This window comes from Pseudomonas gingeri, from assembly GCF_013385425.1.
GTDB lineage: Bacteria > Pseudomonadota > Gammaproteobacteria > Pseudomonadales > Pseudomonadaceae > Aquipseudomonas > Aquipseudomonas gingeri_D.
In genome coordinates this window covers 1-57,022 of the sequence record NZ_JACAQA010000014.1, presented here as the reverse complement: position 1 = coordinate 57,022, position 57,022 = coordinate 1, and the positions used below count along the sequence as shown (strand labels likewise).

51 protein-coding genes and 1 pseudogene (1 of these 52 cut by a window edge) are annotated in these 57,022 nt (G+C 62.4%); 30 read left to right on the top strand and 22 right to left on the bottom strand.

The window, feature by feature from the left end; translation table 11 throughout:
• On the bottom strand, nt 1–1,029 hold the 5' end (the start) of the coding sequence (gene uvrA, locus HX830_RS18345) for an excinuclease ABC subunit UvrA (RefSeq protein ID WP_103495387.1). Its footprint begins 1,806 nt before the window's first position; only the first 1,029 of its 2,835 coding nucleotides appear in the window; it begins with the start codon at nt 1,027–1,029; its stop codon lies beyond the left edge, outside the window.
• 177 nt (nt 1,030–1,206) lie between these two features.
• Here uvrA and HX830_RS18340 point away from each other — a divergent pair, with 177 nt between their 5' ends.
• Together HX830_RS18340 and HX830_RS18335 are read left to right on the top strand one after the other, a co-directional pair.
• Nucleotides 1,207–2,604 carry an MFS transporter gene (locus tag HX830_RS18340; RefSeq protein ID WP_103495388.1) on the top strand — a complete coding sequence of 466 codons (1,398 nt, stop codon included), beginning with the start codon at nt 1,207–1,209 and terminating at the stop codon, nt 2,602–2,604.
• Nucleotides 2,605–2,613: 9 nt separating this feature from the next.
• Entirely contained in the window at nt 2,614–3,138 is a 525-nt protein-coding gene (locus HX830_RS18335; RefSeq protein WP_152742149.1) for a single-stranded DNA-binding protein, read from the top strand.
• Nucleotides 3,139–3,667: 529 nt separating this feature from the next.
• Here the strand turns inward: HX830_RS18335 and HX830_RS18330 are convergent.
• The 3 genes from HX830_RS18330 to HX830_RS18320 all read right to left on the bottom strand — a co-directional run bounded on the left by HX830_RS18330 (nt 3,668) and on the right by HX830_RS18320 (nt 6,129).
• Complete coding sequence (locus tag HX830_RS18330; RefSeq protein ID WP_177101722.1) at nt 3,668–4,123, bottom strand: type II toxin-antitoxin system PemK/MazF family toxin; 456 nt, start codon at nt 4,121–4,123, stop codon at nt 3,668–3,670.
• Between the two features lie 394 nt (nt 4,124–4,517).
• The gene (locus HX830_RS18325; RefSeq protein ID WP_152742147.1) at nt 4,518–4,796 is read right to left on the bottom strand and encodes a DUF3077 domain-containing protein; all 279 of its coding nucleotides are present in this window, start codon (nt 4,794–4,796) and stop codon (nt 4,518–4,520) included.
• A 415-nt stretch (nt 4,797–5,211) separates the two neighbouring features.
• Complete coding sequence (locus HX830_RS18320) at nt 5,212–6,129, bottom strand: LysR substrate-binding domain-containing protein (RefSeq protein ID WP_177101720.1); 918 nt, start codon at nt 6,127–6,129, stop codon at nt 5,212–5,214.
• A 355-nt stretch (nt 6,130–6,484) separates the two neighbouring features.
• On the opposite strand from HX830_RS18320, the gene HX830_RS18315 reads away from it, so the two are divergent.
• Nucleotides 6,485–7,789 (top strand): dicarboxylate/amino acid:cation symporter, encoded by a 1,305-nt coding sequence (locus HX830_RS18315; RefSeq protein WP_177101718.1) that lies wholly within the window; start codon nt 6,485–6,487, stop codon nt 7,787–7,789.
• A gap of 11 nt (nt 7,790–7,800) precedes the next feature.
• Complete coding sequence (locus tag HX830_RS18310) at nt 7,801–9,297, top strand: amino acid racemase (protein ID WP_177101716.1); 1,497 nt, start codon at nt 7,801–7,803, stop codon at nt 9,295–9,297.
• Nucleotides 9,298–9,357: 60 nt separating this feature from the next.
• Here HX830_RS18310 and HX830_RS18305 read toward each other — a convergent pair whose 3' ends face one another.
• Nucleotides 9,358–10,281: a LysR family transcriptional regulator gene (locus HX830_RS18305; RefSeq protein WP_177101714.1), complete on the bottom strand. Its 924-nt coding sequence runs from the start codon at nt 10,279–10,281 to the stop codon at nt 9,358–9,360.
• A 122-nt stretch (nt 10,282–10,403) separates the two neighbouring features.
• On the opposite strand from HX830_RS18305, the gene HX830_RS18300 reads away from it, so the two are divergent.
• Nucleotides 10,404–10,607: a tautomerase family protein gene (locus HX830_RS18300; RefSeq protein ID WP_100944373.1), complete on the top strand. Its 204-nt coding sequence runs from the start codon at nt 10,404–10,406 to the stop codon at nt 10,605–10,607.
• A gap of 201 nt (nt 10,608–10,808) precedes the next feature.
• On the opposite strand, the gene HX830_RS18295 is transcribed toward HX830_RS18300, so the two are convergent.
• Complete coding sequence (locus tag HX830_RS18295; protein ID WP_177101712.1) at nt 10,809–12,020, bottom strand: MFS transporter; 1,212 nt, start codon at nt 12,018–12,020, stop codon at nt 10,809–10,811.
• Nucleotides 12,021–12,357: 337 nt separating this feature from the next.
• On the opposite strand from HX830_RS18295, the gene HX830_RS18290 reads away from it, so the two are divergent.
• Nucleotides 12,358–14,448, top strand: coding sequence for a mechanosensitive ion channel family protein (locus tag HX830_RS18290; RefSeq protein WP_256350542.1), 2,091 nt, complete (start codon nt 12,358–12,360; stop codon nt 14,446–14,448).
• Nucleotides 14,449–14,454: 6 nt separating this feature from the next.
• Here the strand turns inward: HX830_RS18290 and HX830_RS18285 are convergent, their stop codons facing one another.
• A complete protein-coding gene (locus HX830_RS18285) occupies nt 14,455–18,765 on the bottom strand; it encodes a DEAD/DEAH box helicase (RefSeq protein WP_177101708.1) in 4,311 nt (1,436 codons plus the stop codon).
• Nucleotides 18,766–18,945: 180 nt separating this feature from the next.
• On the opposite strand from HX830_RS18285, the gene HX830_RS18280 reads away from it, so the two are divergent.
• Entirely contained in the window at nt 18,946–19,830 is an 885-nt protein-coding gene (locus HX830_RS18280; RefSeq protein WP_103495546.1) for a sugar nucleotide-binding protein, read from the top strand.
• Nucleotides 19,823–20,752, top strand: coding sequence for an NAD-dependent epimerase/dehydratase family protein (locus HX830_RS18275; protein ID WP_177101705.1), 930 nt, complete (start codon nt 19,823–19,825; stop codon nt 20,750–20,752). Before HX830_RS18280 ends, HX830_RS18275 begins: the two co-directional genes overlap by 8 nt.
• Nucleotides 20,753–20,826: 74 nt before the next feature.
• Here the strand turns inward: HX830_RS18275 and HX830_RS18270 are convergent, their stop codons facing one another.
• From HX830_RS18270 to HX830_RS18250, 5 genes are all read right to left on the bottom strand, one after another.
• A complete protein-coding gene (locus tag HX830_RS18270; protein ID WP_177101703.1) occupies nt 20,827–21,510 on the bottom strand; it encodes an OmpW/AlkL family protein in 684 nt (227 codons plus the stop codon).
• A 258-nt stretch (nt 21,511–21,768) separates the two neighbouring features.
• Nucleotides 21,769–22,302, bottom strand: a complete 534-nt coding sequence (locus tag HX830_RS18265; protein WP_103495549.1) for a DUF3299 domain-containing protein — start codon at nt 22,300–22,302, stop codon at nt 21,769–21,771.
• 8 nt (nt 22,303–22,310) lie between these two features.
• The gene (locus HX830_RS18260; protein WP_177101701.1) at nt 22,311–23,576 is read right to left on the bottom strand and encodes an ABC transporter permease; all 1,266 of its coding nucleotides are present in this window, start codon (nt 23,574–23,576) and stop codon (nt 22,311–22,313) included.
• 1 nt (nt 23,577) lies between these two features.
• On the bottom strand, nt 23,578–24,288 hold the full coding sequence (locus HX830_RS18255; RefSeq protein WP_177101699.1) for an ABC transporter ATP-binding protein: 711 nt from the start codon (nt 24,286–24,288) through the stop codon (nt 23,578–23,580).
• A 175-nt stretch (nt 24,289–24,463) separates the two neighbouring features.
• Complete coding sequence (locus HX830_RS18250) at nt 24,464–25,075, bottom strand: DUF2796 domain-containing protein (RefSeq protein WP_103495550.1); 612 nt, start codon at nt 25,073–25,075, stop codon at nt 24,464–24,466.
• Nucleotides 25,076–25,210: 135 nt separating this feature from the next.
• Here HX830_RS18250 and HX830_RS18245 point away from each other — a divergent pair, with 135 nt between their 5' ends.
• Complete coding sequence (locus tag HX830_RS18245) at nt 25,211–25,561, top strand: hypothetical protein (protein ID WP_177101698.1); 351 nt, start codon at nt 25,211–25,213, stop codon at nt 25,559–25,561.
• Between the two features lie 97 nt (nt 25,562–25,658).
• On the opposite strand, the gene trxA is transcribed toward HX830_RS18245, so the two are convergent.
• Genes trxA through HX830_RS18230 form a run of 3 tightly spaced genes read right to left on the bottom strand, consistent with a single transcriptional unit; the run spans nt 25,659 to nt 27,703 of the window.
• On the bottom strand, nt 25,659–26,531 hold the full coding sequence (trxA, locus tag HX830_RS18240) for a thioredoxin (RefSeq protein ID WP_103495551.1): 873 nt from the start codon (nt 26,529–26,531) through the stop codon (nt 25,659–25,661).
• A 30-nt stretch (nt 26,532–26,561) separates the two neighbouring features.
• Nucleotides 26,562–27,248, bottom strand: a complete 687-nt coding sequence (locus HX830_RS18235; protein WP_177101696.1) for a class I SAM-dependent methyltransferase — start codon at nt 27,246–27,248, stop codon at nt 26,562–26,564.
• Nucleotides 27,245–27,703: a hypothetical protein gene (locus tag HX830_RS18230; protein ID WP_177101694.1), complete on the bottom strand. Its 459-nt coding sequence runs from the start codon at nt 27,701–27,703 to the stop codon at nt 27,245–27,247. Before HX830_RS18230 ends, HX830_RS18235 begins: the two co-directional genes overlap by 4 nt.
• 141 nt (nt 27,704–27,844) lie before the next feature.
• Here HX830_RS18230 and nrdR point away from each other — a divergent pair, with 141 nt between their 5' ends.
• From nrdR to HX830_RS18170, 12 genes are all read left to right on the top strand, one after another.
• Entirely contained in the window at nt 27,845–28,309 is a 465-nt protein-coding gene (nrdR, locus tag HX830_RS18225) for a transcriptional regulator NrdR (protein ID WP_177101692.1), read from the top strand.
• On the top strand, nt 28,306–29,445 hold the full coding sequence (ribD, locus tag HX830_RS18220) for a bifunctional diaminohydroxyphosphoribosylaminopyrimidine deaminase/5-amino-6-(5-phosphoribosylamino)uracil reductase RibD (RefSeq protein WP_177101690.1): 1,140 nt from the start codon (nt 28,306–28,308) through the stop codon (nt 29,443–29,445). The genes nrdR and ribD overlap by 4 nt, the downstream gene beginning before the upstream one ends.
• Before the next feature lie 45 nt (nt 29,446–29,490).
• Entirely contained in the window at nt 29,491–30,153 is a 663-nt protein-coding gene (locus tag HX830_RS18215; RefSeq protein ID WP_040071243.1) for a riboflavin synthase, read from the top strand.
• Nucleotides 30,154–30,184: 31 nt separating this feature from the next.
• The gene (gene ribBA / locus HX830_RS18210) at nt 30,185–31,276 is read left to right on the top strand and encodes a bifunctional 3,4-dihydroxy-2-butanone-4-phosphate synthase/GTP cyclohydrolase II (RefSeq protein WP_100944390.1); all 1,092 of its coding nucleotides are present in this window, start codon (nt 30,185–30,187) and stop codon (nt 31,274–31,276) included.
• Nucleotides 31,277–31,367: 91 nt separating this feature from the next.
• Complete coding sequence (ribH, locus tag HX830_RS18205) at nt 31,368–31,844, top strand: 6,7-dimethyl-8-ribityllumazine synthase (RefSeq protein ID WP_040071241.1); 477 nt, start codon at nt 31,368–31,370, stop codon at nt 31,842–31,844.
• Entirely contained in the window at nt 31,841–32,341 is a 501-nt protein-coding gene (gene nusB, locus HX830_RS18200; protein WP_177101688.1) for a transcription antitermination factor NusB, read from the top strand. The genes ribH and nusB overlap by 4 nt, the downstream gene beginning before the upstream one ends.
• Before the next feature lie 18 nt (nt 32,342–32,359).
• Nucleotides 32,360–33,325, top strand: coding sequence for a thiamine-phosphate kinase (gene thiL, locus HX830_RS18195; protein ID WP_152742130.1), 966 nt, complete (start codon nt 32,360–32,362; stop codon nt 33,323–33,325).
• Entirely contained in the window at nt 33,322–33,825 is a 504-nt protein-coding gene (locus HX830_RS18190) for a phosphatidylglycerophosphatase A (protein ID WP_177101685.1), read from the top strand. Before thiL ends, HX830_RS18190 begins: the two co-directional genes overlap by 4 nt.
• Before the next feature lie 10 nt (nt 33,826–33,835).
• The gene (locus HX830_RS18185; protein WP_103497108.1) at nt 33,836–34,618 is read left to right on the top strand and encodes a substrate-binding periplasmic protein; all 783 of its coding nucleotides are present in this window, start codon (nt 33,836–33,838) and stop codon (nt 34,616–34,618) included.
• 99 nt (nt 34,619–34,717) lie between these two features.
• Nucleotides 34,718–35,335 carry a GTP cyclohydrolase II gene (gene ribA, locus HX830_RS18180; protein ID WP_177101683.1) on the top strand — a complete coding sequence of 206 codons (618 nt, stop codon included), beginning with the start codon at nt 34,718–34,720 and terminating at the stop codon, nt 35,333–35,335.
• Nucleotides 35,332–35,751 (top strand): MFS transporter, encoded by a 420-nt coding sequence (locus HX830_RS18175; RefSeq protein WP_177101681.1) that lies wholly within the window; start codon nt 35,332–35,334, stop codon nt 35,749–35,751. Before ribA ends, HX830_RS18175 begins: the two co-directional genes overlap by 4 nt.
• A 192-nt stretch (nt 35,752–35,943) precedes the next feature.
• Entirely contained in the window at nt 35,944–36,300 is a 357-nt protein-coding gene (locus tag HX830_RS18170) for a hypothetical protein (protein WP_177101679.1), read from the top strand.
• A 50-nt stretch (nt 36,301–36,350) separates the two neighbouring features.
• Here the strand turns inward: HX830_RS18170 and dxs are convergent, their stop codons facing one another.
• From dxs to HX830_RS18155, 3 genes are all read right to left on the bottom strand, one after another.
• On the bottom strand, nt 36,351–38,249 hold the full coding sequence (gene dxs / locus HX830_RS18165; protein WP_177101677.1) for a 1-deoxy-D-xylulose-5-phosphate synthase: 1,899 nt from the start codon (nt 38,247–38,249) through the stop codon (nt 36,351–36,353).
• 112 nt (nt 38,250–38,361) lie between these two features.
• On the bottom strand, nt 38,362–39,249 hold the full coding sequence (gene ispA / locus HX830_RS18160; protein ID WP_103497113.1) for a (2E,6E)-farnesyl diphosphate synthase: 888 nt from the start codon (nt 39,247–39,249) through the stop codon (nt 38,362–38,364).
• Complete coding sequence (locus HX830_RS18155; RefSeq protein ID WP_100944400.1) at nt 39,246–39,488, bottom strand: exodeoxyribonuclease VII small subunit; 243 nt, start codon at nt 39,486–39,488, stop codon at nt 39,246–39,248. Before HX830_RS18155 ends, ispA begins: the two co-directional genes overlap by 4 nt.
• Nucleotides 39,489–39,761: 273 nt before the next feature.
• Here HX830_RS18155 and HX830_RS18150 point away from each other — a divergent pair, with 273 nt between their 5' ends.
• The 9 genes from HX830_RS18150 to HX830_RS18110 all read left to right on the top strand — a co-directional run bounded on the left by HX830_RS18150 (nt 39,762) and on the right by HX830_RS18110 (nt 53,910).
• Entirely contained in the window at nt 39,762–41,216 is a 1,455-nt protein-coding gene (locus HX830_RS18150; protein ID WP_177101675.1) for an MFS transporter, read from the top strand.
• A gap of 268 nt (nt 41,217–41,484) precedes the next feature.
• A complete protein-coding gene (locus tag HX830_RS18145; protein WP_100944404.1) occupies nt 41,485–42,276 on the top strand; it encodes a YfaP family protein in 792 nt (263 codons plus the stop codon).
• A gap of 35 nt (nt 42,277–42,311) precedes the next feature.
• Complete coding sequence (locus HX830_RS18140) at nt 42,312–44,036, top strand: DUF2138 domain-containing protein (RefSeq protein WP_177101673.1); 1,725 nt, start codon at nt 42,312–42,314, stop codon at nt 44,034–44,036.
• Nucleotides 44,021–44,683 carry a DUF1175 domain-containing protein gene (locus HX830_RS18135; protein ID WP_152742123.1) on the top strand — a complete coding sequence of 221 codons (663 nt, stop codon included), beginning with the start codon at nt 44,021–44,023 and terminating at the stop codon, nt 44,681–44,683. The genes HX830_RS18140 and HX830_RS18135 overlap by 16 nt, the downstream gene beginning before the upstream one ends.
• Nucleotides 44,680–49,251: an alpha-2-macroglobulin family protein gene (locus HX830_RS18130; protein WP_177101669.1), complete on the top strand. Its 4,572-nt coding sequence runs from the start codon at nt 44,680–44,682 to the stop codon at nt 49,249–49,251. The genes HX830_RS18135 and HX830_RS18130 overlap by 4 nt, the downstream gene beginning before the upstream one ends.
• Nucleotide 49,252: 1 nt before the next feature.
• A complete protein-coding gene (locus HX830_RS18125; protein ID WP_177101667.1) occupies nt 49,253–50,899 on the top strand; it encodes a DUF2300 domain-containing protein in 1,647 nt (548 codons plus the stop codon).
• Between the two features lie 3 nt (nt 50,900–50,902).
• The gene (locus tag HX830_RS18120) at nt 50,903–51,721 is read left to right on the top strand and encodes a YfaP family protein (RefSeq protein WP_177101665.1); all 819 of its coding nucleotides are present in this window, start codon (nt 50,903–50,905) and stop codon (nt 51,719–51,721) included.
• A gap of 318 nt (nt 51,722–52,039) precedes the next feature.
• Nucleotides 52,040–53,584: a Fic family protein gene (locus HX830_RS18115; protein WP_177101663.1), complete on the top strand. Its 1,545-nt coding sequence runs from the start codon at nt 52,040–52,042 to the stop codon at nt 53,582–53,584.
• 35 nt (nt 53,585–53,619) lie between these two features.
• Nucleotides 53,620–53,910: a helix-turn-helix domain-containing transcriptional regulator gene (locus tag HX830_RS18110; protein WP_177101661.1), complete on the top strand. Its 291-nt coding sequence runs from the start codon at nt 53,620–53,622 to the stop codon at nt 53,908–53,910.
• A gap of 38 nt (nt 53,911–53,948) precedes the next feature.
• Here HX830_RS18110 and HX830_RS18105 read toward each other — a convergent pair whose 3' ends face one another.
• From HX830_RS18105 to HX830_RS18090, 4 genes and pseudogenes are all read right to left on the bottom strand, one after another.
• Entirely contained in the window at nt 53,949–54,209 is a 261-nt protein-coding gene (locus tag HX830_RS18105) for a DUF2442 domain-containing protein (protein ID WP_371317535.1), read from the bottom strand.
• Between the two features lie 97 nt (nt 54,210–54,306).
• Nucleotides 54,307–54,897, bottom strand: a pseudogene (locus tag HX830_RS18100) (type II toxin-antitoxin system antitoxin DNA ADP-ribosyl glycohydrolase DarG); the annotation flags it as partial.
• 200 nt (nt 54,898–55,097) lie between these two features.
• Nucleotides 55,098–55,619 (bottom strand): LasR-specific antiactivator QslA, encoded by a 522-nt coding sequence (locus tag HX830_RS18095; protein WP_177101657.1) that lies wholly within the window; start codon nt 55,617–55,619, stop codon nt 55,098–55,100.
• 535 nt (nt 55,620–56,154) lie between these two features.
• Nucleotides 56,155–57,022: DUF3883 domain-containing protein (locus tag HX830_RS18090; protein ID WP_177101654.1), on the bottom strand; the 868-nt coding region annotated here is incomplete at its 5' end.

Below are 57,022 nucleotides of genomic sequence, written 5' to 3'. Positions count from 1 at the left end.
CTGTTGGTCCGCCGGCAACGTGTTGAACGGCACTTCCAGACTGAAGCCATAGTGGGATGCGAGCGACCCAAGCATCTGGAAGTAATAGACGTTGCGCCGGTCCCAGCCGCGTATTGCCCCTTCGGCCAGGGTCAGCTCACCATTGACCAGGCGCTTGATATCAAAGAACTGCTTGACCCCCAGGCCGTCACAGGTCGGACAGGCGCCAGCCGGGTTGTTGAAGGAGAACAGCTTGGGTTCCAGCTCGCTGATGGCATGACCGCAGATCGGGCAGGCGAAGCGCGCGGAGAAGATCATCTCCTCGCCGGGTTCGTCGTCCATCGGTGCTACCAGGGCGATGCCGTCCGCCAGCTTCAGCGCGGTCTCGAAGGACTCGGCCAGGCGTTGTTGCAAATCGCCACGAACCTTGAAGCGGTCGACCACCACATCGATGGAGTGCTTCTTCTGCTTGTCGAGCTTGGGCACTTCGTCCAGCTCGCAGAGCCGGCCGTTGACCCGCGCGCGGACAAAACCTTGCGCCCGCAGCTCTTCGAACACCGACAGGTGCTCGCCCTTGCGCTCGCGAATCACCGGCGCCAGCAGCATCAGCTTGGAGCCTTCGGGCTGGGCCAGCACCAGGTCGACCATCTGGCTGACGGTCTGGGCTTCCAGCGGGATATCGTGGTCCGGGCAGCGTGGGGTGCCTACGCGGGCATACAGCAGACGCAGGTAGTCGTAGATCTCGGTGATGGTACCGACCGTCGAACGCGGGTTATGCGACGTCGACTTCTGCTCGATGGAGATCGCCGGCGACAGGCCTTCGATGGTGTCGACGTCGGGTTTTTCCATCATCGAGAGGAATTGCCGGGCATAGGCCGACAACGATTCCACGTAACGGCGTTGCCCTTCGGCGTATAAGGTGTCGAAGGCCAGGGACGACTTGCCGGACCCGGACAAGCCGGTGATCACGATCAGCTTGTCCCGGGGCAGGGTCAGGTCGATGTTCTTCAGGTTGTGGGTTCGAGCCCCACGAATCAGGATCTTGTCCAAGATGGCCTCGCACGGCGGGCGGTAAACGCAAGAGTATAAGGCTAAATACTGGATGGATGCACACTATCGGCCGACAGTATTTCAGTCTTGCATGACAGCTCGCGACAAAGCGTCGCCATGTATCCCCTCTATCGATGGGACTGGTAGAATCGCCGCCGGTTCACACGAGGTTTTTCCATGCACGATCCCCACAGCGAACGCATGAGTGGCAGCGAGACCCGCGCGGCAAGCGGTCTGGCCCTGGTGTTCGCTTTCCGTATGCTTGGCATGTTCATGGTGTTGCCGGTTCTGGCTACTTACGGGATGGATCTCGCGGGGGCGACACCGGCCCTGATCGGCCTGGCCATCGGCGCCTATGGCCTGACCCAGGCGGTATTCCAGATTCCCTTCGGGATCATTTCCGACCGCATCGGCCGACGCCCGGTGATCTACCTCGGGCTGGTGGTCTTCGCCCTGGGCAGCTTGCTGGCGGCCAACGCCGATTCGATCTGGGGCGTGATCGCCGGCCGGATCCTGCAAGGCGCCGGGGCGATTTCCGCGGCGGTCATGGCGCTGCTCTCGGACCTGACCCGCGAGCAGCACCGGACCAAGGCCATGGCGATGATCGGCATGACCATTGGTCTGTCGTTCGCCGTGGCGATGGTGGTCGGCCCCTTGCTGACCCGCGCCTTCGGTCTGTCCGGCCTGTTCCTGGCCACTGGCGGCATGGCGCTGCTGGGGATCCTGATCATCGCCTTCATGGTCCCGCACTCAACGGGGCCGTTGCAGCACCGTGAGTCCGGCGTGGCCCGTAAGGCGTTGTTGCCGACCCTCAAGCATCCTGACCTGCTGCGCCTGGACCTGGGGATCTTCGTCCTGCACGCGATGCTGATGTCCAGCTTTGTCGCCTTGCCCCTGGCCCTGGTGGAAAAAGCCGGGTTGCCCAAGGAGCAGCACTGGTGGGTGTACCTGACCGCGCTGCTGATTTCCTTCTTCGCCATGATCCCGTTCATCATCTATGGCGAGAAAAAACGCAAAATGAAACGAGTTTTACTCGGCGCCGTGACGACCTTGATGCTCACTGAGCTATTCTTCTGGGAGTTCGGCGACAGTTTGCGGGCGCTGGTGATTGGTACCGTGGTGTTCTTCACCGCGTTCAATCTGCTGGAAGCTTCCTTGCCGTCGTTGATCAGCAAGGTTTCACCGGCGGGCGGCAAGGGCACGGCGATGGGGGTGTATTCCACCAGCCAGTTCCTCGGCTCCGCGCTCGGCGGGATCATGGGCGGCTGGATGTTCCAGCATGGCGGTTTGTCGGCGGTTTTCCTTGGATGCGCCGGTCTGGCTGCACTCTGGCTGGCCTTTGCTGTTACCATGCGCGAACCACCCTATGTGACGAGCCTGCGCGTGCCGTTATCGCCTGAAGCGATCCGCGAAGCCGGTCTGGTCGAGCGCCTCAAGGCGATCGTAGGGGTAACCGATGCAGTCATGGTGGCCGAAGAGGCTGCCATTTACATCAAATTGGACACCGAATTGTTGGATCGCACGACCCTTGAGCGCCTGGTCAATGAACCGGCGCCCCAAGCGTGCGAAGCCTAGGAGAACGTTATGGCCCGTGGGGTTAACAAAGTCATATTGGTCGGCACGTGCGGCCAGGATCCTGAGGTTCGCTTCCTGCCTAACGGCAACGCCGTGACCAACCTGAGTCTGGCGACCAGCGAACAGTGGACCGACAAGCAGACTGGTCAGAAGGTCGAGAAGACCGAGTGGCACCGTGTGTCGATGTTCGGCAAGGTCGCCGAGATTGCCGGCGAGTACCTGCGTAAAGGTTCGCAGGTCTACATCGAAGGCAAGCTGCAGACCCGCGAGTGGGAAAAAGACGGCATCAAGCGCTACACCACTGAAATCATCGTCGACATGCAGGGCACCATGCAGCTGCTGGGTGGCCGTCCACAACAGGGCGACCAACAAGGCGGCGGCTACGACCAGTCCGCGCCACGCCAACAGGCTCCGCGTCCGCAGCAGTCGCGCCCACAGCAGTCGGCCCCGCAGCAATCGCGCCCGGCACCACAGCAGGCCGCACCGCAGCCGGCTCCGGATTTCGACAGCTTTGATGACGATATTCCGTTCTGACGAACACCAGAGACTTTCTTGTAAAGTGTCTCTTTGAAGCCCTCGCCCTGCGGGGGCTTCTCGTTAGTAAGACCCGCAAGTGCCGGGGATTGATCAAATGGTTAGCTGTTGCTAATCTACCAACGAGGGCTCAATAAGAGCATTGCTGTTCGGTGTCACGGTGTCTATTGACCGACAGTGCGGATTGCAGGACGTCACCATCCTGCGGTAGCGGCAACCAGGCAACAACGGTTGGCTTGCGACCCAGTCTCTTGAGACTAGCTAAGTAAGCGCTGCGACTACCAGCTCTCCTAGACTTTTCTAAAAGGCGCCCGACGGGCTAATGCCATTCAGTTAAGGCAGAATACCGTCCCTGTGTGAGTCGGGTTGCCGACGATGGCGTCCGCAAGGTCGCCACCGGAACAGAAGCACGATTCTCAGAAAGGCAAAAGCCCGGTTGTTAACCGGGCTTTGCAGGTCCCTCTAGGGGGATAAAACTTAAGTGCCTCAAGGGCTACGTGAAAAATTCTATGGCTGGTTGACGCGCATGTCAATTTTCTTTGAGCAATGCCCCAGCGTTTACAGCTTTTATTACGGCTTTCTGAATGAGAGTCACCACCTCCCGCGATAGCACTTGCTCCAGGTGCCCACGCATAGCCCTGGGCTTGAAGAGGCGTAGTTTGCTGACCTGTTCAATGAGGTCGGCTTTTGCCCACCTGGTTTGTTGCTTAAAGTAAGGCAGCTCGTCTATCAGCTCGCTCCCCAGCTCGACATGCAAACCACGGCTGAGCTTCCCCATGTCCTTTGTTGTCGACAGCGGCACGACTATGCAGGCATTAGGGTCAATCCGCGCATTTAGCACGACAACCAAACGGTTCTTGATCATTTCTGGCTTCAAGCGATAGTCGTAGCTCTTGAAAACCATGCCACCGTCTTCATCGTACTGGTAGTCCCCATAGTTGCACTCCAGAATCTGCCCTATCTTGGGTTCAAATCTAATAGCCATCAACTGTCCTTAACATGGGGCACCGCCAGGTCGACATGATGCTCCAGCTCCACGCTGTCTGAGCGAAGCTGGATCTCCAACTGGGTGCCGTTCGGCGTTGCGCAACCTGTGATGCTCGGGGCGATACATTTCTGGTACGTAGCCAAAACTTTGATGCCCAGTCTCAGGGGGCAGAATGAAGTCGTCTTGATGAAGATCCTTTGAATAGACCGACGATGCGACTGGGGCGTGGGGTTTTGACACGTAGCGCTCCCTTGCGGTGGCTTTATGGTGCCAAGGCTCTGGGCAGCCCTTGTGGAGGTGCCCACTAGGTATGCGACACGTGGCGAAAGCTCTAGTCAAAAGCCCGTGGCTATTAATGTCACGGGCTTTTTTATTGCCAGTTATTACCCGCTTACACCGACGCCCCGCGCAACATTCCCTGCGTCAAATCATCGATGACCGCCTTGCCCATCTCACCCAGGTAATGCGATGCCCAGGCGTAGCGTTCGCCATCGCTTTCCAGGGCGGCATCGAGGGAGAGTGCTTTGGCGCAGTAGAGCAGGAGGGACGCGTGCTCCATGGCTTCCAGAATGGGAACGCCAGGGTTTACGCGAAATAGTTCGCGACCTTGGGAGCCGCACTGGGAGAAGGTGATGACGCCGAGGGTTTTGTTTGGTGGGGGATTGGTCATTGGGCACCTCCGGCGTGGGCCTGGGTGCTGGTTGTTTGAAGGTAAGTCTTTGCTTGAGTGAAACCGTCCATGCGCTAACTCCTATACCTGGGGAAATAGCCGCCACGTTCGTTTCCAAGCGAGTGGGTGGCAGCTGTACGCAGGTTGGAAAACCGGGGGTATAGGTCCCGGCAGGACCGAAGTCCTCCCACGCACAGCCGCCATTGCACGACATTGCAGACAAAGAAACAGCGCCTGCCATCGTGGTTGGGGCGCTGGTGCGCCTATACCCTCAATTCGGGTTTCCAAGCCCGGCCGCTGAATTGGCAGCGACAGGGAAAAGGTAGCGCGCACGATGAGGAGCTGCAATGTGACTGGCGGGGGGGTATTTAAGTCGAAAAGTTTCAACTGGCATAGAGGGTTGTTCAGTGATCTTCTACTCACCCACTTCCCGCGAAGCCTTCCCCAAGGTTTCCCACAACTCGCGCATGGTCGGGTTCTGATTGGCCAGCGAACAATAGGCGCGGATCTCCAGACCGGTGTTCCATTCGTTGCCACCGGCTTTCACCAACTGCCCGCTGTCCACGGCTGGCGCAGCGGCGCTCTGCGGTAGCCAGGCCACTCCATACCCTTCGATGGCCATCTGCATCAGCAGCATGGTCATGTCGGCCTCGTAGCAACGGGTCAGTTCGCAAGGCGTGGCCGCGTTCTTGAGGATCAGGTCGGCCACGCGTCCGAGGAAGGTCGTGGCGGTGTAGGCCAGGTAGGGGACCGGTTTTCCAGCCTTTCCGGGCAGTCGATACAGAGGTTTACCACTACGGTCCGGTGCACAGAACGGCAGGAAGGCGTCCCGGCCCAGGGGCAGGCTGGCGAACTTGTCAGCGTCGATCAGGATCGGCGCCTGGGGGTGGTGGTAAACGATCATCAGGTCGCAATTGCCTTCCGCCAGGGCAATCACCGCGTCGTGGATATTCGCCGCGACCACCCGCACGTTGAACGGCTCGTGGTGCTTTTGAAATTGCGCCAGCCATTTGGGCAGGAAGGTGATCGACAGGCTGTGGCCTGCCGTGATCTGAATCGAACGCCCAGGCATTTTTTCGTCCTGGCGCAAGGTTGAGCGCAATTCCAGCAGCGCCGCCAGCGCCTCGCGGCCTTGTTCGCAGAACAGTTGGCCGGCTTGAGTCAGTTGTACCGGGTAGGTGCCGCGGTCGACCAGCTGCGCGCCGACCCAGTCTTCCAGCGAGCGGATACGCCGGGACAGCGCCGACTGGGTGACGCAGCGAACTTCGGCGGCCCGGGAAAAATTCTTGTGTTGCTCGATCGCGAGCAGATCGTCCAGCCACTTGATTTGCATGCTGCCCACCTTGGTCGCGGTGATCACGAGTCTACGTCAGTGCCTGTCGGGCTTCTCCGGATTTTTCATAACTATTCCAAAAGCGCATCGGGTGATGGCGATTACTCATCATCTGCTGGGCGGGCTCACCCTAGAATCGGGCCATGGACACGGAACCTGTAGGAACGGCCGGTCGACGCTCGATTGCCCGCGAAGGCGTTCTTGAGGCCGCCAAAAGCTTCGCGGGCAAGCCCTGCTCCTACAGGACCGAGGTGTTTGTGAGTTATGCATTTGGGCGCGGCGCCGCAGAGCGGCCGGGCCGACGATTCTTTTCCTGCCAAGCAAAAAAACCGACAACAGACTTGAGGGAAACACCATGAGCAAAAACAGATTACCCCGTCATATCGCCATCGGCATCGCCGCCGGTGTCCTGGTCGGCTGGCTGTGCCATCACTTCGCGGCGGACGCCAAGTCGGCCAAGGACATCGCCGCCTACTTCTCGATGGTCACCGATATCTTCCTGCGAATGATCAAGATGATTATCGCGCCCCTGGTGTTCGCCACCCTGGTGGGCGGTATCGCCAGCCTTGGCAGTTCGCGTTCGGTGGGCCGTATCGGCACCCGCGCCATGGCCTGGTTTATCAGCGCGTCGCTGATCTCCCTGCTGATCGGCATGCTGCTGGTCAACCTGTTCCAGCCCGGCGCCGGGATGAACCTGCACGTCGATCACGCTGCCGTTGCGGCCCAGGTGGTGAACACCGGCGACTTCAGCCTCAAGGTGTTTGTCAGCCATGTGTTCCCGCGCAGCATTGCCGAAGCCATGGCCAACAACGAGATTCTGCAGATCGTGGTGTTCTCGCTGTTTTTCGGTTTCGCCCTGGCGGGGCTCAAGCAGGCCGGTTTCACCCGGATCACCAGCCTGGTAGATGAACTGGCCAAGGTGATGTTCAAGATCACCGACTACGTGATGGCCTTTGCGCCTATCGGCGTGTTCGCCGCGATTGCCAGTGCGATCACCACCGAGGGGCTCGGCCTGCTGCTGGACTACGGCAAGCTGATCGCCGAGTTTTACCTGGGGATCGCGCTTCTGTGGGCGGTGCTGTTCGGTGCCGGTTACCTGTTTCTCGGACGTTCGGTGTTCACCCTCGGCAAGCTGATCAAGGAGCCCATCCTGTTGGCGTTTTCCACCGCCAGCAGTGAGTCCGCCTACCCGAAAACCATGGAGGCCCTGGAGAAGTTCGGCGCACCGAAGCGTGTCTCCAGCTTCGTTCTGCCCCTGGGTTATTCGTTCAACCTCGACGGCTCGATGATGTATCAATCCTTTGCCATCCTGTTTATCGCCCAGGCCTACAACATCGAGCTGAGTTTCACCCAGCAGTTGCTGATTCTGCTGACGCTGATGGTCACCAGCAAAGGCATGGCCGGTGTCGCCCGGGCTTCGGTCGTGGTGGTGGCCGCGACCCTGCCGATGTTCAACCTGCCTGAAGCCGGCTTGTTGCTGATCATCGGTATCGACCAGTTCCTCGACATGGCGCGAACCGCGACCAATGTGGTCGGCAACAGTATCGCGACCGCAGTGGTTGCCCGCGCCGAACAGGAATATGAGTCCGAGGAGCAGCAGGACGAGTTGCCCGTCGCCCATTCCGTCGCGTTGACGCGTACCCCAGCGACCACGGTTTGAGAACCTCGACCATGAACACCCAAGGCAAAAAATCCGAAATGCCGCCAGTCGCCCGCAAGCTGGGCATCGTCGGCGGCCTAGGCTCACTGGCCGGCGGCGATCTGTTCTTCAAGCTGGTCAAATCCAGGGCGGTGCTAGCGGATCAGGGGCGCTATCACTTCCTTTTCGAACAGCATCCGTTCAAGGATGTGCTGCTGCCCCTGGACCGCGAGGCGAGCATGACCGCGCGCAAGTTCTATGTGTTCCAGGTCTGCCAGTCATTCGAGGCGGGTGGGATCGACGCGGTGGTGCTGCCGTGTTTCGCCAGCCAGACGTTCCGTGAGGAGATCCAGCAGGAGCTGGGGATTCCGGTTCTCGACCTGATGGCGGCCCTGGCCGAACATATTCGCCGGATCGCCGAGCCGGGCACGCGACTGGGGATTCTGGCCTCGGACTATGTGCGTCACTCCGGTTTGTTCGAGCGCTATCTGGGCGGGGATTTCCAGCTGGTCTATCCCCCCGAATCGGACCAACGCGCCCTGATGGACGCCATGTATGGTCTCAACGGAATCAAGGACGGCTATCTGCAAGGTGTTCCGCTGGAAGGTGTGTACCAAGCTTGCCTGTCGCTACAGGAACTGGGCGCGAATCTGATCGTTCCGGGGTTGACCGAGCTTTCGCTGGTTTGCGCCGATTTGCAGCGGCGCGGCCTGAGGGTGCTCGACATCAACGAGATCTATGCCGCCGCCGTGACCACCGCCGACGATGAGCCAACCCATGCACCGTTTAAACTGGGAATCGTCGGCGGTGTCGGTCCGGCGGCCACCGTGGACTTTATGGCCAAGGTGGTCCGTCACACCCCGGCGGGACGCGACCAGGACCATATCAAAATGGTGGTGGAGCAGAATCCGCAGATTCCGGACCGCACGGCCAACCTGCTGTTCGATGAGGCCGACCCGACCCTGGCGCTCTATGCCACCTGCAAGCGCCTGGAAAGTGCCGGCGCGCAGGCCATCGCGATTCCGTGCAACACCGCCCATGCCTTCGTCGAGCGGCTCCAGCCTTATTTGCGGGTGCCGATCATCAATATGCTCAGTGAAACCGTCGAGGCGATTGCCCGCCAGCACGGCAGTGGCAAGCATATCGGCCTGCTCGCCACCTCGGGCACGGTGCAAAGCCAGGTCTACCACCAGGCCGCCCGCCATGCCGGCTTGCCCTTGCTGATTCCCGGCTTCGATTATCAGGAGTTGGTGATGAGCGCGATTTATGGCGAGCGTGGCATCAAGGCCGGGTTCACCGATGGCCTGTGCAAGGAGCAGTTGCTGCTGGCGGTCGAGCACCTGTGTGAGCTGGGCGCCGAGGTGATTATCCTCGGCTGCACGGAGTTGCCCCTGGTGCTCAGCCATTGCGACGACTTCCAAGTGCGCGGTCACCGTGTGGCGCTGGTGGACCCGACTTCCGTTCTGGCGCTGCGCTGTGTCAGCCTGGCGACCTCGAGCCGATCTGCACGGATAACCTATCGCGGCTGAAATGCTATCGCCGGCAAGCCGCCTCCTACAATGGGTCGCGTTGGGTGTTATCTGCAGGCCTCAGGCGCTCCAGCGCTCCCGATACTCCAGCAGAAAATCGACAAACGCCTTCAACCGCAACGGCACATGTCGACCATGGGGGTAGAGCAGGGTGAACGGCCGCGAGCGCCCAGCGAAGGGTTGGAGCACTTCCACCAGCGAGCCGTCGGCCAGTTCCTTTTCGACAATGAAACGATAGGTCTGGAACAACCCGGCACCGTTCTTCGCCAGTGTCACTCCGCCCAATACATCATCGGAGCAGCAGTAGCTGCTCTCGGCCAGCAGCTCCCGCTCCTTGCCCTCGGCATCCTTGAACAACCAGGCAATCCGCCGACCGCTGCTGGGCAGTTCGAACTGGATGCACTCGTGCTGTGGCAGGTCTTCCAGGGTTTGCGGTGTACCAGTTCGTTGCAGGTATTCAGGCGTGGCGATCACCACCAGCGCGGCGTCTTCCAGGTGCCGGGCGATCAGCCCCGAGTCGGGCAGCACCCGAACGCGGATCGCCAGGTCGTAGCCTTCTTCGACGAAGTCGATATTGCGGTTGCTGATATGCACCTCGACCTTCACCGCCGGATGGCGCTCACGAAAGGCCGGTAGCAACGGCAGGATACGGTGATGGGCGTAAGGCGTCGGGATGCTGATGCGCAAGGTGCCGGCCGGTTCCTGTTGCTTGCCCATGACTTCCCGTTGCGCTTCGGTCAGTTGGGTCAGGGCCTGCTTGCATTGTTCGAAGTAGCCGCGGCCGCCCTCGGTCAGGCGTACGCTGCGGGTGGTGCGGGTGAACAGGCGCACGCCGAGGCGTTCTTCCATGCGCGAGACCGAGCGACTCACCGCCGCCGGCGTGACCCCGGCCACCTGGGCGGCGGCGGTGAAACTGCCGGCCTCGGCCGCCAGGCAAAACAGCTCGATGCTGCCGAGCATGAGGTCGTCGAACTGTCGTTGCATGATTGATTACACTGGGGGATCAAATGAGGTACGGGCATCCGTATTTATCAAATGAGTGTGGGGCAATAAAGTGAGTTCCACCAGCGCGTCGCCAAACCTTCTTTCAACCACTGGAGCACAGCATGCCTTTTGTCAGCGTTCGTATTACCCGTGAGGGCGTGACCCGCGAGCAGAAAGCCCAGGTCATCGCCGAAATCACCGAGACCCTGCAACGGGTGCTCGGTAAACCGCCGGAGGTGACCCATATCGTGATCGAGGAGGTGGATACCGATAACTGGGGGCATGCCGGCTTGAGCGTCACGGAGCACCGCAAGTCCAAGGAATAAAATCGGGTCCAATAGGGGGGCGAACCGATTCGCGTCTGCCGAGCATCAGGACGCGGTTAACCACGGTCTGTAGGAGCAGGGCTTGTCGGGACGCCGCATCGCCGCGAAGCTTTTGGCGATCTTGAAGGCCTCTTCGCTGGCAAGCCAGGCTCCTACAAGGGAGCGTGTTTCCAAGGTGAGTCTTGTGGTATGGGGCTGGCCTCAGTGGCCGGCTACCACCCGCGCCGAACCTTCTGCAGGCTCGGCATACACCGGCCCCAGTCGATCCAGCCGACCGCTCCAGGCTGTCAGTGCCAGGGCCACCAGCACCACCAATCCGCCAATCCAGGTTGTATGGATCAGACCCAGGTTGGCGACGATCAGGCCACCGATCCAGGCCCCGCCGGCAATTCCGAGGTTGAAGGCGGCGATATTCAGGCCCGAAGCTACATCCACCGCATGAGGCGTGTGATGTTCGGCCTGGCGCACTACATAGATCTGCAGGCCCGGCACATTGCCGAAGGCCACCGCGCCCCAGGCCAGCACGGTCAGCAGGACCAACCACGGATTGCCGGCGGTGAAGGTCAGCACGAACAGCACGACCGCCAGCAGCAGGAAGATCAGCTTCAGCGCGCCAATGGGACCACGCTTGTCCGCCAGTTTCCCGCCCCAGATATTACCCACCGCCACCGAGACACCGTAGACCAGCAGTACCAGGCTGACGGTGCCGGGCTGAAAGCCGGAGATGTCCTGAAGGATCGGCGCCAGAAAGGTAAAGGCGATAAAGGTGCCGCCATAACCGGCGGCGGTCATCGCATACACCAGCAGCAGACGCGGTTGCTTCAACACTTGCAGTTGTTGCAGCAGTGAGGCCGGCTTGTTGTGTGTGATGTTCTTCGGCACATAGATCAGGCTGCCGATAAAGGCGATCAAACCCAGGGCGGACACGGCGAGAAAGGTTTCGCGCCAGCCGAAATGCTGGCCGATAAAAGTCCCCAGGGGTACGCCGGTGACCAGGGCCACGGTCAGGCCGGTGAACATGATGGCGATCGCACTGGCGGCCTTTTCCTTCGGCACCAGGCTGGTGGCGATGGTCGAACCGATGGAGAAAAACACCCCGTGGGCCAGGCCGGTGACGATGCGCGCGAGGATCAGCGACTCGTAGCTCGGCGCTTGCCAGGCCAGCAGGTTGCCGAGGGTGAACAGCACCATCAGCGACAACAGCAGGAGTTTGCGCGGGACCTTGCCGGTGAGGGCGGTCAGCACCGGGGCGCCGATGGCGACACCCAGGGCATAGAGGCTGACCAGCAGGCCGGCGGAAGGCAGGTCGACACCGAGGTCGGCGCCGATGGTGGGTAACAGGCCAACGATGACGAACTCGGTCGTCCCGATGGCAAAGGCGCTGAGGGTCAGCGCCAGCAAGGCAATGGGCATGGCTGCAACTCCGGTAGGTTTGATCAGGAGCGCAGTGTCGGGGTTTCACTTGTGCGGAAAAAGACAGGTAATGGCATAACATATTTGACCTGATGGCAAATATCAGCGAGATATCGAGCACGCCACAGGTCTGTAGAAGCAGGGCTTGTGGGGACGCCACATCGCCGCGAAGCCTTTGGCGCCCTTGAGGGCCCTTTCGCGGGCAAGCCCTGCTCCTACAAGTTGGTGTTTGCCGGGAAATATTGAACTCCAAAATCACCGTAGAGGCGAACAGCCGAACTTTGCCACCCCATTGGCACTCAGTTTCTTACAGAGATGGCCGATGAGGTGTCCGGTTTTGTCCCGACTCAATACGACGCTACTGCTAACCCTGTTGCTCTTGTGTGCCTGCGCTGGGGCCGGGGCCGCCACGGCGCTGCCGCTGCCTGCCAGCGCACCCGCCAGCACGCCCGCCAAACCCGAGGTGCTGGTGCAGGGCGGACTGCTCGGCACCCTCAGCTCCAGCATCGACGACGCGCAGAACCAGCTTGACCTCAATGGTCACCTGCTCGACGCCTGGCGCCTGCGGGCAGATCGCGCGGCCGACGAGATGGGGCAACTGGTCAGCCAGACCCGCGAGCGTTCGCCCTGGGGCGTGGCCGGCGACTTCCTGTCGTTATCGGTCGCCTGGCTCGCCAGCTTCGCGGCCCTGGCCACGGCGGGACGTTTCGCCGCCCGCCGCATCAACCGGCACCGCTGGTTGCAGCCCCGTGAGCGCAGTCAGTCCGTGCTCGGTTATGCCTTGCCTTACCTGTTGCCGGCGTTGCTCTCCCTGCCATTCACCCTCTATGTCGGTCACTTCCTGCCGGCCTCGGCGGGACGGGCGCTGGCGTTGTGCCTGACCTACGCCACCAGCAGCGGCATTTTCACCAGTGCGGCCCTGCTTTGCCTGACGGTGCTGTTCAACTTCGGCCACAAGCGTCAGGCCGTGCGGATCATTCGCGTCGACAGCCCGCGCCAGTTGTTCGCGATCGGTTTCCTGGCCGCCTTGAGCGATGCCCTGACCAGCCCGCAGATCGCCCTGCAACTGGGCAGCAATATCACCAGCAGCGTTGCGGTGTTCACGGCCCTGTTCGCCTCCATCCTGTTCGGCGTGCTGGTCTTCAGGTTGCGGCGACCGGTGGCGCACCTGATCCGCAATCGCCCGCTGAGCCAACGCCTGAAGCAACCGGCGCTGCAGGAGTCGCTGCGGATCTTTTCCGGGCTCTGGTACTGGCCGATCCTGTTGATGGTGCTGGTCTCGACGGTCAACCTGATCGGTGCCGGCGAAGACAGCCAGAAAGCCTTGCGCTGCGCCTTGCTGACCACCGTGCTGCTGATTGCCACGGTGTTTCTCAGCACCGTGTTCCAACACCTGTTCAAGGCTCGTGGGATGGCGTCGATCCAGCGCAGCAGCGTGTACAAGGAGCGCTTGCTCAGCGTGCTGCATGCCGTGTTGCGTATCGCCCTGGCGGTGGGCTTTATCGAACTGCTGGGGCGGATCTGGGGTTTTTCGTTGTATGAATTCGCCGAGCAGAACAGCGTGGGCCGGGCCATCAGCGATTCCCTCAGCCGTATCGGCCTGATCCTGCTGGCGACCTGGTTGCTCTGGGTGGTGCTCGACACCGCGATCCAGGAATCCCTCAAGCCGCCGATCAACCGCCGCGCTTCGCGCCAGCCGAGCATGCGGGCAAAAACCATCCTGCCGCTGCTGCGCAATGCGTTGAAAGTGATCCTGCTGGTGATCGGTGCGATCACCACCCTGGCCAACCTGGGGATCAATGTCGCGCCCCTGTTGGCCGGTGCGGGGGTGGTGGGGCTGGCCATCGGTTTCGGTTCCCAGCAGTTGGTCCAGGATGTGATCACCGGGCTGTTCATCATCATCGAGGACACCCTGTCCATCGGCGACTGGGTGGTGCTCGATTCCGGTCATGCCGGTACGGTGGAGGGCCTGACCATTCGCACCTTGCGTCTGCGTGACGGCAAGGGGTTCGTGCACTCGGTGCCGTTCGGCCAGATCAAGGCGGTGACCAATCAATCTCGGCAATTCGCCTTTGCGTTTTTCTCGGTGCAGTTCACCTATGACACCGATGTCGACAAGGCCACCGAGTTGATTCGCGAGGCCGGGCGCTCGATCAGCGAGGACGCCCTGCTCAAGTTCAACCTGCAAGGTTCGCTGGAGGTGTTCGGGATCGATCGCATGGACCTCAACGGCGTGGTGCTGACGGCGCAGTTCCGCACGATCTCGGGCGGCCAGTACAGCGTGAACCGGGCGTTCAACGAGCGGCTGAAGAAGCTGGTGGACCAGAGCCCGTGGGTGCATTTCGCGCAGACTTATCCACAGCCGGTGATGCTGGCGCCGAGGGGGCCGACGGTAGAGCAAGAGCCCGCGCCCCCAGGGGCCGTGTAGGCGTTTTCAGAGACGGTACTGGGTCAGTTTTTTTCGGACTTCGGCGGCGGCCACCTGATCCAGTTCCAGCCAATATGACTGCTGCCCGGCGATCTCTGCCGCCGCCGGAACACCGTCGCGATACACCAGGCGATTCCCCGCCAGCGCCGGCACCTTGGCGCCCGGCAGCAAGGTCCCCGCCAGATTCAACGGATCGGCGCCGCACACCGTGATCAGGCTACCGTCCGCCGGGCGCCGACGCACTTCGCGCAACAACGGAATCGCCTCTGGCAAGGCAAACTGCTCACCTGCCAGACCGCTGATAAAACGCCCACCACGAATCTCGCCGCGGGCTTCCAATCGATGAAAGGTACGCAGCAATTCCCGCCAACTCGGTAACCAGTCCGCCTCACGCTCCAGCAAGCGCCAGAACACCACGCCGTAACGCCGCAGCAAGGTCATGGCGATATGTTCCAGGGTTTCGGTTGGCACTGAACCACCCGTCGGCACGACTACTGCGGAGCGCCGCAGCAAGGCCCAGCGTCCGGCATCGTCCATCCCGCCGACAAACGCCCCACGCCCACGCCGAGCACTGCGGGCCTGGCGTTTACTGGCCGGAGTGATCAGCGCCCGTAAGCCGGCAAAGCTGTCGGCATTTACCCAACCGGCGCCGACCAACTCCTGCAAGGCGGTTTCCAGCTCGGTGGGCAGCAGATGCGCCTCGTGCAGCAACTCATCGAAAAACAGCGCGCCCTGTTGCGTCAGCGCGGCATGAACCTTTTGCGTGCGCGGCGACAACTCTTCCACCGCCGTCTGTTCCGTCAGGCTGCTCCACAGCGCGACCTGGCCCCGGGGCAGCAACACCACCGGCGTACTGCGCGAGGCTGCGCTGGCGCTTTTGCCACGGGCACTGAGGCGGGCCCAGACCAGCTTGCCCGAGCGACACAACTCATCGAGCCAGGTCGGTGAATACTCCTTGAGCCGCGCGGCCAGCACATCGCTGTCCCAGGCCCCGGCGGCAACCGGGTAGCCTTCGAACTGGCTGACGATCATCGCCAGGGCCGCGCTGCCCTGGCCCTGGCAGGCGGGGGAAAGGTGTTGCCAGTCGAACAGGAAACGCATGAAGTCCTGCACCGCCACTGGCTCGATTTCCCGGCGCAGGCGCTTGACCGTGTAACGGTGGATGCGCGCCAGCAGGTGACGTTCGCACCACTGTTCCCGAGGTGCCCCCGGACTGAACTGACCGCGCAGCACATAACCTTCGCTTTCCAGCTTCGCCAGGGCCTGGGTCAGTGTGGCGCTGGAGAGCGCCAGGGGCTCGGCGATCTCGGGCAGCGTCAGCGGGGAAAAACCGCTGAGGCGGGCGCGGACCACTTCGACGGCAGCCTCATCGGCCTCCCACGGCTGATCGAAACCCACTGGCGGTTGCAAGGGCGGGTGCCGCAACGCCTGTGGATAAAGTGCTTGCAGGCAGGTCAGGCGTTCCAGGGCGGTCCACAGTGCGTGGGATTTATCGACTTGCAAACGTGTGGCGCGACCTTGTACCGCGAGCACCGCCAGCCAGGCTGACCACGAGGGATTGGCCTGGGCTTCGGCGTCGGTGATCGCGGCCAGGCTCATCAACGCCTCATGCATTTCATCCTCGCCGTTCGGTGCGGGCCAGGCTTCCTCGGCCACGGCCCGGATGGCTTCGGCATCCAAGGCGCCGAGGTCGTCGGTGCTGGTGGGATCGCTCCAGCGACGGTTCAGCACCGCCTGGGTGCGACGCTCTTCCAGCGGTGCATCGTCGAGAAAGGTGTACGGCCGGGCGCTGAGAATTTCCGCCGCCAGGGGCGAGGGCGCCGGCAGGTCGCGGGCGATCAGCCGCACGTCGCTGGCCTCCATGCGCCGCAACAGGGCCAGCCAGCCTTCGCAGTCCATGGCCTCGTGCAGGCAGTCGTCGAGGGTCTGTTCCACCAGCGGGTGGTCGGGAATCTCGCGCTCGCCGGCAAGGTTTTCCAGGCAGGCGATCTGGTCCGGGAAGACGCAGGCGGTCAGGTCTTCGCTTTTCATCCGCTGGATCTGCGGCGCCACCTTGCGTCCGCCGACAAAACGCGGCAGCGCCAGCGCGACCCCGGCATTCCAGCGCCAGCGCACGCCAAATAAAGGGGCGTCGAGCACGGCCTGGATCAAGATGTGTTCGGCCGTGCGGCTGTTGAGGTAACGCCAGACCTCGTCCAGGGCAAAGCTGTGGCTGGTGGACAGCGACAGCACGATGGCGTCTTCGCTGGCGGCAGCCTGCAATTCGAAGTTGAAGGTGCGGCAGAAACGCTTGCGCAAGGCCAGGCCCCAGGCGCGGTTGATCCGGCTGCCGAACGGTGTGTGGATCACCAACTGGGTGCCGCCGGACTCGTCGAAGAAACGCTCCATGATCAGGGTGTCCTGCGAGGGCAGGGCACCGAGGCTTTGCCGGGCGCGGGCCAGGTACTCGACGATCTGTTCGGCGCTGGCCGGGTCCAGGCCGAGGGTCTGGCGCAGCCAGTCGAGGCTCGGCTGCAAGTCTCCCGGTGTGGCGCCCAGCAATTTATCCAGATGGGCCTGCAGGCGCGCCACGGCGAAGGACAGCTCTGCACTGCGCCCCGGTGCCTCGCCGAGCCAGAACGGAATGCTCGGCGGCTGGCCGTGGGCATCCTCGACCCGCACCTTGCCGGTCTCGACCCGCAGGATGCGATAGGAACTGTTGCCCAGCTGGAACACATCGCCGGCGATGCTTTCCACCGCGAAGTCCTCATGCACCGTGCCGATATTCAGGGCCTGGGGTTCGAGCAGCACGCTGTAGTCGGCGTTGTCCGGGATGGTCCCGCCGCTGGTGAGGGCGGTCAGTTGGCTGCCACGGCGGCCGCGCAGGCTCTGGTTCAGGGCATCGCGGTGAATATAGGCGCTGCGCAGACCCTGTCGACTGTTGAACCCTTCGGCGAGCATCCGCAGCAGCGCCTGATAGTGGGCCTCGTCCAGCTCGGCATAGGGCGCGGCGCGGCGGATCAGTTCCAGCAGCGGCTGTTCCTGCCATTCCTGGCAACTGACCTCGGCGACGATCTGCTGGGCCAGCACGTCCAGCGGCGCGCGGGGAATCAGCAAGGTGTCCAGTTCGCCCCGGCGCACGCAGTCGAGCAGGGCGGCGCACTCGATCAGTTCGTCCCGCGAAGTGGCGAACAGCCGACCTTTGGGCGTGCCGCCGACCTGGTGGCCGGAGCGTCCGACCCGTTGCAGAAAGGCCGCGATGGAGCGTGGCGAGCCGATCTGGCAGACCAGTTCCACCTCGCCGATATCGATCCCCAGTTCCAGCGAGGCGGTGGCGATCAGCACCTGCAGTTCGCCGCGCTTGAGCCGTTGTTCGGCATCCAGGCGCTGTTCCTTGGCCAGGCTGCCATGGTGGGCGGCCACCGCCTCCTTGCCCAGGCGCTCGCTCAAGTGCCGGGCCAGGCGTTCGGCCAGGCGTCGGGTATTGACGAAAATCAGCGTGGTGCGGTGCTGCCGGGCCAGTTCGGCCAGGCGTTCGTAGACCAGCTCCCAGACATCGTTGGCCATCACCGCCGTCAGCGGTACGGGAGGCACCTCGATGCCCAAGTCGCGGGGGCGGGCGTGGCCGATATCGATGATTTCGCAGGTGCGGCTGCTGCCCACCAGAAAGCGCGACACCGCATCGATGGGCTTTTGAGTGGCGGACAGGCCGATACGCAGCAACGACTCGCCACACAATGCCTGCAAACGCTCCAGGCTCAGGGCCAGGTGGCTGCCGCGCTTGCTGGCAGCGATGGCGTGGATCTCGTCGACGATCACCGTGCGAACGGTGCCGAGCATGCGTCGGCCGGAATCGGAACCGAGCAGCACATAAAGCGATTCCGGCGTGGTCACCAGGATATGCGGCGCGGTCTTGCGCAGGCGCGTACGTTCGTTCTGCGGGGTGTCGCCGGTGCGCACCGCGGTGGTGATTGAGAGCGGCGGCAGGCCCAGCAGTTCGAGTTGTGCGGTGATGCCCGCCAGCGGATCTTGCAGGTTGATGCGGATATCGTTGGACAGTGCCTTGAGCGGCGAGACATAGACGATCAGGGTTTCGTCCGGCAGTTCGCCGCCCTGGGCCAGACCCTGCTGAACCAGGTCGTCGATTACCGCGAGAAAGGCCGTCAGGGTCTTGCCGGAGCCGGTGGGCGCGGCGACCAGTGTCGAGCGGCGCTGGCGGATCAACGGCCAGGCACGGGCCTGGGCGCCGGTCACGTCCGGGAAGGTGTTGCGAAACCAGGCGCTGACGGCCGGGTGGAAACCTGCCAGGGCGTCATGGGCCGATTCGGGAAGATTCATGGGTTTATTTATGCGGTCGTACGGGCCAAGTTGCAAGCCGATGGGTGCTCTCTGGCACTTTATCCGTGACGGTTGCGCGCAAAACCCGCAAAATGCAAGGATTCTGGCTATTGCCAGCGGTCGGCCACAAGCTGGCCGCCAATCACCATCGTTCTGAACAGACCTGGGCCTGCTGACTCTATGCGAATGCGCCTTATGTTACTGGGCGGCGGAAATGCCCTTGGGCAGGCGCTGATTCGCCTCGGTGCGGAGGAAGACATCGGTTTCCTCGCCCCCCGTCCGCCACAAGATGGCTGGGATGCCGCGAGCCTCACGCAACTGCTCGACGACACCCGTCCGGATGCGTTGATCAACCTCGCCTTCTACTTCGACTGGTTCCAGGCGGAGACGGTCGGCGAGGCGCGCCTGGCCGACCAGGAGCGTGCGGTCGAGCGGCTGGCCGAACTTTGCCAGCACCACAACATCATCCTGCTGCAACCTTCCAGTTATCGGGTGTTCGACGGCTCGCGGGCCACCGCCTACAGCGAAAAAGACGAACCCGTGCCCCTGGGGCTGCGTGGCCAGGCGTTGTGGCGGATCGAGCAGAGCGTGCGCGCCACCTGCCCGCAACATGTGTTGCTGCGCTTCGGCTGGTTGCTCGACGACAGTACCGAGGGCACCCTCGGACGTTTCCTGGCCCGGGCCGAGAAACCCGACGAACTGCTGATGGCCGATGACCGACGTGGCAACCCGACGCCCGTGGACGACGCGGCCCGGGTGATCATCTCGGTGCTCAAGCAACTCGATTGTGCCGCGCCGCTGTGGGGCACCTACCACTACGCCGGCCACGAGGCGACCACGCCGCTGGCCCTGGGGCAGGCGATTCTCACCGAAGCCCGGCAGTTGCACCCGCTGGCGATCGAGGCGCCTACCGCCCAGGCTCATGCCGCGCGTCCAGATGCGGCGGAAGAGCCGCAGCACGCGGTGCTGGCCTGCAAGAAAATCCTCCATACCTTCGGCATCAAGCCGCGCGCCTGGCGTGCGGGGTTGCCGGCGCTACTCGACAGGTTCTATCGTCATGGCTGATGCCCCCATTCTTATCACCGGCGGCGCCGGCTTCATCGGCTCGAACCTGGCCGAAGCACTGCTGGAGCAAGGTTACTCGCTGCGTATCCTCGATGACCTATCCACCGGCAAACGCGGCAACCTGGCCCTGGACAATCCGCGAGTCGAACTGATTGAGGGCGATGTGGCCGATGCCGCCTTGGTGACACAAGTCATGCGTGGCTGTCAGGCCGTGGTGCACCTGGCGGCGGTGGCTTCGGTGCAGGCTTCGGTGGAGGACCCGGTGCGGACCCACCAGAGCAATTTCATCGGCACGCTGAATGTTTGCGAGGCCATGCGCCAGACGGGCGTCAAGCGGGTGTTGTTCGCCTCCAGCGCGGCGGTCTACGGCAATAACGGCGAGGGCGAGTCGATCATCGAGGACACCGCCAAGTCGCCGCTGACACCCTATGCCTCGGACAAGCTGGCCAGCGAGCAGTACCTGGACTTCTACCGCCGCCAGCATGGCCTGGAGCCGGTGATCTTCCGTTTCTTCAACGTCTTCGGGCCGCGCCAGGATCCGTCCTCGCCGTATTCCGGGGTGATCAGTATTTTCTGCGAGCGGGCGTTGAAGGGGTTGCCGATCACCATCTTCGGCGATGGCGAGCAGACCCGGGACTTTATCTACGTTGGCGATCTGGTGCAGATCCTGCTGCAGGCGCTTGAGGCGCCGCAGGTGCAGGAAGGCGCGATCAACGTCGGCCTGAACCGGGCTACGACGCTCAAGCAGGTGCTGATGGCGCTGGGCGAGGTGGTCGGCGCACTGCCGCCGGTGACCTACGAGCCGGCGCGTTCTGGCGATATTCGCCATTCGCGGGCGAATAACCAGCGGATGCTGGAGCGTTTCGTCCTGGCCGAGCCGACGCCCATGAGTGTCGGCCTGGCGCGTTTGCTGGGGCGTTGAGATCGATCATCTGAAATGAGAAAGGCGCCTGATCCCGGCGCCTTTTTCATGGGGTGATGGAAAGCGGGTTCTGCCTAGAACTTGTAGCCGATACCGACCATGTAGACCCACGGATCGACTTTCACATCCACCTTGGTCTGGCCGACGCCCAGGGCGGTCGGGCCGTCGACGGTGGCCTTGGTGTCGATGTCCACGTACCAGACCGAGGCGTTGAGCAGCATGCGGTCAGTGAGCATGTAGTCGAAGCCCAGTTGCCCGGCCAGGCCTACCGAGTTCTGCAGCTTCAGGTTGCTGAAGCCTTCGTCCTTGCGCTGGCTGGTCAGGTCTTCACCGAAGAACATGGTGTAGTTGATGCCGATACCACCATAAGGCTGGAACTTCGAGGCGGCATCCAGTGGGTAGTACTGCAGCGACAGGGTCGGTGGCAGTTGCTTGATATCCCCCAGTTGGCCGTCCAGCGCCGGGCCGAGGCCCTTGACCGACACTTCGTGGTGGAACGGCGTGGCGGCCAGCAATTCCAGGCCGATATGGTCGGTGAACATGTAGGCAAAGGCCAGGCCCAACTGGGTATCGCTGTCCACCGTGGCTTTGGTGCCGGAGATTCGCGTGCCGTCGAGTTTCAGATCGCCGCTGCTGTCGTTGGGCGAAACGGTGGCGGTACCGGCACGGACGATGAAATCACCGGCCTGGTGGGCGTGGGCAAGGGGCGCGGCGAGGGCGAGCGCAACGAGAGAGGCGCTGAGCAGGGACTTGTGCATGGGGGGCTCCAAAGGACGTTTTGAATTCACTGTGTCCAATGGTAATGAGCGCCCCGGGCCGGTCGTTGACTCAGCTCAATGAAAGGCCAATGGCGGGGGCGAGTCGGGAACTTTTGTGGGGGGGCTGCCGGCCTCTTCGCGGGCAAGCCCTGCTCCTACAGTTTCATGTCGGTCACAAAACCTTGAGCAGATCCTAATCCTGTAGGAGCAGGGCTTGCCCGCGAAGAGGTCCGACCAGGCACCGCTGGGCGACCAGCCTTACTCCGGTAATTCGTACACGTAGATCTTCTGCGCCTCCATGCTGTACCCCGCATCCGCCAGGTCGCTGGTGCTCTGCTTGACCTGCATGTCACCTTCAATCCAGTACGGCTGGTACAACTCGTCGACCTTGACCCCCAACTCACTGGTCACATGCACGATCTGGTTCGACGGCGGTGGCGGCACATGGATGCAGGCGCCGAAGTACGGTACCAGCAGAAACTCCGTGGTCCGCCCTTCCTCGCTCACTTCCAACGGTACGATATACCCCGGCAGGCGCACATGCTGGCCGTCCAGCGCCTTGACCACCGGCGCATCGGGCAGCGACTGCTTGGCCGCCGGTGCCGCCTCGATGTTCATGCTGCCGATTTTCGACAGGTCATGCAGCGGCGTCATCTGCGGGATTTCCGGCGGCGCATCGGGCGGAATCATGTCCTGCCAGGCCAGTTCCTTGGGCTTGTCATCGGCCCACAACGGCGTGGCCGTCACCACGGACAGCGCCAGCAGCACAGCGGCCAGGACTTTATTCTTCATCGCAACACTCATAAACGGATGGACAGGCCATCGGCCAGGGATTGTCGATAGGCGCGCCACGCCGGCACGCTGCCCATCAACAGGGCGGCGACGAGGATACCGCCGAGCAGCGTCCATTCATATTCGCTTGGCCAGGACAGCGGCAGGTACAACCCGTAATTCGACTGCACATACCCCTGGGCCAGGGCGATGCACAGGTACAACAGGCCGAGCCCGGCCACTACCCCGGACAAGGCCAGGGCAAAGGCTTCCAGTATCAGCAGACTGGCGATATGCCAAGGCCGTGCGCCCACCGAGCGCAGGATCGCCATCTCCCGGCGCCGCTCGTTGAGGCTGGTGAGGATCGCCGTGAGCATGCCGATCAAACCGGTCAGGACCACGAACAGTGAGACCACGAACAGCGCCTTTTCCGCCGTGCCCATCAAGCTCCACAGCTCCTGCAAGGCCACGCCCGGGAGGATCGCCAGCATCGGCTCGCCCCGGAATTCGTTGATCTCCCGTTGCAGGGCGAAGGTCGACACCTTGTTGTTCAGGCCGAGCATGAAGGCGGTGATGGCTTGCGGCGTCAGGTCCATATTGCGGGCCTGGTCGGCGCTGATGCGTCCGGCACCATGGGCCGGTACGCCGTCGTGCCAATCGATGTGGATCGCCTCCATGCCGCCGAGGCTGATATGCAGCGTGCGGTCCACCGGCGTGCCGGTGCGTTTGAGGATGCCGACCACGGTGAAGGGCTTGTCGTCATGCTTGACCAGGCTGATGGCGGCCACGCCATGGGCCAGCACCAGCTTGTCGCCAAGCTTGTAGTGCAGGGCGTCGGCCACTTCGGCGCCGAGCACCACCTCGAACGGATCGGTGGCGAACGGGCGGCCTTCGGCCAGTTGCAGGTTCTGCTGGTGGCCGTACTGGTAATGCTCGAAATAGGCCTCGCTGGTGCCCAGTACGCGGTAGCCGCGGTGGGAGTCGCCGAGGGACATCGGGATCGCCCACTTCACTTTCGGGTTATTGGCGAAGTGCTCGAAGCTGTCCCAACGGATGTTGTTGGTGGCGTTGCCGATGCGAAACACCGAGTACAGCAGCAGGTTCACCGAACCCGAGCGGGCGCCGACAATCAGGTCGGTGCCACTGATGGTGCTGGCGAAGCTGGCGCGGGCTTCGGTGCGCACGCGCTCCACGGCCAGCAGCAGGCAGACCGACAGGGCGATGGCGAAGGCCGTGAGCAGGGCGGTGAAGCGGCGGTTGGCCAGGCTGGCCAGGGCCAGACGAAACAGATACATCTCAGACCTCCGCGGGCGTGGCCGCGCGATTCAATTCGGACAGCGACAGGTGACGATCGAACAGCGGCGCCAGGCTCTGGTCATGGCTGACGAACAGCAGGCTGGAACCGGCTTCGCGGCATTCGGCGAACAGCAGTCGGATAAAGGCTTCGCGGGCATCGTAGTCCAGCGCTGAAGTCGGTTCGTCGGCGATCACCAGTTCGGGTTGGCCGATCAGCGCGCGGGCGGCGGCGACCCGTTGCTGCTGGCCGATGGACAGCGAGTCGGCGCGCCGTTCCAGCAGGGCCGGATCGCTCAGGCCGAGGTGGGCGAGCAGGGTCGCGGCGGCCTGGTCGGCACTGCCGTGGCGCTGGATTGCGCGGCGGGCGCGCAATTTGGAAAAGTGGCAAGGCAGCTCGACGTTCTCGCGTACCGAGAGGAACGGCAACAGGTTGAACTGCTGGAAAATATAACCGGTGTGATCGACGCGAAAACGGTCGCGGGCACCGGCGCCCAGTTCGGTGAGTTCCTGGCCGAGCAGGCGGATGCTGCCGCGGCTGGGTTTCTGCACGCCGCCGAGCAGGCCGAGCAAGGTGGTCTTGCCGCTGCCGCTGGGGCCTTTGAGGAACAGCGTTTCGCCCGGTTCCAGGCGGAACGCCGGGATGTCCAGCAACTGCGGATGACCGGGCCAGTTGAAGCCCAGGTCGGACAGTTCGATAAGTGCTTGGGTCATAAAGGCCGATTCACAGGTGGTGTGCCCGTTGTGGAGTGGGTGCCTATCTGTGTGGGAGCGGAGCTTGCCCGCGAAAGAGACGACGCGGTGTTCCAGACACACTGCGTTGTACTCTTCGCGGGCAAGCTCCGCTCCCACATGAACATAAGCCCATTTCAACAAGGATTGAGGTCGATCAGAACTTCAGGGTGGCAGCCTCAGGCGTGACGTCAACCCCTTGTTGACCACTGCCGGAAATCAACTGCACCTGGATCTTGTGGGTAGCCGGGAACGTCTTGAACACCTGGCCCAGGTCCAGGGTCTTCAGCGCGGCCGGGGTGGTGCAGGTGAACTGGTAGTGGGCGTGGATCTCGCTGTGATCGTGATGATGCTCGGCCACGGCGGGTTGGGTGCCGGCGGCGGCCTCCGGAGCGTGATCGTCGTCATCATCGTCATCGGCCTCTTCAGGCGCCGGATCGCCGAACAGCGGGCTTTCCAGTTCCTGGTTGGCCACTACGCAACCGGCGCCTTTCGGCAGGTTGAACAGCTCCAGCGGCTTGTCCAGCAGCGCGCGTACGGCGGCGACCTTGGCCTTGTCGGCGTCGCTGGTGGCCGGGTGTTCGAAGCCCACCAGGTTCATCGCCGGGCTTTGCAGTTCGAGTTCCAGGGTCTGGCCGTCCAGCGCGGCGTTCAGCCGGCCAACGCCGTGCTCGTGGGCGCCGAGGCTGCCATGTTCGTGGGCTTCATGGGCCTGGGCGGCAACCAGCGGGAGCAGGGCAAAAGGCAGGGCGAGCAGCAGGTGGCGCATGGCGTTTCTCCAGGAACGGCAATAAGGGTGTTTTGTTATGTGATCTTATAACAATTTATGGCTTGTTCGGCCACTGACTTGGCGTCTCGGGTGGCGCGTGGGAGCATGGGTGCCTGCAATCGCGAGGTGAGCATCATGGTGCGAATTCGAGGCACCATTGGCCAATGGCCGGTGGATTTGACGTTGGAGCTGGATGAGAGCGACTGGGCGCGCTTGGGGGCGCAGTTGCAGGTGACGGTGCCGGCCGAGGCGGGCGCTACGGTAGCGGCAAGGCCGGTGAGCCAGGACGACGCGCTGTGGCAGACGGCCAGGGACCTGGTGCGCCAGGCCGGGCAGATCGACGGGCCGCAGTTGCTCGGGCAGTTGGAAGCGTTGGCGGGGAGCACGGCGGCGGCCAAGCGCCTGTTGGTGCGCTTGCGTCATTGCAGCGAGGTCAAGGTGCTGAGCGGAACGGATTCGCCGCTTTACAGCTGGGCTGAGGTCTGAGGGCGGAACAGTCTTTGAGTGTGGGAGCGGAGCTTGCCCGCGAAGCTGTTGACGGCCTCAAGGGCCTCTTCACAGACAAAGCCAGCTCCCCACAAGGTCAGTACAACGCAGCAAACAGCCGGCGACGGTAGGTGGTCACCAACGGATGGTCGTTGCCCAGCAGGTCGAACACCTGCAACAAGGTCTTGTGCGGCAGGCCTTCGCTGTAGCCGCGATTACGGGTAAACAGCTTGAGCAAACCCTCCAGTGCCGCTTCGTACTGCTGGCGCGACAGTTGTTGTACCGCCAACTGATAAGCCGCTTCGTCATCCTGTGGGTTTTGCGCCAGGCGCGCTTTCAAGTCAGCGACCTCCGGCAGGTCAGCCGCCTGACGCAAGAACGTCAACTGCGCCTTGGCCCCGGCCAGCGCGGCCTTGTGCTCGTCGCTCTTCACTGCGTCCAGCACTGCCTGGGCTTCACCCAACTCACCGCGCTCGGCCAGGCAACGGCCATAAAGGATCAGCGCCTTGGCGTTGCTGTTGTCTTCACCCAGCAGTTCCTTGAGCACAGCTTCGGCATCGCCGATCCGACCGTCGGCAAACAGCGCCTCGGCCTGTTCAAGAGGATCGGCCTCCGCCGGCGGTGGCATCTGCACATGGGGTTCAAGCAGTTTGCGCACCGCCGATTCCGGCTGGGCACCCGCAAAACCGTCCACCGGCTGGCCGTCCTTGAACAGCACCACGGTGGGCAGGCTGCGAATGCCGAAGCGGGCGACGATGTCCTGCTCGGCATCGCAATCAACCTTGGCCAGCAGCAGTTCGCCCTGATAGCTCTCGGCAATCTGTTGCAGCATCGGCATCAGGGCCTTGCAGGGGGCGCACCACTCGGCCCAGAAGTCCACCAGCACCGGCTTGTGGAACGAGTTCTCGATTACCGACTGGTCGAAGTCAGCGGTGGTGGCGTCGAAAATGTAGGGGGAGGGCTGAGTCATCGGAATCTCGGAAAACGGGGAATGGAGCCACTATAAAGCCTGGGCCCGATGGCCGGAAGCAGGCTGACGCTGAGCATGGTAAAGGCTGACATGGCGAAACTCTTCCGGCTCCGCCAGGTCCGGCAGGGTGAAGGCTTCGAGCATTTCCAGGCGGCGATACAGCGGATGACGGAAATCCCGTACCCGTGAATCGGCCACCAAGGCCTCCTGGCCGCGACTGAGAAACTGATCGAGCAACGGCAGGTTTTCCCGGTCATAGAGCACATCCGCCACCAGGATCAGGTCGAAGCGATCGCTCTCGGCAAAGAAGTCCTCGCTGTAGCTCAGCTCCACGCCGTTGAGCGTGGCATTCGCCCGGCAGGCCGCGAGGGCCAGCGGGTCGAGGTCGCAAGCCACCACTTCGATTGCCCCGGCCCGGGCTGCGGCAATTGCCGCCACGCCGGAGCCGGCGCCGAAATCCAGCACCCGCTTGCCCGCCACCCAGTGGGGGTTTTCAGCCAGGTAGCGGGCCATGGCCAGGCCGCTCGCCCAGCAGAAGCTCCAGTAGGGCGGCTCATGGAGGATTCGCCGGGTTTCCTCGGGGGTAAAAGCGCGATCCATGTTGTGCGCGTCGATCAGCCACAACTGCAATGCGGTCCCTGGCAACTCACAGGCCACCAATTGCGCATCGCCCAGCAACTCGCTCAAGGAGTGTTGCAGGCTTGGCGGTGCACTCATGGCGCGGTAAAAAATTGCAACTGGCCCAGGGCCTGGGTGGTCGGTTCGGTGATACTTCGCGATGGCAGATGCAGGATCAATTGCCCGGACAGGCTGGCCCGCCCGCGCAATTCCACGCGGCTGCCCACCGGGAACACTTCCGGGTTGAAGCGCAGGCGAAACGGCAGGATCTGGCCGGTGCCGTTGATCTTGCTGCTGGCCAGCAATTGCTGCGGACGACCGCGTTCGTCGATCACCAACAGCGCCAGTTCCACCTCCGCGCCCTTGGGCACGCCCTGCAAGGTGCCGCTCAATTCACGCTGAAAAGCGGGCAAGGGCCCGAGCTCTTCATAGGGACTGACCGGTTTGCTCGCCTGCTGTTGGGCCGGTGCCACCGGAGCAGGCTTGGGCGGCGGGCTGCCGCAAGCGGCCAGGAGGCCGGCGAGACTGAGCAAAACAAGCGGTCGTACTGACATGAACGGCTCCAACGCAAGACGAAATCCGGTGCATCTCTATGGATAAAAGGTAGTCGGGCGACTGTATACCGCAAACCCTATGGCTTGTCTTGCCACGGGGATGCGCTACCATGGCCCTCCCATTTTTTGTTGCCTGCCACCATGCACTGTCCCTTCTGCGGTGCCAACGACACCAAAGTCATCGACTCGCGTCTGGTCGCCGAGGGCGAGCAGGTGCGCCGCCGGCGCGAATGCCTGGCCTGCGGTGAACGTTTTACCACCTTCGAGACCGCCGAACTGGTCCTGCCACGCCTGATCAAACAGGACGGCAGCCGCCAACCCTTCGACGAAGAAAAACTCCGCGCGGGCATGCAGCGCGCGCTGGAAAAGCGCCCGGTCAGTGTCGAACGCCTGGAGGCCGCACTGGTGCACATCAAGCACAAGCTGCGGGCCACCGGCGAGCGCGAGGTCAAGTCGCTGGTCGTCGGTGAACTGGTGATGACCGAGTTGCAGAAACTCGATGAAGTCGCCTATATCCGTTTCGCTTCGGTCTATCGCCGCTTCCAGGACCTCAACGAGTTCCGCGAAGAGATCGACCGCCTTGCCCGCGAGCCCGCCAAAGAATGAGCCTTTCCACCGAGCAGGCCGTCCTCGACGCCCACTACATGGCCCGTGCCCTGGAGCTGGCCCGCAAGGGCCGCTACTCGACGCACCCGAACCCACGGGTCGGCTGTGTGATCGTGCAGGCGGGCGTGGTGGTCGGCGAAGGCTGGCACGTGCGCGCCGGCGAACCCCATGCCGAGGTGCATGCCTTGCGCGAGGCGGGCGAAAACGCTCGCGGGGCCACGGCCTACGTGACCCTGGAGCCGTGCAGCCACTTCGGCCGTACACCGCCGTGTGCCGATGCGCTGGTCAAGGCCGGCGTGGGGCGGGTGGTCGCGGCCATGCAGGACCCCAATCCGGAAGTTGCCGGTCGCGGCCTCAAGCGCCTGGCCGATGCCGGCATCGCCGTACACAGCGGTGTGCTGGAAGGTGAAGCGCGGGCGCTGAACCAGGGTTTTCTCAAGCGCATGGAACACGGCGTGCCGTTTGTGCGGGTCAAGTTGGCGATGAGCCTGGACGGTCGCACCGCCATGGCCAGCGGCGAAAGCCAGTGGATCACCGGCCCCGAGGCGCGTTCCGCCGTGCAGCGCCTGCGGGCCCAGGCCAGCGTGGTGCTGACCGGCGCCGACAGCGTGCTGGCGGACAATGCGCGGATGACCGTACGCCCCGCCGAGCTGGGCCTCGATCCCGAACTGACCGCCCTGGCCGAACGCCGTCCACCCCTGCGGGTGTTGATCGACGGTCGCCTGCGGGTGCCGCTGGATGCCCCGTTCTTCACGGCAGGTCCTGCCTTGGTGGTGACCTGCGTTCCGGGCGCCGCCGAACGCTATCAAGCCCTGGGCCATGAATTGCTGGAAGTCCCCGGCGCCGAAGGTCATGTCGACCTGCGCCGGTTGCTGACGGAACTGGCCGCCCGTGGCATCAACGAAGTGCTGGTGGAAGCCGGCCCACGTCTGGCGGGCGCCTTTGCCCGGCAAGGCCTGGTGGACGAATACCAATTGTTTGTCGCTGGTCAGTTTCTCGGCTCCACGGCGCGCCCATTGTTGGACTGGCCGCTGGAGCGGATGCACCAGGCGCCGCGGCTGAAAATCACCGAAATGCGCGCTATCGGTAGTGACTGGCGAGTCACCGCAATACCTGATCCCGCACCCGGCGTATAATTTTTGGCTTGCGCCACGCGCGGGCCTGTTCTCGAGGAGGACTTCATGTTTACCGGCATTATCGAATCCATCGGCAGTATCCGTGCCCTGAACCCCAAGGGCGGCGACGTCCGCGTCTACGTGGAAACCGGCAAGCTGGACCTGGCCGACGTCAAGCTCGGCGACAGCATCGCGGTCAACGGCGTCTGCCTGACCGCCGTCGAGCTGCCGGGCGACGGCTTCTGGGCCGACGTCAGCCGTGAAACCCTGGACTGCACCGCCTTCAACCAATTGAAGGCCGGCAGCCGGGTCAACCTGGAAAAAGCCCTGACCCCGACCACCCGCCTGGGTGGGCACCTGGTCAGCGGCCATGTCGACGGTGTCGGCGAAGTCGTCGCCCGTGAAGAAAACGCCCGGGCCATCCAGTTCCGTATCCGTGCGCCGAAAGACCTGGCCAAGTACATCGCCCACAAGGGCTCGATCACCGTCGACGGCACCAGCCTGACGGTCAACGCCGTGAACGGCGCCGAGTTCGAACTGACCATCGTCCCACACACCCTGGCTGAAACCATCATGGCCGACTACCGTCCTGGTCGTCAGGTCAACCTCGAAGTCGACCTGCTGGCCCGTTACCTGGAGCGCCTGCTGCTGGGCGACAAGGCCGCGGAACCGTCGAGCGGCGGTATTACCGAAAGTTTCCTGGCCGCCAACGGCTACCTCAAATCCTGACACTCAAATTTTGAAAGAAGGAGGGTGCCGCGTGGCGCTCAACACGATTGAAGAACTGGTCGAAGACATTCGCCAGGGCAAGATGGTCATTCTCATGGATGACGAAGACCGCGAGAACGAAGGCGACCTGATCATGGCCGCCGAATGCTGCAAGGCCGAACACATCAACTTCATGGCCAAGCACGCCCGTGGCCTGATCTGCATGCCGATGAGCCGCGAGCGTTGCGAACTGCTCAAGCTGCCGCTGATGGCGCCGCGCAACGGTTCCGGTTTCGGCACCAAGTTCACCGTGTCGATCGAAGCCAGCGAAGGGGTGACCACCGGCATCTCCGCCGCCGACCGCGCCCGCACCGTGCAAGCGGCCGCGGCCAAGGACGCCAAGGCTGAAGACATCGTCAGCCCCGGCCATATCTTCCCGCTGATGGCCCAGCCCGGCGGCACCCTGGCCCGCGCCGGCCACACCGAAGCCGCCTGCGACCTGGCGCGCATGGCCGGTTTCGAGCCAAGTGGCGTGATCTGCGAAGTGATGAACGACGACGGCACCATGTCCCGTCGCGCCGAACTGGAAACCTTCGCCGCCGAACACAACATCAAGATCGGCACCATTGCCGACCTGATCCACTACCGGATGATCCACGAACGTACCGTTCAGCGGATTGCCGAGCAGCCGCTGGACAGCGAACTGGGGCATTTCAACCTGGTGACCTATCGTGATTCGGTGGAAGGCGACGTGCACATGGCCCTGACCCTGGGCAGCTTCTGCGCCGAAGAGCCGACCCTGGTGCGGGTGCACAACATGGACCCGCTGCGCGACCTGCTGATGGTCAAGCAACCCGGGCGCTGGAGCCTGCGCGCGGCCATGGCCGCGGTGGCCGAGGCCGGCAGCGGTGTGGTGCTGTTGCTCGGTCATCCGCTGGATGGCGACGTCCTGCTGGCGCATATCCGTGAGACCGCCGAGCAGGTGCCGGCGAAAAAACCGACCACCTACAGCATCGTCGGTGCCGGTTCGCAGATCCTGCGGGACCTGGGCGTGCGGAAAATGCGCTTGATGAGTGCGCCGATGAAGTTTAATGCGATATCCGGTTTCGACCTGGAAGTAGTAGAATACGTGCCCTCCGAATAAAGACTGGCTGCTCGCGGCCCTTGATTCGCGGTTCAAATATCCCTGAGGGGCGCGTACTAGGCGCGCCCCGGCTCTTTAAGAGAATTGTCGAATGACCCTGAAGACCATCGAAGGTACCTTCATCGCCCCCAAAGGCCGTTACGCCCTGGTGGTCGGCCGCTTCAACAGCTTCGTTGTCGAAAGCCTGGTGAGCGGCGCCGTTGACGCCCTGGTTCGCCACGGTGTCAGCGAAAGCGACATCACTATCATCCGCGCACCGGGTGCCTTCGAAATCCCACTGGTTGCGCAGAAAGTCGCCCAGAAAGGCGACTTCTCGGCGATCATCGCCCTCGGCGCGGTCATTCGTGGCGGTACTCCGCACTTCGAATACGTGGCCGGCGAATGCACCAAGGGCCTGGCCCAGGTCTCCATGGAATTCGGCGTGCCAGTGGCCTTCGGCGTGCTGACCGTTGACTCCATCGAACAAGCCATCGAACGTTCCGGCACCAAAGCCGGCAACAAAGGCGCCGAAGCCGCCCTTTCCGCCCTGGAAATGGTCAGCTTGCTGGCGCAATTGGAGGCTGTGTGATTAGCGACGAAAGCGATCGTTTCAACCCGCGCGATCCGAAGCCTGAAGGCGCCGGCAAGCCTTCCAAAAGCGTCAAGCGTCGCGAAGCCCGTCAGCTCGCGACCCAGGCCCTGTACCAGTGGCACATGGCCAAGCAGTCGCTGAACGAGATCGAAGCGCAGTTCCGGGTCGACAACGATTTCAGCGACGTCGATGGCGCCTACTTCCGTGAAATCCTCCACGGCGTTCCGCAGTTCAAGAGCGAGATCGACACCGTTCTCAAGCCGTGCCTGGATATCGAGATCGAAGAACTGGATCCGGTTGAGCTGGCGGTATTGCGCCTGTCTACCTGGGAACTGCTCAAGCGCGTCGACGTGCCCTACCGCGTGGTGATCAACGAAGGGATCGAACTGGCCAAGGTCTACGGTTCCACCGACGGTCACAAGTTCGTCAACGGCGTGCTCGACAAACTGGCGCCGCGCCTGCGTGAAGCTGAAGTGAAGGCGTTCAAGCGCTGATCCGCGCTTGACCTGTGCATGGGCGAGTTCGAGCTGATCCGCAATTTCTTCGCCGCCGCGCCCTGTGCGCAGGCCGGCGAGGGTGTTGCCCTGGGCATCGGCGACGACTGCGCCCTGCTGAGCGTCCCCGCCGGGGAGCAACTGGCGATTTCCACCGACACCCTGGTGGCCGGTGTGCATTTCGCCGATCCCTGCGACCCTTTCCTGCTCGGCCAGCGCGCGCTGGCTGTTGCCGCCAGTGACCTGGCCGCCATGGGCGCCACGCCCCTGGCCTTTACCCTTGCCCTGACCTTACCGCACAACGATGCCGGTTGGCTGCAAGGCTTTGCCCGTGGTTTGAACCTGATGGCGCAACACTGCGACTTGCGCCTGGTGGGCGGCGACACCACCCGTGGGCCGCTGTGCCTGACGCTGACGGTATTCGGCCGTGTGCCGACGGGCCAGGCGCTGACCCGCAGCGGTGCACAGGTCGGCGACCTGCTGTGTGTCGGCGGCGAGCTGGGCAATGCGGCGGGCGCCTTGCCGCTGGTACTGGGGCAGCGTACGGCGGAGCCGGCGATTGCCGAGCCGCTGTTGGATCACTACTGGTCGCCCAAGCCGCAACTGGCGTTGGGTCAGTTTTTGCGCAACAGGGCGACCTCGGCGCTGGATATCTCCGACGGTCTATTGGCCGATTGCGGACATATCGCGGCAGCATCCTCCGTCAGATTGCAGGTGGAGCGCGAGGCCTTGCCGTTGTCTTCGGCGCTGCTGGCCTTTCTCGGCCTGGACGGCGCCCGCGAGGCGGCCCTCAGCGGTGGCGATGACTACGTATTGGCCTTCACCCTGCCAGCCGCCGAGTTGCCCGGGTTGCTGGCCGCGCAGCCATCGGTCCGGGTGATCGGGCAGGTGCTGGCCGGGCAGGGCGTGGTCCTGGTGGATGCCGTCGGCCACGACATCACGCCGGCACGCCGGGGCTACCAACATTTTCCGGAGACACCGTGACAGATCATCCCAAGCAGGTCCCGGCCGAGTTCGTGCCGCCGTCGGTGTGGCGCAATCCCTGGCATTTCCTCGCTTTCGGCTTCGGTTCCGGGACCTTGCCCAAGGCGCCGGGCACCTGGGGCTCGCTGGTTGCGCTACCCTTTATACCGTTATGGCAGATGTTGCCCGACTGGGGCTACTGGCTGATGCTTGGCGTCACCATGCTGTTCGGCTTCTGGCTGTGCGGGAAGGTCGCCAACGATCTGCGGGTACACGACCACGAAGGCATCGTCTGGGACGAGATGGTCGGGATGTGGATCACCCTCTGGCTGGTGCCGGACGGTTGGTACTGGTTGCTGGCGGGTTTTGCGCTGTTCCGCTTTTTCGACATCCTCAAGCCCTGGCCGATCCGCTGGATCGACCGGCATGTCCATGGCGGTGTCGGCATCATGCTCGACGACGTCCTGGCCGGGGTTTTTGCCTGGTTGGCCATGCAAGGGCTGGTGCACCTCTTTAGCTGAGGATTCAGGCATGTCTGGCTGTCGGTTGTGGGTCGTGCTGCTCTGTCTGTGGGCGGGTGGCGTTGTAGGCAATGTCGTTCAGGCTCGTGAGGAAACCTCTCTGCCCGGTGTGATCCACCTTGCCAGTGAGGAGTGGGTCGATTACACCGGCGCCGACGGACGTGGCATGGCCTGGGATATCATGCGCGAGATCTTCGAGCCCAAGGGCGTCAAGGTGCTGATCAGTACCGAGCCCTACGTTCGGGCCATCGGACTGGTGCAGCGGGGGGAGGCGGACGCCTGGGTCGCGGCTTATCGGCGCGAGGTGAAGGGCGCTCTTTATCCGCGCTGGCATTTCGACGTCGATCATCTCTATGCCCTGGGGCTGGCGAGCAACCCGCAGCCGAGCCTGGAAACCCTGGGTGTTTATCGTCTGGCCTGGATGCGCGGCTACAAATACCAGGATTACCTGCCCAACGTCCGCCATTACAACGAAATCGTGCGGCGTGACGGTGTCTTGTCGATGCTGGCCCACAGTCGTGCCGACTATTACATCGATGCGTTGTCCGAGGTGAACGAGGTACTGGGACATGCCGCGCACCCTGAAATGTTCCGGAGCAGCCATTTGCTCGACCTGCCGCTGTACCTGGGGTTTGCCGACAATGCGCGGGGGCGTGCACTGATGGCCCTGTATGATCAGCGTATGGAAGAACTGGTCAAAAGTGGCGAGTTACGGGCCATTTTCAAGCACTGGACGCAACCTTATCCGTTTGACACCCTGCCGGCGCCGGTGCCGACGAATCAAACTTATTGATAGTTATCATGGACAATTCAGCCTAAGCGTCTGTAGGAACCTACTGTTACAATGCGACCTCTGCGAATTTCCAGTCCTCATACTGATCAGGAGCACACGGTGCCCGTCGTTTTCGTCGCTGCTTCCAAACTGCCAACCCCCTTTGCGACCTTCACCATGAATGGCTTTCTCGAAGAAGCCACCGGTCGTGAACACGTCGTGCTGACCCTCGGGGATGTGGCGGATGGCGCACCGGTTCTTGGCCGTGTGCATTCCGAATGCCTGACCGGCGATGCCTTGTTCAGCCAGCGCTGCGATTGCGGGTCCCAGCTGGAGGCGGCCCTGCGGGCCATTGCCCTCGAAGGTCGTGGCGTCTTGCTCTACCTGCGCCAGGAAGGACGCGGCATCGGCCTGATGAACAAGATCCGTGCCTATGAGTTGCAGGACGGTGGCGCCGACACGGTCGAGGCCAACGAGCGCCTGGGCTTTGCCGCCGACCAGCGTGACTATTCCATCTGTCGGCCGATGCTCGAACACCTGGGCATCAAGTCCCTGCGCCTGATGACCAACAATCCGCGCAAGGTCAAGGCCTTGACCGAGATGGGCATCACCGTGGCCGAGCGCGTGCCGCTGCAGACCGGACAGAACCCGCACAACAAACTCTACCTGGCGACCAAGGCCGGCAAGCTTGGCCATATGATGGGCAACGAGCACCAGAGCGAGGCCGACCCGGCGTGACCCGTGGTCAGGTGAAGCGTCGGCTGTCGGTGGGCTGGTGGAAACAGCTGGTGCTGAGTGTGTTGCCGCTGTTTGTCGCCAACTGGCTTTTTGGTCAGGCCGATCCCTTGCTGCCAGTGCTGGCGATGCCGTTTTTCATTGCCGGCGTTGCGTCGATGTTTGTCAGCTTGCGGTTTTTCGGGGCTTACAAGCGCTCGTTGATCGCGACGCAGGCGGCGCTGGATAGCCCGCAAGAGCCCGCGGCCTGGATCGAGCTGGCCAGCGTGCGGCGCAAAGCCCTGGTGGTGGCCGCCTTGCCGACCTGGATCGGCACCCTGGCGGTGTTCGTCGGGCTGGAAGCAGTCCCATTGATGTTGCTGGTGTTATCCAGCGTGGTGCTGTTCTACCTCTATCGCATTCCGCGCCAACTCGGCTGATGCTTCGCTGGCGGGTGGCTGCTCTCGAGCCATTGGCAGGCACACATCAGCCGCTCTTCTGCCAATACTCCTACTTGATACTCAGAGGCGTCCGTCAATACGCTTTGAGAAGGTTTCCCTAAAATTCTTCTGCTCAAGCCTTGAGCTCTGTTTGCATGCAGACAGTCATTGAGTTTGATCAGGAGGGAAAGCATGCGTCTGATATTGGCGGGAGTGGCTGCGATATTGACACTCAGTGGTTGTTTAGGCGGTATCTCGACGTTGCTCGACTTCGGCGATCATCCGGTTACGAGCAAGGCAGCCCAAGGTAGTACCGTCAGCAAACAAGACATGCTGGCAATACAAAACCCCTCGCAGATCACGGCTATTCGGGGTGGAACCGCGCAATGCCTTGACTACGACCTGCAAAATGAAAGTGGCAAGCGCCAACCGCTCTATGTCGGCTTCACGTCAACGGGCTTCGTCAATGCCTATGGTTTTTCCACTTGCGGGGACGCCATTCGCGCGGGCTATCTCAACTCGGACGGCCCGATGAAGCGCAATAACTGACGTTGGTTTGAGACCTGTACCCAGCGAGGCAGGCTCTCGCTGGGTATGAGTCAAAGATTCAAAAGCTGCATGCGTTCGCTGACCGATGCGTCGATCCCCGCCACATCCAACCCGCACTCCGCCAGCATCTGCGCCGGCTTCGCATGCTCGACGTACGCATCCGGCAGACCCAGGTGCAGGATCGGCTTGAGCAGGTTGTCACGCGCCAGGAACTCGCTGACCGCCGCGCCGGCACCGCCCATGATGGCGTTTTCCTCGATGGTCACCAGTAGCTCATGGCTGCCGGCCATCTCGCGTACCAGGGCTTCATCCAGGGGTTTGACGAAACGCATGTCGACCACGGTCGCGTCGAGCTTCTCGGCGACGATCAGGGCTTCGGTCAACTGCACGCCAAACACCAGCAAGGCCACTTTGCTGCCCCGACGGCGAACCACACCCTTGCCGATCTCGATCGGTTCCAGGTCTTTCTCGATGGTCGCATTCGGCCCAGTACCACGCGGGTAACGCACTGCCGCCGGACCGTTGTAAAGATGTCCGGTGCTCAGCATCTTGCGCAGTTCGTTCTCGTCACTCGGCGTCATCACCAGCATGCCGGGGATACAGCGCAGGTACGACAGGTCGAAACTGCCGGCGTGGGTCGGGCCGTCTTCGCCCACCAACCCGGCGCGGTCGATGGCGAACAGCACGTCGAGGTTCTGCACCGCGACGTCATGCACCAACTGGTCGTAACCGCGTTGCAGGAAGGTCGAGTAGATCGCCACCACCGGCTTGGCGCCTTCGCAGGCCATGCCGGCGGCGAAAGTTACCGCATGCTGCTCGGCAATCGCCACGTCGAAGTAGCGCAGCGGGAAACGCTCGCTGAAGGCCACGAGGTCCGAGCCTTCCTTCATCGCCGGGGTAATGCCCACCAGGCGCGGGTCGGCGGCGGCCATGTCGCACAGCCATTCGCCAAACACGCCGGAGTATTTCGGTCCGCTGGCCTTCTTCGGCGCGGCGGCCGGGGCGTCCAGGGGTTCGAGCTTGGTGATCGCGTGGTAACCGATCGGGTCGACTTCCGCCGGGGCGAAACCCTTGCCCTTCTTGGTCACCACATGCAGGAACTGCGGGCCCTTGAGGTCACGCATATTGCGCAGGGTGGCGATCAGGGTCGGCAGGTCATGGCCGTCGATCGGGCCGATATAGTTCCAGCCCAGCTCTTCGAACAGGGTGCCGGGGACCAGCATGCCCTTGGCGTATTCTTCGGTACGACGGGCGATTTCCCAGGCACCGGGCAGGCGCGACAGCACTTTCTTGCTGCCTTCTCGCATGCTCGCGTAGGTGCGGCTGGAGAGAATCTTCGCCAGGTAGTTCGACAGACCACCGACATTGCGCGAAATCGACATGTCGTTGTCGTTGAGGATCACCAGCATATTGGCGTCGACTTCCGGCGCGTGGTTCAGCGCCTCGAAGGCCATGCCGGCGGTCAGCGCGCCATCACCGATCACGGCGATGGCCTTGCGATCACTGTTCTGCAGGCGAGCGGCGATGGCCATGCCCAGGGCGGCGCTGATGGAGGTGCTGGAGTGACCGACGCCAAAGGTGTCGTACTCGCTCTCCGAGCGGCGCGGAAAGGCGGCCAGGCCGCCTTTCTGACGCAGGGTGTGCATGCGCTCGCGCCGACCGGTGAGGATCTTGTGCGGATACGCCTGATGACCCACGTCCCACACCAGTCGGTCGTCCGGGGTGTCGAAGACATAGTGCAACGCGATGGTCAGTTCGATCACGCCGAGGCCGGCACCGAAGTGCCCGCCGGTCTGGCCGACCGAATAGAGCAATTCCAGGCGCAGTTCATCGGCCAGGGTTTCCAGCTCGGCTTCACCTAACCGGCGCAGGCCGGCCGGCGTGTCGGCACGGTCCAGCAGGGGCGTGGTCGGGCGCTTGCGGGGAATCTCATGGAACGTCGTGGGCATCAGGCGAATCGTTATAGGTATAGAAGAGGCGGCAGTTTACCTGATGCATCGCACGCTGCCCACGCGGAGCGTCGAAGTTGGCCGATATGCGGCCTTGGGCGCGGCGTTTGGCTCAGCTGCGACGTTCGACGATATAACGGGCCAGCTCTCTCAACGGCTCGGCGCACGCGTCAAACGGTCGCAGGGCGTGCAGCGCCTGGTCGCGCAGTTCCAGGGCATAGGCCTTGGCCGCGTCCAGGCCCAGCAGGGCCGGGTAGGTCGGCTTGTCGCGGGCGATATCGGCACCCTGGCGCTTGCCGAGGGTGGCGGTATCGCTTTCCACGTCGAGAATATCGTCCTGCACCTGGAAAGCCAGGCCGATGGCCTGGGCGTAGGTCTGCAGCGAGCGCAATTCGTCTTTTTGCGCCAGGCCGCTGGCCAGGGCGCCGAGCTTGACGCTGGCTTCGATCAGCGCGCCGGTCTTGTGCCGGTGCATGGTTTCCAGGGCTTTCTGGTCGAGCTTGAGACCCACCGCACCGAGGTCGATGGCCTGGCCTCCGACCATGCCGGCCGGGCCGGCGGCCTGGGCCAGGGCGGTGACCATGCTCAGGCGGATCTCGCTGCTCAGGTCGCTCAGGCCCGGGTCGAGCAGGGCGCTGAAGGCCAGGCTTTGCAGACCGTCGCCGGCGAGGATCGCGCAGGCTTCGTCGAAGGCCTTGTGGGTAGTCGGCTGGCCGCGACGCAGGTCGTCGTCGTCCATGGCCGGCAAATCGTCGTGGACCAGCGAGTAGGCGTGGATCAGCTCCACCGCGCAGGCCGCGCCGTTGGCCTGTTCCGGCTTGCCGCCGAGGGCTTCGCAGGCGGCGTAGGCCAGTAGCGGGCGGACGCGTTTGCCGCCATTCATCACGCTGTAGCGCATGGCTTCATAGAGACGGGCGAGTTCGGGACTGGGGGCGCTGAACAGGGTATCGAGTGCGGCGTTGACCCGGGCCTGGCTGCTGGCCTGATAAGCTTTGATCATTCTGCTTGTTCCGCGTCGAAGGGCTCTTCGGCCAGCTCGCCGTCGCGCTCGAGGAGGATCTGCACCTTCTGCTCGGCCTGGGCCAGGGCGCCCTGGCAGTCACGGGTCAGGCGGATGCCTTGTTCGAAGGCGGTCAGCGAGTCTTCCAACGACAATTCGCCGTTCTCCAGGCGTTCGACCAGGGTTTGCAGGTCGGCAAGGGATTGCTCGAAGTCCAGGGAAGCTTTTTTGCGGGCCATGGCGGCGATCTCGGTAGGCGTTGAACGGGCGCGACACTAGCAGACGGCGGGTTTAGGGGCAAATGCGAGGGGTTGGCAATCATGGGTCAAGTGTTGACCCGTGCTGGATGATTATCCTGATTTTCGATGAGGGGTATCCCGGTTTGTCCTGCTAGTCGGCACAAAGTTGTCTCTTTTATAGTAGTTCATCGATCAAGGATGAATGATCGATACGGACCTCCCTCTCGTCGCCTCCGATGTTCTCCTGCGCTTCTACCCATAAGGCTGTGATCCATGGCGTCTTCTTCCGCTCGTATTCCCGGTTCCGGCGTACTGCTGCTGATCATCCTGGCCTGCCAGTTGATGATCGTGCTCGACGTTACTGTGCTCTATACCGCTTTGCCGCATATTCAGAAGGCCCTGGACCTGTCGCTTCCCGACCTGACCTGGGTGCAGAACGCCTACACCCTGGCTTTTGGCGGCATGATGCTGCTCGGCGCCCGGGCCGGCGATCTGTTGGGCCGGCGCCGGGTGTTCCTGGTGGCGGTGACGGTGTTCACCCTGGCCTCGTTGCTGGGCGGCCTGGCCCAGTCGGCCCATGAACTGTTGATCGCCCGGGGCGTGCAGGGGATTGCCGCGGCATTTCTCGCGCCCTCGACCCTGGCGCTGATGATGACCTACTTCCCGCCGGGGCCTCAGCGTCTGCGGGCCATCAGCTTCTACACCGCCGTGTCCGGTGGTGGCGGTGCGCTGGGGCTGGTGCTTGGCGGGGTGCTGACTGACCTGCTGTCCTGGCGTTGGGTGATGTTTATCAACCTGCCGGTGGGCATTGCGCTGCTGGCCCTGGCTTGGCGCTATCTGAAGGAAACCGAACGGCATACCGGTCACTTCGATCTGGCGGGGGCGTTGACCGTTACCTTTGGCATGAGCGCGCTGGTCTACTGTTTCGTCCGGGCCGGAGCCCAGGGCTGGGATGATGCGCTGACCCTCGGCGCGCTGGCCTGCGCCCTGGTGCTGCTGAGCCTGTTTGTCTGGATTGAACGGCGCGCCGAACAACCGATCATGCCGCTGCATCTGTTCGCCAGTGCCGAGCGCTCCGGCGCCTATGTCAGCCGCATGCTGCTGGTTGGCGGGATGGTCGGGACCTACTTCTTCCTGATCCAGTATGTGCAGGAAGTGCTGGGCTACACCGCGCTCAAGGCCGGTGAGGCGTTTCTGGCGCTGACCCTGACCCAGTTCGCCATGTCGGTGTATGGCGTGAAATGGCTGGCGCGGCACATGAGTCCGGCGGTGATGCTGTTCTGCGGGCTGGCGACGGCGCTGGTGGGGATGGCATTGCTGACCGGGCTGGGCTCGGACGTGGCCTATTTTCCACATCTGATGCTGCCGTTGATCATCCTCGGGATCGGTTGCGGCGCGGCGTTCGTGCCGCTGACCAGCGCCGGGATCGCCGGGGTGGAGCCGCAGAATGCCGGGGCCGCGTCGGGCTTGGTCAATGTCGCGCATCAGGTCGGTGGTTCGCTGGGTACGGCGGTGATCGTGGCGATTGTCGGCATGGCGGCGCGCTTGTCGCCTGCTCCGGCGGGGCTGGATGCTGACGCCCAGGCGCGGTTTGCCTTGAGCCATGCGCTGTCCGTGGGCGCCACCAGTTCGGCGACGTTTTTTGGGTTGGCGCTGCTGGTGGTGTTTTTCACCTCGCGCCATGCCCGTCGGCGGGAGCGCCTTCAGGCGGCTGACGCGGCGTCCTGAAGTCGTTCGGCGCCTGAGTCCACTTGCCTGAGTGGTGGCCTTTTGCCTTGTTTTTCGGCTCTTTTCGGCTCCAGAACGACGATCCAGGTTCATTTGATGAGCCACCTCACAAATACCGCTTTGTCTCCATTGTCTAACAACCTTCGAATCGCTAACCTCTGCGGCTTCCCCTACCTGTCATCGACAGGTCTTCTCTGACCGATACCGTGTCGGGGGTGCGCTGTGGATTCCGCGCAGGGTTTTATAAAGCATGGCAAGGAGGCTGTTGATGCGCCGGTTTTTTCCCATCCTGATTGCCCTCTGGGCCACGACCGCCTGGGCCGAGCCCTCGGCCGAGCTTCAGGAGCCGACCGGCGGCTGGCGTTACGCAGGTCTCCTCGACCGCAAAGATGCGCCGCAAGTGGCCTATCCCACTCCGCCCATCGACCGTGGCATCCAGCGCAGCCGCACACCCATCGAAGGCCGGATCAATCCGCCCTCCGGCCCGCGTGAGCCCCATATCCTGTCGGTCAACGGCAACCCCCTGAATCTCTACACCGACGACGCCGGCCGCTTCGTGCGCCCCTATGCCTTCGGTGCCGGCTCAAACAGCGTCGAAGTCCGCAGCTCCACGGGCAAATCCCTCAAGCGCGTGCAGTTCTACGAAGCCAACAAGCAGATCACCCCGGCGCGTATCCGCGTGGTCCTCGGCTGGGACGACCCCAAGGCCGAACTCGACCTCCATATCATCACCCCCGACGGCCAGCACGCCTTCTACGCGCATCCCGCGTTGACCAACGGCGGCGGCCTCGACCCGGACGGCGTCGACGGCCCGGGCCCGGAAATGTTCACCATGACCGCGCCGCTGCACGGCACCTACCTGATTTATGTGAACTACTGGGGCAACTACAGCGCCAGCGACGGCTATAACTTTACCGAGCGCGCCAATCAGAACGAGGTCATCACCTCGCAGATCAACCTGGTGCTCAACGAAAACACCGTCGATGAAAAGCGCGAGAGCTTCACCGTGCCCCTGCGAGCCATCGGCGACCTGCTGCTGGTCAAGACCTTCAACTATTGAACATCCCGCTCCACGGATGAATGGGCTTTGCGAACATGAGCGATAACACAGCTTCCCCGGACGCCGCTGTACCGGCTGCCCCTCAACCTGCCGGCTCGCGCCGTTGGCTGGGCCTTGTGCTCGGGCTTTGCGTGGCCGGTACGGTGGCGGGCGGCCTGGGCTGGTTTTTCCACCACAAGCCGGCCGCCCCGGCGCCGGAACTGGCCCTGGAAAAGCTCGGCGTCAGTCGCCCGGACGCGCTGCTGGAAACCGCGTCGCTGAGCCAGTTGCCCAAGGACCTGCTCAGCGTGCCGTTCCTGCGCGACACCCTGACCGAGGATTTCGTTTTCTACTACGAAACCCACGGCGACCGTCTGGGCCTGATCGGCAGTCTGCGGCGGATCATCTACGAGCATGACCTCAAGCTGCAGGACAACCTGATCGAGCAACTCTTCGACCAGCCGGCGGATATCGCCCTGTGGCGCGGTGCCGATGGTCGGCTCAAGGACTTCCTGCTGGTGATGGACCGCGGCGGCCTGGCCAAACTGCTTGAGCCCCTGGCCCATGTCGCCCTGGACGACACCCAACTGACCAAGGTCGGCGAAGTGAAAGTCGGCGGCGACAGCGTGCCGCTCTATCGCCTGGCCTACAACGCCAGCAAAGCCCTGTTGTTCGCCTCCCGTGGCGACAAACTGGTGGTGCTGTCCAACCCGGACAGGCTCTATGAGCAAACCAGCGACGACAGCGAAGTGGCGCCGGGCGAGGTTTCGACTCAGGCCCTGGCGGCGCTGCTCAACGGCGACAAACTGTTCCCCGAGGCCTTCGGTCTCAAGCCCCGCGAAACGGTCGTGAAGCAGCGTATCTCGATTGCTTCCAGCGTCCTGGCCATGGGTTACCAGCGCTTTATCCCCAACTTCGCCGGCCTGCGCCTGGATATGGACGACAAGGGCTGGCACAGCTTTCTCGCCCTGGATGAGCAGGACAAAGCCGCCGACTTCGACTTCAAGCCGATCTGGCAAGCCATGCCGGTAGGCGCCAGCGCCTGCGTCGCCCTGCCACTGGCCGCCGAGCAGCAACAGCCGCTGCTGGTCAAGCTCGGCGCCGATGACGCCACCGCGAAGAAACTCACCGAACATATGAGCGGCGCCGCCGGTCTCTGCTGGTACGCCGACTCGCGTCTGTACACGCCGTTGCTGGTGGCCAACCTGACCAAGGACAACGACAGCCTCGACGCCGACCTGGGCAAACTCTTCGGCTCCATGGTCGGGAGCAAGGAAAGCGCCGTCGACGGCGGCCTGTTCCCTATCGCTGAGCAACAGAAAGACGGCGTTCATGAGTGGAAGCGCCAGGTCAGTTCGAGCTTCGGCCAGTACGCCGCCAAGGAAGCCGAGAACCCCGACGCCATCACCGGCAAGGGTTTCTTCCGCGTAAGCCTGGCGCGACACGGTTCGACCTTGCTGTTCTCCCTGGACGACAAGCTGGTGGACAAGGCCCTCGGCACCCTCGACAAGCACTTCCCGCCGCTGGCCGACGTGCTGCCCAAGGATGTGCTGATGCCGGTCTACCTCGGCCCGGATTCCCTGGCGCAACTGATGCAACAGGAAACCCTCGACAGCCTGCCCCAGGACATGGAGCCCGTGTTCCGCAACGCCGCCCAGACCCACCTGATTCCCAAGCTGCAAAAGCTCGCCGGTTTCGGTAAGTATGCCCTGACCCTGCCGGAAGGCAGTGAGCCGGATGGCCACTGGCAGTGGTTGCCTTTGCAATGGCGTGCAATGTGATTCCTCTGTTCAAGAGGTTGGGCTTGCTGGCGGTACTACTGAACACCGCGTTCAGTGCGCCCGCGTTCGCCCTCGAAACACCGCCCCTGGATGTCGAGCAGTCCCAGGTGTTCCGCGCCTGGTTCGTGCGCATCGCCCAGGAGCAACTGACCCAGGGCCCGAGCCCGCGCTGGTACCAGCAGGACTGCGCCGGCCTGGTGCGCTTCGCCGCCAACGAAGCGCTGAAAACCCATGACGACAAATGGTTGCGGGCCAATGGCCTGTCCAACCGCTACCTGCCGCCCGAACTGGTCCTGAGCGAGGGCCAGCGCAACCTGGCCCAGCAATGGCAGCAGGGCGGCGGCAAGGTCGGGCCCTACGTCAATGCGATCAAGCTGATCCAGTTCAACAGCCAACTGGTCAGCCGCGACCTCAACCAGGCGCGGCCCGGTGACCTGCTGTTCTTCGACCAGGGCGACGACCAGCACCTGATGATCTGGATGGGCCGCAACATCGCCTATCACACCGGCACCACCACCCCCACCGATAACGGCATGCGCTCCGCCAGCGTGCAGCAACTCATGACATGGAAGGACACCCGATGGATACCCGATGCAACGAACCCCAACTTCATCGGCGTCTACCGGCTGAACTTCCTCTCTCGATGAACGGGTCTCCCATGAAGCGTCTGTTTTCCCGAATGGTTTTCGCCCTGGCCGTGCTGCTGCCGGTTGTCGCCGGCGCCGCCGATGACTCGGTGCCGCCGAGCAACTACACGCCGGTGGCCGGTGAGAGTTTCTTCCTGCTGGCCGACAGCAGCTTCGCCAGCGACGAGCAGGCCCTGGTCCGTCTCGAAGCGCCGGGCCGCGACTACCGGCGTTTCCGCATGGAGCCCTACGGCGGCGCGGATATCCGCGTGTACCGCATCGACCAACCGCTGGAGTTCCTCAAGCGCCAGAAGAACCTGCACCGGGTGGTCAGCGACGGCCAGTTCAAGGGCGAAGGGCTGTCCAACACCCTGGCTTACCTGTGGGATAACTGGTACCGCAAATCCCGTCGCGTGATGCAGCGGGCGTTCTCCTACGAGTCGCGCAAGCAAGTGACCGAGGAAGTGCCGGAACTGAAAATGGGCCAGGCCATCGCCGCGCCGACGCCGTATGACAACCATCCGCAATACGCGCCGCTGCCCGGCCTGCCACTGGTCAGCCAGTTCCGCTACCCGCTGTGGGACGCCAAGCCGATCCAGCCGCCGAAGGGCGTCGACCTGGCCGGTTCCTCCAGCCAGTTCATCAGCGTCGCACCCGGCAACGTCTATATCCCGCTGGGTAAACTCAAGCCGGGCCTGTACCTGGTGGAAGCGCTGATCGGCAAATACCGTGCGACCACCGTGGTGTTCGTCTCCAACACCGTGGCCGTGAGCAAGATCGCTGGCGACGAGTTGCTGGTGTGGGCCGCGCGCAAGCATGAAGGCAGCTCGGTGCCCAAGGTCAAAGTGCTATGGACCGACGGCCTGGGCGTGATGAGCAGTGGCGAGACCGATGCTGATGGCCTGCTGCGCCTCAAGCACGTCAGCCCGGAACGCTCGTTCATGATCGGCGAGGACGACGAGGGCGGTGTGTTCGTCTCCGAGAACTTCTACTACGACAGCGAAATCTACGACACCAAGCTCTACGCCTTCACCGACCGGCCGCTGTACCGGCCGGGGGATTGGGTATCGATGAAGATCGTCGGTCGCGAATTCAAGAACGCCCGCGACTCTGTCAACCCGACCACCGCCCCGGTGCGCGTCAGCGTGCTGGATGCGACCGGCACCACCTTGCAGACGTTGGACCTGAACCTGGACGCCAAGTCCGGTACCCAAGGCCGCTTCCAACTGCCGGACAACGCCGTGGCCGGCGGTTACGAGTTGCGTTTCAACTACCGCGACCAGACCTACAGCAGCGCCTTCCGCGTCGCCGAGTACATCAAGCCGCACTTTGAAATCTCCATGGACCTGGCCAAGCAGGACTTCCGCACTGGCGAGCCGATCAAGGGCAAATTGCTGCTGCTCTACCCGGACGGCAAGCCAGTGGCCGATGCCCGTGTGCAACTGAGCCTGCGTGCCCAGCAACTGTCCATGGTCGACAACGAGCTGCAATACCTCGGGCAATTCCCGGTGGAACTGACCAGCGCCGAGCTGACCACCGACGACAAGGGCCAGGCCGTGCTTGACCTGCCGGCGGCGGAAAAACCGAGCCGCTACATGCTCACCGTGTTCGCCAGCGATGGCGCGGCGTATCGGGTCAAGACCACCAAGGAAATCCTCATCGAGCGTGGCGCGGCCCGCTATCGCCTGTCGGCGCCACAGCGTTTCAGCGCGACCGGCGAGAAGGTTGCGTTCGGCTATGTCAGCGAATCCACCGTCGCCCAGCCCAACGCCGGCACGCCGAGCACCTATAGCTGGGTCCGTCTGGAAGACCAGTCCACCGGTGGCGGCAAACTGGCTGCCAATGACAAAGGCTTCAGCGTTACCTTCGACCGTCCTGGCACCTACAACCTGTCGCTCAAGGACGACCACGAACGCATCCTCGGCGCCACCGGCCATTCGGTGACCGGCGATGGCGTGAAAGCCGTGCCCGGCACTGTGGAAATCCTTCTCGACAAACCCGAGTACCAGACCGGCGACGAAGCCCTGGCGCTGATCACCTTCCCGGAGCCCGTCACCGACGCGCTGCTGTCTCTGGAACGCGACAAGGTCGAGGCCACCGCGTTGCTGTCCAAGGGCGGCGACTGGTTGCGCCTGGAAAAAATCAGCGACACCCAATACCGTGCGCGGATTCCGGTGAAGGACAACTACGCCCCCAACCTGACCTTCTCGGTGCTCTACACCAAGGGCGGCGAATACAGCTTCCAGAACGCGGGCCTCAAGGTCACCACGCCGCAGATCGATGTGGCCATCGCCACTGACAAGGACAGCTACCAGCCGGGCGACACTGTCTCGGTGGACCTGACCACCCAGTTCGCCGGCAAGCCGATTCCGGCGCACCTGACCGTCAGCGTGGTGGATGAAATGATCTACGCGCTGCAACCGGAAGTGGCGCCGAGCATCGACCAGTTCTTCTATCACCCACGGCGCAACAACGTGCGCACCAGCGCCAGCCTGTCGTTTATCAGCTACGACGTGGCATTGCCGGGCAGCCCAGGCGCGCCGGGCAAGGCCAACCGTAGCGAGCGTGGTGTGAAAGTGCTGGAGCGGCCGCGTCGTGAAGACGTCGACACCGCCGCCTGGCAGCCGGAGCTGGTGACCGACGCCAACGGCAAGGTGCGCTTCACCTTCCGCATGCCGGATTCCCTGACCCGCTGGCGCATCACCGCCCGGGCCATCGCCGATGCCGGGCAAGTGGGGCAGAAGAACCAGTTCATCCGTTCCGACAAACCGCTGTACCTGAAATGGAGCGGCCCGACCCACTTCCGCAGCGGCGACCAGCCGAAGCTTGGCCTGTTCGCTTTCAGCCAGGCCGACAAACCGGTCAAGACCGAACTGGTGATTCGCTACGCCGGCCAGGAACAGCGCCTGCCGTTGTCCTTGAACAAAGGCATCAACTACATCCCGCTGCCGGCGACCCCGCTGAGCAGTGGCGACTGGAGCGCCGAGCTGCAACAGGACGGCAAACCCCAGGACGCCCTGGCGGTGCGCTTGAGTGCAGTGGGTGACGGCTGGCAAGTGACACAAAGCCAGAGCCTCAGCGTAGCCAGCGGCGACACCCCGCTGAGCCTGCCGGCAGATGCCAGCGATATTCGCCTGCGCCTCGACGACAGCCCGCAAGCGCTGTTCCGTGCCAACCTCGACGATCTGCTCAGCTACCCCTACGGCGGCGTTGAACAGACCGCCAGCCAACTGCTGCCGTTGAGCATCGCCTACCCGGCGCTGTCGGCCAACGCCCAGGTCCGCGATCGTCTGCGTCTGATCATGCAGAACAGCCGCCTGCGCCTGGTCTCGATGGCCGGGCCGGATGCCTGGTTTACCTGGTGGGGTGAAGATGTCACACCGGATGCTTTCCTGACCGGTTACGCCTATTACGCCGACTGGCATGCCAGCAAGGCGCTGGGCATCAGCCTGCCGCCGGATCACTGGCAGCGGGTGCTGGATGTATACGGCAAACAGGCTTCGGTCACGCCGTTGCTGCAACGGGCGCTGGTGCTGTCGTTCGCCAAGGACATGCAGTTGCCGGTGAACACCCTGCTGAGCGGCCTGATGGACGAACTGGCGAAAGCCGGCGAGGGCGCCGACGCCAACCTGATGGACGATGGCCAGGACAGCCTGATCATGAGCGCACCGGATTCGGCCCTGGGCCTGGCCAGTGCGCGGGTGCTGACCGCCGCCTTGGCCCGCCAGAGCAAAGTCGCCTTGCCGGACGCGTTCAGCAAGCAACTGCCCGCGGCGGAACAGCGCCTCGGTGCCAGCTCGCAACCGTTCGCCAGCGCCTTGAACCTGTCGATCAAACCGTTCAACGCCGATCTGGCCCAGGACCTGTTGCAGCGCCTGTTGCCGCAGCAATCGACCCTGGAACGCGCCCTGGCTCTGACCTGGCTGCAACGCAGCGTCGAGCAGACTCCGAAAACGCTCACCCTGACCCCGGGCGAAGGTTGGCAAGCGCGGCAGGGCGGGACCGGTGAAAACTACTGGCAATGGCAGGGCGCGGGTATCCCGAGCGTGCTGACCGTGAGCGGTGCACAGGAGCGTCCATTGCGGGCCAAACTGAGCTACCTCAGCCAGCAGAAAGTCCCGGACGATCTGCCGGTGCAGATCAAGCGCCGCCTGCTGGAACTGGTGCCGGGCGACGACGCCTACACCTTCAGCCTCAAGGCCGTGGGCGACAAACCGTTGTCCAGTGACAGTCTCTATCTGGACGAAGTGATCCTCACCACCAAGAGCCCCAAACCGCTGCGCTACGGCATGCTGGAAGTGCCGTTGCCGCCAGGTGCGGACGTTGAGCGCACCACCTGGGGTGTCAACCTCGCTGGGTTGGCCGGTGCCGAAGCCACGCCGTTGGAGAAGGCGCACTTCGAACCTGGGCAGATGGCCTATGGCGTGCCGGTCAACAGCCTCAATGGTGAAGTACGTCTGCGCCACCTGATCCGCTTCTCGCAGAAGGGCCAGTTCAAGCTGCCGCCAGCGCGTTTCAGCCAGATCTATGCGCCAGAGCATCAGGCCCAGGAACAGAAGCCGGCCCTTGGGCAGATCACGGTCGAATGACATGACCCGCCCACTGGCCTGGCTACTGTTGTGCATCGTTCCTCTGCTGGCGACGGCAGAGGAAGCGCCCTTGCGCCTGGCCTGGAAAACCGCCGACGGTTATGAGCTGGTGCAGTTGAACACCACCCAGGTGCTCAACCGCGAGCCGTTGCCGGCGGATCTGCAAACGCCGCTGGGAAGCCTGTGGAAACTCTTCGTCTACGCCTGGCTGGTGGACACCAACCAGCAGGAGCCGGCCTACGATTGCCATGGTCAGGATCACGAGGAAGTCTATTGCTGCACCCCGGGCGGCAGCATTGCCCGGGATGCTGCGTTGGTCCGCTCCTGTGGTTTGTACTTTGATCCCAAGCGTTTGAAGATCGATGACGGCCAATGGCGCGGCTACTGGCAGGCACGTCAGGCGCCTAGTTGGCTACTGAGTTTCAACCAACTGCAACCGCAAACCCGAGTGCCCGTGGTGCAACTGCTGGAAGCGTTACGCACGCTGCCGGCTCAGGGGACTGCGCGCAAACTGCTGCTGGACGTGGTGCTCAATGCTGCTGACGGCCAGGCGGTGGGGCTGCTGGGCGGGCGTGTGCGGGTCAAGACCTGGAGCTGGCTCGGCGATCAGGATTCGCAGTCACGGCAGGGCGGTTTTGCTGGTTGGCTGGAAGACGGCACGCCGCTTTGGGTGGGTGGTCGTGGCACCAGCCAGATGGTGCTGCGGCACTACTCGGATGTGCTAGGCAGCTTCCTGCCATCGCCGTCGGCGGAAGATGCGGGGCGTTGCGTGCAGGTCGATTTGTTCTCTCGCTATCCACTCAAGGGTGTCACCCGCGCCGACGGCCAAGCCGCTCCCAATGGAGCTTTGCAAGGTCACTATCGGGTCGATTTTGCCAACGGCAACCAGTTGGAGATCGAAAGCGCGGGCGAACTCTTCCTGTTGCAGAACGCCGGTCAACCGCAACTTGTGGCCCGGCTGGATCGCGAGGAATACGTCGCCCGCGTCCTGCAACGCGAAGCCAAGACCGAACCCGTCGAAGCCGCCAAGGCCCTGGCCGTGGCGATTCGCACCTACCTGTTGCAGAACGCTGGCCGTAGCGGCGACTGCCTGAGCATTGACGACAGCAGCGGCCGTCAGCGTGTTGCTCCACGTCCTGCCACTGCCGAAGCTCGGGGTATCGCGGCCTGGACCAGTGATCTGGTGTTGGCGGGCAGTCCGGTGACCTACCACTCCGACCAATCCGGCCCGGACAAGCTGTCCTGGCAACAGGCGGTGGAACAGGCCAACGGCGGCGAGCGTTACGACCAGATTCTCCAGCACGCTTACCCGCGCGCGAGCCTGAGCCGTTGGGACAACCCGGTGGCTTCGTGCGAGCCCTTGCCGGCAGCGCAGGAATGGTTGCTCAAACAGCGTCGCGTGTGGCGTCAGCGCCTGGATCAGGAAGTCGGCTATAACGAATTGAGCCAGTTTGCGGTCTGCCGGGTGTCTTACGGCCGGCCTTATGTCGACCGCGAACGCCAGCGCATCTATGTGCGCGGCGTACTGACCCAACAGGACCGCCTCGACCTGACCCATGAATACCTGCACCTGGCGTTCGAAGCTCATCCGAATGGCCAGGACGAAGATTACGTCGAAGGGCTTGCCCGTCACCTGTTACTGGAATAGGCCATGAAATTGCGCATCTCCACCGTAGTCCTGTTCCTCAGCGCCCTGGTTGTGCTGAACGCGGTCCATGCTGACAGCGGCATCCAGCTCGACACCCCCAAGGGCGGCTGGCACGCCGGCTCCCCGGATGGCGAACACTTCCGCCAGACCGTCAACTACCCGGCCTCGTCGGTCAACACCCCGGCGGGCCAGGCGGATACGGCGCGGATCATGGGCCAGATCAAGGGCGCGCCGAAGAGCGCCAGGGTGCCGGGGAACCTGATCATCAACGGCGTGAGCATGCCGTTGAAGATCGATGAGTCGGGGAATTTTGATCGGCCGTTTTCGTTTCCCACTGGGAGCAACAGCGTTGAAGTACGTAGCCCGGATGGGCAGCAGCGCAAGCGCGTGCAGTTTCTGAATGTGGGCGGTGGTGCTACGCCGGCCAAGTTGCGGATTCTGTTGTCGTGGGATACGGACGGCACCGACCTGGACCTGCATGTGGTGACGCCGGATGGCGCGCATATCTGGTATGGAGACCGGGTCGCTCCCAATGGCGCGGCGTTGGATGTGGATGTGACCACGGGTTACGGCCCGGAGATTTTCTCCATGCCCGCACCGATCAAAGGCCAGTACCTGATCTATGTGAACTACTTCGGTGGCGGTTATCGCAGTGACGATGACGAGAGCGGCGGGCAGGAAAATGCCGTGCAGCCTCTGACCACGGCGAAGGTCACGGTGATTACAGAAGAGGGGACGGTGAACGAGAAGATGGAGTCGTTCATTGTGCCGATGCGGGCTCCGGGGGAGCTGACGTTGGCTAGGCGGTTTAGTTATCCCTGAGAATGCCCCGGTCCTGGCCTAACGTGTCGCTGTTTTGCGGTTTTGACGACACGTGATGAGGATATGTCGCTGACGGCGACATGAGGGAGGAACGTGTCGCTGAAATCGAGTTTTAGCGACACGTCGGAAATTTCGCTCTTATCTGGTCCCAAATGCTGATGCTCGACGAGGATGTTGGGCGACAGACAGTCTCTGTGTGATGGTTAACGATGCGCGGCTAAGGTAAAGAGGGGCAAGTCAGCATACGCCGCTGGGCCGGCTCCTCCCATAATCGGTAAAGTCCCGACCCAGGTCGATCTATTGGAAGCCGCGCCTACCATGCCTAATAAACTGCCCATTAATCTCGATGACCTGTTGCGCCAACGCACGGTTGAAGGCGAGCGCATCGAGTACAAAACGGGCTGGAATCCTGACGCTATCCTGCGCACGCTCTGCGCTTTCGCCAATGACTTTGAAAACCTGGGTGGCGGCTATGTGGTCATTGGGCAGGATTGTGATACAGACGGTCAGCCGCTGTTTCCTCCTATGGGCCTGGCCGATAATCAACTGGATAAAATCCAGCAGGAATTACTGGCGGCCTGCCAGTTGATTCAACCCGCGTACTTTCCGGTGCTCAGTGTGGAACGGGTCGAAGGTCGTAATCTGATCGTTTTATGGGCACCCGGCGGACAGAACCGGCCTTACAAGGCACCAGCCTCTGTGACCGCCAAGCAGAAAGTCTGGCATTACTACATCCGCCGCTTTAGTAGCACGGTGGAGGCCAAGGGCGAGGTCGAGCAGGAACTATTGAGCCTCACTGCTAAGGTGCCGTTTGATGATCGCTTTCATCAGAGAGCGCGTGTCACCGAACTGTCGAAGCCGTTGATGCAGGAGTTCTTGCAGGAAGTGGGCAGTGCGTTGGCAGATGAAGCTGCGAGCTTGTCTGTCGAGGCGCTGGGGCGGCAGATGAATGTGGTCGGCGGTCCAGTGGAGTCGCCTTGGCCGAAGAACATTGGTTTGCTGTTTTTCAATGAGTCGCCCGAGCGCTTTTTCCCAGGTACTCAGATTGATGTGCTGTGGTTTCCTGATGGGCCGGGCGGGGATCGCTTCGACGAGAAAATCTTCAAAGGCCCATTGGCCAGTATGATCCGCGACGCGCTGGGCTTTATTCAGCGTAATTACTTGCAAGAGACGGTGATCAAGCACCCGGATCGTGCCGAGGCCACGCGGTTCTGGAACTTCCCTTTCGCAGCGGTTGAAGAAGCCCTGGTCAATGCGGTGTATCACCGATCTTATGAAGAGCGGGAACCGATTGAGGTTCGTATCAGCCGCGACGAATTAGTCATTTTGAGCTTTCCGGGACCTGATCGCTCCATCCGCCTGGAAGACTTTCAGGCCGGTCGGGTGGTGAGCCGCCGCTATCGTAATCGACGCATTGGCGAGTTTCTTAAGGAACTAGACCTGACTGAAGGTCGTTCGACGGGCATTCCGAAAATACTCAAGGTGATGGCTGTCAATGGTTCGCCTGCGCCATTGTTTGAAACCGATGACGAGCGGCTTTCCTATGTTGTGCGGCTGCCAGCGCACCCGCGTGCTCAGGTGCCAGACAGTGCGGCCGTGGAAGTCAACGCGGAAGTCAACGCGGAAGTCAACGCGGAAGTCGCTGCCTTGCTCAAGGTGGTGAAGGGAGAAATGAGTCGACAGCAATTACAGCGCGCCATGGGCTTGAAGCATGCAGAGTACTTTCGCAAAGCCTACGTTCTACCTGCGCTCGCTGCCGGCTATATGGAAATGACGTTGCCTGACCAACCGAAGAGTCGGTTGCAACGTTATCGGTTGACTGACGAAGGCCAACGCTGGTTGGCGGTTGAGCTGAAAAAATAGACGTGTTCCGTTGGGGCTGAAGAGTGTGTGATTTTTTGAATGGTGATGATTCCCCGATAGAGTTTCGAGATCGGGAGCATATTTCCCTTTTTCTATCGGGTTCATTGGAGGGTGGCAGCATTGACGATGCGGCTGAAGCCTTCGGTGTCGTGATTCGCGCTTATGGTGTGGACAAGATGGCCCGTGAGTCGAGACTGTCCGTGGAGCATCTTGCTCGTTCATTTGGCGACAGGGGCGATCCTGATTTGAGCACTGTGCTGGCGGTGATGAAGGTACTGGACATACTCCTGACCACTCGAGTGAAGGACGAGCGGGAGGACGACTGATTTTTTGATACGTGCCTGCGTCAGTCACCACCAAGTGGCTAGGTGGTTTGCCGCCCCAAGGCGTCCAGGTACAGTGTGTCAGCCCCGATCTGAATATCCAGTTCCGTCCATTCAACGGTCCAGCCATCGTTGCCAATGGCAGCACCAGCGAATGCCTTGGAATCGTGCAATGGCTTCAAGCCCGGGTAGTGCTTGATATCGTCGTTCAGATCCAGGTCGAAAACCTGCCCGTTCACAAAGGTCAGCTTCAGCGTGAAATCCGGGTGTGCCTGCACAGCCTGCAGGCGAGGGCGTTTCATGGATGTCATTTTTCCACTCAGCTAACAGCTCTGTCCGGTTATGCACTCACCGCTATCATTCACTTGTGGATAAGGTCGCCTGACAGAGGCCTTGGATTCAGTGCAGGTTACTGGCGGCCAATCGTTTCAAAGCAATTTCAAGCGATTGATCGTCGAACAGCTTGTCTTTACGAGCGGCCGCATTTGCTCCACCTTCCCAATCTTGTAAAGCCTTGCGCACCGCAGGAATAGTCGGCTCCACGTTTTCGCGATACAACAACCAGTCCACCGTGGCCAACAGTTCCATACCAAATGGCGATTCGAAACCATCAATCAGCTGTGTGGTGCTTTCCAAGACGTTTGTGAACTCTTTGGCTTCAGTCTTCAGGTAGGCCTGCAAAAAGGACTTTCGTTCCTGATCGAACCAGATCACATCGTTGATGCCCGCATCACTGATGCGTTTATCGCAGTGCAGGTAGCTACCGTCGAGGTTGTCGAGCAGGTGATCCAGGCGGTTGGCATAAGGTCCATATTTGTGGGCGACGAACTGCAGATTTAAAGGATTCTCCGTGCCTGGGAGTTTTTCGATGGCGCGCTCGAGAAACCAAGCCAGCTTTTGGATTTCAAGCAGGCTACATTCCATCCCTAGAACCCAGTAGCGACGAACCAGCTCGGCGATGAGGGCTCGTGCCGGTGTCAATTTTTTCATTGCATCGGTGCCGCACATGATGCCAAGACGTCCTTTGATCAGTAGGTGATGGTGGGTTAGCGTTTCGGCTTGATAGCGCCCCATTTTGCATGAGTACTCATCGTCTTCATCAACTGCGGTCGCCCATCAGGCCCCGAGTAGTCGGGGCCTGATGGGCGACCGCGGAAGTCACCGCGGAAGTCGTCCACCGCTCAGCGCGTTTAACCCGGCGACCTTCGAACATGCTGACGCTGTGCCGCAATCAAGTGATGCTGCAATCTCCTCAAAAATCCCGCCTCGAAAGCATTGCGCCGATCCCCTTCCGGATGGTTGATACGCGCCTGCGTCAGTTGCCACCACAACGGCTGGGTGTTTTGTCGCTCCAGCCAGCGCTCCGCGCAACGGGTTCCACTGGCGATTTCCTGAGCAAACTGATCATCCCAGGGTGTAAGTGGCACAGAAGGGGAATCGGTTGAGGCATTGACGCGAACCATGGCCGGTGAATCGGATAGCGGCGGAGGATGCCGCCGCTGCAAGGCCAGATCGTAGAGCGCGAGGGCATCCTCGATCAGTTTGTCAGCCAAGTCCTTTTGTTGTTGATCCTCAAAGGCTAGCGAGCGGGCACCGTCCAGGCAGAGCCGGGCGGCATGACGTAGCCGATCGACCGCTTCGTCGTGGCTCAGGGTGGCGAGTTTGATCAGAGCGGGGATGGGCAAGCGGGAGAGTAATGAGCGATCAATCATGGAGGTGTTCTCCGTGATCGAGCCATGTTGACGCCAGACAGTGTGGGCGGTGCCCGTGCGTAAAAGGAGGGTAGGTCATTTTCCTTATGGTCCCTGGTTGGATTAAGGAACCGCCATCCGCCGTTCTGACACGGTTAGGGTGGCGGACCGCACGAGGGTCAGAAACCGGCAACCAAGGAAACCGGCCAGGCCGAAGCCTGCCTCGCGCGGTCCACCATAGATGCAGCAGCCAGACGCCAAAAAGCGCCGACTACGGGTAGCTATGGCGCGTGCCGCGCCCTGGTTGTTCGAGTTCTGACACTCGGTCACGGGAACGCCCGTGACTCAACCAGCCTAATCGAAGGGGGGAGAGCTGTTTAAGCTCCAATGGGACTTAAATTTCGTGCGAAGTATCCGATAGAGACGGGGAAATGTCTTGCGGTTCGTGTTGCGCGCGTTTGGTCGGGGGCTAGGCTCTGGCACCATGGAAGTCACCATTGAAGTCACTGCCAGTGCCGATTGAAAACTGACTCAGTGCGATTGGCCGGCTGAAAATTTAGCCAACGTAATTTCGAAAGCTCGCCCTGAAATCCAAAGGCTTCAGGTACAACTGATCCGACAGATCCCCGCGCAGAATGAAGAGCTTGGGCGCGTTGCGCAGCTCAAACACCCGGTAGAGAAAGAACTGTTGATCCATCTCTTTTGAGAACTGCAACTCGTTGTGGCTGATGATGAAGGGCGCCGCTATTCCATTGTTGGTGGTTTTGACTTCGATGTACCGATGGTCCACTGGTGTATCGAACGACAGAATGTCGAATCCAGCGCCGTCGCCTCGGGTGTCCGATATCCATTCCAGTTGCTGAATCAGATCGGGGTAGCCAGCCTCCTGCAACCGCTGGTGCTCGTAGCCGATGACCCATTCCTCTCCGCTGCGGCCCAGTTGCCGGTTGGCTTCGTCACGTGCCGCGAAATTGAGCTTACGGGGTATGCGGATGCGCGATGCGGCTTCGGATGCCTGAAGTAAAGCTTCCTTCTTGGGCGCATCCACCAGCACGGTGCCGGTGTAGGTCTTTTCCCCGGGCGCCTTCACTTCCTCCAGTGCATCAACAACTTTGTGCATGACGCTGCGGTTGTCTGTGACATAGGCCTGAACCGCTTGACGCAGCAAAAGCTGGCTGTTGCCTCGGGGCTTGTAGCCCTGAATAAATGGCAATTCCAGACCGGCCAAAATGGCGCTGATGTTCGAATGCTTGAGCTCCACCGAACCTTTGCTTCGTCCGTTGAGGCGGGTGCGCAATGCGCTGTTGTGTTCGGTTTTGTTGTAGGGGCGCTGTTCAGCTTCAAGCCTCAGCATCTCAAAGTAATCGGCTACGGTCGCATCGATTTCGTCCTGGGACCAGTCCTTGTCATCGCCAATGTAAAAC

Coding starts and splice junctions, on each gene's coding strand:
- ribD (WP_177101690.1), top strand. CDS start 28,306: ATGAGCCTTTCCACCGAGCAGGCCGTCCTCGACGCCCACTACATGGCC.
- HX830_RS18140 (WP_177101673.1), top strand. CDS start 42,312: ATGAGCGATAACACAGCTTCCCCGGACGCCGCTGTACCGGCTGCCCCT.
- HX830_RS18215 (WP_040071243.1), top strand. CDS start 29,491: ATGTTTACCGGCATTATCGAATCCATCGGCAGTATCCGTGCCCTGAAC.
- HX830_RS18130 (WP_177101669.1), top strand. CDS start 44,680: ATGAACGGGTCTCCCATGAAGCGTCTGTTTTCCCGAATGGTTTTCGCC.
- HX830_RS18310 (WP_177101716.1), top strand. CDS start 7,801: ATGAACACCCAAGGCAAAAAATCCGAAATGCCGCCAGTCGCCCGCAAG.
- HX830_RS18320 (WP_177101720.1), bottom strand. CDS start 6,129: ATGCAAATCAAGTGGCTGGACGATCTGCTCGCGATCGAGCAACACAAG.
- HX830_RS18270 (WP_177101703.1), bottom strand. CDS start 21,510: ATGCACAAGTCCCTGCTCAGCGCCTCTCTCGTTGCGCTCGCCCTCGCC.
- HX830_RS18170 (WP_177101679.1), top strand. CDS start 35,944: ATGCGTCTGATATTGGCGGGAGTGGCTGCGATATTGACACTCAGTGGT.
- trxA (WP_103495551.1), bottom strand. CDS start 26,531: ATGACTCAGCCCTCCCCCTACATTTTCGACGCCACCACCGCTGACTTC.
- HX830_RS18305 (WP_177101714.1), bottom strand. CDS start 10,281: ATGCAACGACAGTTCGACGACCTCATGCTCGGCAGCATCGAGCTGTTT.
- HX830_RS18315 (WP_177101718.1), top strand. CDS start 6,485: ATGAGCAAAAACAGATTACCCCGTCATATCGCCATCGGCATCGCCGCC.
- HX830_RS18125 (WP_177101667.1), top strand. CDS start 49,253: ATGACCCGCCCACTGGCCTGGCTACTGTTGTGCATCGTTCCTCTGCTG.
- dxs (WP_177101677.1), bottom strand. CDS start 38,249: ATGCCCACGACGTTCCATGAGATTCCCCGCAAGCGCCCGACCACGCCC.
- ribH (WP_040071241.1), top strand. CDS start 31,368: ATGACCCTGAAGACCATCGAAGGTACCTTCATCGCCCCCAAAGGCCGT.
- ispA (WP_103497113.1), bottom strand. CDS start 39,249: ATGATCAAAGCTTATCAGGCCAGCAGCCAGGCCCGGGTCAACGCCGCA.
- HX830_RS18155 (WP_100944400.1), bottom strand. CDS start 39,488: ATGGCCCGCAAAAAAGCTTCCCTGGACTTCGAGCAATCCCTTGCCGAC.
- HX830_RS18250 (WP_103495550.1), bottom strand. CDS start 25,075: ATGCGCCACCTGCTGCTCGCCCTGCCTTTTGCCCTGCTCCCGCTGGTT.
- HX830_RS18230 (WP_177101694.1), bottom strand. CDS start 27,703: ATGTCAGTACGACCGCTTGTTTTGCTCAGTCTCGCCGGCCTCCTGGCC.
- HX830_RS18325 (WP_152742147.1), bottom strand. CDS start 4,796: ATGACCAATCCCCCACCAAACAAAACCCTCGGCGTCATCACCTTCTCC.
- HX830_RS18300 (WP_100944373.1), top strand. CDS start 10,404: ATGCCTTTTGTCAGCGTTCGTATTACCCGTGAGGGCGTGACCCGCGAG.
- HX830_RS18260 (WP_177101701.1), bottom strand. CDS start 23,576: ATGTATCTGTTTCGTCTGGCCCTGGCCAGCCTGGCCAACCGCCGCTTC.
- HX830_RS18285 (WP_177101708.1), bottom strand. CDS start 18,765: ATGAATCTTCCCGAATCGGCCCATGACGCCCTGGCAGGTTTCCACCCG.
- HX830_RS18265 (WP_103495549.1), bottom strand. CDS start 22,302: ATGAAGAATAAAGTCCTGGCCGCTGTGCTGCTGGCGCTGTCCGTGGTG.
- HX830_RS18185 (WP_103497108.1), top strand. CDS start 33,836: ATGTCTGGCTGTCGGTTGTGGGTCGTGCTGCTCTGTCTGTGGGCGGGT.
- HX830_RS18095 (WP_177101657.1), bottom strand. CDS start 55,619: ATGATTGATCGCTCATTACTCTCCCGCTTGCCCATCCCCGCTCTGATC.
- thiL (WP_152742130.1), top strand. CDS start 32,360: ATGGGCGAGTTCGAGCTGATCCGCAATTTCTTCGCCGCCGCGCCCTGT.
- HX830_RS18280 (WP_103495546.1), top strand. CDS start 18,946: ATGCGAATGCGCCTTATGTTACTGGGCGGCGGAAATGCCCTTGGGCAG.
- HX830_RS18105 (WP_371317535.1), bottom strand. CDS start 54,209: ATGAAACGCCCTCGCCTGCAGGCTGTGCAGGCACACCCGGATTTCACG.
- HX830_RS18335 (WP_152742149.1), top strand. CDS start 2,614: ATGGCCCGTGGGGTTAACAAAGTCATATTGGTCGGCACGTGCGGCCAG.
- HX830_RS18120 (WP_177101665.1), top strand. CDS start 50,903: ATGAAATTGCGCATCTCCACCGTAGTCCTGTTCCTCAGCGCCCTGGTT.
- HX830_RS18275 (WP_177101705.1), top strand. CDS start 19,823: ATGGCTGATGCCCCCATTCTTATCACCGGCGGCGCCGGCTTCATCGGC.
- HX830_RS18340 (WP_103495388.1), top strand. CDS start 1,207: ATGCACGATCCCCACAGCGAACGCATGAGTGGCAGCGAGACCCGCGCG.
- HX830_RS18295 (WP_177101712.1), bottom strand. CDS start 12,020: ATGCCCATTGCCTTGCTGGCGCTGACCCTCAGCGCCTTTGCCATCGGG.
- HX830_RS18330 (WP_177101722.1), bottom strand. CDS start 4,123: ATGGCTATTAGATTTGAACCCAAGATAGGGCAGATTCTGGAGTGCAAC.
- HX830_RS18245 (WP_177101698.1), top strand. CDS start 25,211: ATGGTGCGAATTCGAGGCACCATTGGCCAATGGCCGGTGGATTTGACG.
- nrdR (WP_177101692.1), top strand. CDS start 27,845: ATGCACTGTCCCTTCTGCGGTGCCAACGACACCAAAGTCATCGACTCG.
- HX830_RS18135 (WP_152742123.1), top strand. CDS start 44,021: ATGGCGTGCAATGTGATTCCTCTGTTCAAGAGGTTGGGCTTGCTGGCG.
- HX830_RS18115 (WP_177101663.1), top strand. CDS start 52,040: ATGCCTAATAAACTGCCCATTAATCTCGATGACCTGTTGCGCCAACGC.
- HX830_RS18255 (WP_177101699.1), bottom strand. CDS start 24,288: ATGACCCAAGCACTTATCGAACTGTCCGACCTGGGCTTCAACTGGCCC.
- HX830_RS18235 (WP_177101696.1), bottom strand. CDS start 27,248: ATGAGTGCACCGCCAAGCCTGCAACACTCCTTGAGCGAGTTGCTGGGC.
- HX830_RS18150 (WP_177101675.1), top strand. CDS start 39,762: ATGGCGTCTTCTTCCGCTCGTATTCCCGGTTCCGGCGTACTGCTGCTG.
- HX830_RS18145 (WP_100944404.1), top strand. CDS start 41,485: ATGCGCCGGTTTTTTCCCATCCTGATTGCCCTCTGGGCCACGACCGCC.